At 70.2% G+C, this 56,569-nt stretch carries 52 protein-coding genes and 1 other RNA gene (1 of these 53 cut by a window edge); 18 read left to right on the forward strand and 35 right to left on the reverse strand.

Annotated elements, in window-relative coordinates; translation table 11 throughout:
* Window positions 1-336 precede the first annotated feature (336 nt).
* Window positions 337-1,680 (reverse strand): type I glutamate--ammonia ligase, encoded by a 1,344-nt coding sequence (gene glnA / locus ABZ863_RS28880; RefSeq protein ID WP_358541967.1) that lies wholly within the window; start codon window positions 1,678-1,680, stop codon window positions 337-339.
* A gap of 29 nt (window positions 1,681-1,709) precedes the next feature.
* On the reverse strand, window positions 1,710-3,068 hold the full coding sequence (locus tag ABZ863_RS28885) for an MFS transporter (protein WP_358541970.1): 1,359 nt from the start codon (window positions 3,066-3,068) through the stop codon (window positions 1,710-1,712).
* Here ABZ863_RS28885 and ABZ863_RS28890 point away from each other — a divergent pair.
* Both ABZ863_RS28890 and ABZ863_RS28895 read left to right on the forward strand, forming a co-directional pair.
* On the forward strand, window positions 3,067-4,056 hold the full coding sequence (locus ABZ863_RS28890) for a helix-turn-helix domain-containing protein (protein ID WP_358541972.1): 990 nt from the start codon (window positions 3,067-3,069) through the stop codon (window positions 4,054-4,056). The genes ABZ863_RS28885 and ABZ863_RS28890 overlap by 2 nt on opposite strands.
* Window positions 4,057-4,066: 10 nt before the next feature.
* The gene (locus ABZ863_RS28895) at window positions 4,067-4,771 is read left to right on the forward strand and encodes an LppX_LprAFG lipoprotein (RefSeq protein WP_358541974.1); all 705 of its coding nucleotides are present in this window, start codon (window positions 4,067-4,069) and stop codon (window positions 4,769-4,771) included.
* Here ABZ863_RS28895 and ABZ863_RS28900 read toward each other — a convergent pair.
* Entirely contained in the window at window positions 4,768-6,291 is a 1,524-nt protein-coding gene (locus tag ABZ863_RS28900; RefSeq protein WP_358542099.1) for an alpha/beta hydrolase, read from the reverse strand. The genes ABZ863_RS28895 and ABZ863_RS28900 overlap by 4 nt on opposite strands.
* 132 nt (window positions 6,292-6,423) lie before the next feature.
* On the opposite strand from ABZ863_RS28900, the gene secA2 reads away from it, so the two are divergent.
* The 3 genes from secA2 to ABZ863_RS28915 are packed head-to-tail and all read left to right on the forward strand — an operon-like array spanning window position 6,424 to window position 11,090.
* The gene (secA2, locus tag ABZ863_RS28905) at window positions 6,424-8,748 is read left to right on the forward strand and encodes an accessory Sec system translocase SecA2 (RefSeq protein WP_358541976.1); all 2,325 of its coding nucleotides are present in this window, start codon (window positions 6,424-6,426) and stop codon (window positions 8,746-8,748) included.
* A 20-nt stretch (window positions 8,749-8,768) separates the two neighbouring features.
* Window positions 8,769-10,499: an NAD+ synthase gene (locus tag ABZ863_RS28910; protein WP_358541978.1), complete on the forward strand. Its 1,731-nt coding sequence runs from the start codon at window positions 8,769-8,771 to the stop codon at window positions 10,497-10,499.
* A gap of 45 nt (window positions 10,500-10,544) precedes the next feature.
* Window positions 10,545-11,090, forward strand: a complete 546-nt coding sequence (locus tag ABZ863_RS28915; protein ID WP_358541981.1) for a methylated-DNA--[protein]-cysteine S-methyltransferase — start codon at window positions 10,545-10,547, stop codon at window positions 11,088-11,090.
* Here the strand turns inward: ABZ863_RS28915 and ABZ863_RS28920 are convergent.
* Both ABZ863_RS28920 and ABZ863_RS28925 read right to left on the reverse strand, forming a co-directional pair.
* Window positions 11,057-11,635 carry a DinB family protein gene (locus ABZ863_RS28920; RefSeq protein ID WP_358541983.1) on the reverse strand — a complete coding sequence of 193 codons (579 nt, stop codon included), beginning with the start codon at window positions 11,633-11,635 and terminating at the stop codon, window positions 11,057-11,059. The genes ABZ863_RS28915 and ABZ863_RS28920 overlap by 34 nt on opposite strands.
* 13 nt (window positions 11,636-11,648) lie before the next feature.
* The gene (locus ABZ863_RS28925) at window positions 11,649-12,341 is read right to left on the reverse strand and encodes a DUF998 domain-containing protein (RefSeq protein WP_358541985.1); all 693 of its coding nucleotides are present in this window, start codon (window positions 12,339-12,341) and stop codon (window positions 11,649-11,651) included.
* Window positions 12,342-12,518: 177 nt separating this feature from the next.
* On the opposite strand from ABZ863_RS28925, the gene panB reads away from it, so the two are divergent.
* The gene (gene panB / locus ABZ863_RS28930; protein ID WP_358541987.1) at window positions 12,519-13,394 is read left to right on the forward strand and encodes a 3-methyl-2-oxobutanoate hydroxymethyltransferase; all 876 of its coding nucleotides are present in this window, start codon (window positions 12,519-12,521) and stop codon (window positions 13,392-13,394) included.
* Between the two features lie 22 nt (window positions 13,395-13,416).
* The gene (gene pip, locus ABZ863_RS28935) at window positions 13,417-14,376 is read left to right on the forward strand and encodes a prolyl aminopeptidase (protein WP_358541989.1); all 960 of its coding nucleotides are present in this window, start codon (window positions 13,417-13,419) and stop codon (window positions 14,374-14,376) included.
* Here the strand turns inward: pip and ABZ863_RS28940 are convergent.
* Window positions 14,373-15,884: a PucR family transcriptional regulator gene (locus ABZ863_RS28940; protein WP_358541991.1), complete on the reverse strand. Its 1,512-nt coding sequence runs from the start codon at window positions 15,882-15,884 to the stop codon at window positions 14,373-14,375. The two genes, pip and ABZ863_RS28940, sit on opposite strands and share 4 nt — an antisense overlap.
* Before the next feature lie 9 nt (window positions 15,885-15,893).
* Here ABZ863_RS28940 and gabT point away from each other — a divergent pair, with 9 nt between their 5' ends.
* Window positions 15,894-17,228 (forward strand): 4-aminobutyrate--2-oxoglutarate transaminase, encoded by a 1,335-nt coding sequence (gene gabT, locus ABZ863_RS28945; RefSeq protein WP_358541993.1) that lies wholly within the window; start codon window positions 15,894-15,896, stop codon window positions 17,226-17,228.
* Window positions 17,225-18,652: an aldehyde dehydrogenase family protein gene (locus ABZ863_RS28950; protein WP_358541995.1), complete on the forward strand. Its 1,428-nt coding sequence runs from the start codon at window positions 17,225-17,227 to the stop codon at window positions 18,650-18,652. Before gabT ends, ABZ863_RS28950 begins: the two co-directional genes overlap by 4 nt.
* Here the strand turns inward: ABZ863_RS28950 and ABZ863_RS28955 are convergent.
* Window positions 18,624-19,406 carry a helical backbone metal receptor gene (locus ABZ863_RS28955; protein ID WP_358542101.1) on the reverse strand — a complete coding sequence of 261 codons (783 nt, stop codon included), beginning with the start codon at window positions 19,404-19,406 and terminating at the stop codon, window positions 18,624-18,626. The two genes, ABZ863_RS28950 and ABZ863_RS28955, sit on opposite strands and share 29 nt — an antisense overlap.
* A gap of 4 nt (window positions 19,407-19,410) precedes the next feature.
* Complete coding sequence (locus ABZ863_RS28960) at window positions 19,411-20,826, reverse strand: RNB domain-containing ribonuclease (RefSeq protein WP_358541997.1); 1,416 nt, start codon at window positions 20,824-20,826, stop codon at window positions 19,411-19,413.
* Window positions 20,827-20,938: 112 nt separating this feature from the next.
* Here ABZ863_RS28960 and ABZ863_RS28965 point away from each other — a divergent pair, with 112 nt between their 5' ends.
* Window positions 20,939-21,889 carry an AAA family ATPase gene (locus tag ABZ863_RS28965; RefSeq protein ID WP_358541999.1) on the forward strand — a complete coding sequence of 317 codons (951 nt, stop codon included), beginning with the start codon at window positions 20,939-20,941 and terminating at the stop codon, window positions 21,887-21,889.
* Window positions 21,890-22,121: 232 nt separating this feature from the next.
* Here the strand turns inward: ABZ863_RS28965 and ABZ863_RS28970 are convergent, their stop codons facing one another.
* The 9 genes from ABZ863_RS28970 to ABZ863_RS29010 form a co-directional block, all read right to left on the reverse strand.
* Window positions 22,122-22,331, reverse strand: a complete 210-nt coding sequence (locus ABZ863_RS28970; RefSeq protein WP_358542002.1) for a hypothetical protein — start codon at window positions 22,329-22,331, stop codon at window positions 22,122-22,124.
* Window positions 22,332-22,379: 48 nt separating this feature from the next.
* Window positions 22,380-23,378, reverse strand: coding sequence for a hypothetical protein (locus ABZ863_RS28975; RefSeq protein ID WP_358542005.1), 999 nt, complete (start codon window positions 23,376-23,378; stop codon window positions 22,380-22,382).
* Between the two features lie 22 nt (window positions 23,379-23,400).
* Window positions 23,401-24,393, reverse strand: coding sequence for a C40 family peptidase (locus tag ABZ863_RS28980; protein ID WP_358542008.1), 993 nt, complete (start codon window positions 24,391-24,393; stop codon window positions 23,401-23,403).
* A 2-nt stretch (window positions 24,394-24,395) separates the two neighbouring features.
* Complete coding sequence (locus ABZ863_RS28985) at window positions 24,396-25,001, reverse strand: hypothetical protein (RefSeq protein WP_358542010.1); 606 nt, start codon at window positions 24,999-25,001, stop codon at window positions 24,396-24,398.
* A 9-nt stretch (window positions 25,002-25,010) separates the two neighbouring features.
* A complete protein-coding gene (locus tag ABZ863_RS28990) occupies window positions 25,011-27,083 on the reverse strand; it encodes a magnesium transporter (protein WP_358542013.1) in 2,073 nt (690 codons plus the stop codon).
* Window positions 27,084-27,228: 145 nt separating this feature from the next.
* A complete protein-coding gene (locus ABZ863_RS28995) occupies window positions 27,229-30,099 on the reverse strand; it encodes an ATP-binding protein (RefSeq protein ID WP_358542016.1) in 2,871 nt (956 codons plus the stop codon).
* A gap of 3 nt (window positions 30,100-30,102) precedes the next feature.
* Window positions 30,103-30,591 (reverse strand): hypothetical protein, encoded by a 489-nt coding sequence (locus tag ABZ863_RS29000; protein ID WP_358542019.1) that lies wholly within the window; start codon window positions 30,589-30,591, stop codon window positions 30,103-30,105.
* 16 nt (window positions 30,592-30,607) lie between these two features.
* Window positions 30,608-30,871 (reverse strand): hypothetical protein, encoded by a 264-nt coding sequence (locus ABZ863_RS29005; protein WP_358542022.1) that lies wholly within the window; start codon window positions 30,869-30,871, stop codon window positions 30,608-30,610.
* 498 nt (window positions 30,872-31,369) lie between these two features.
* Entirely contained in the window at window positions 31,370-32,407 is a 1,038-nt protein-coding gene (locus ABZ863_RS29010) for a sigma-70 family RNA polymerase sigma factor (RefSeq protein ID WP_358542024.1), read from the reverse strand.
* A 65-nt stretch (window positions 32,408-32,472) separates the two neighbouring features.
* On the opposite strand from ABZ863_RS29010, the gene ABZ863_RS29015 reads away from it, so the two are divergent.
* Complete coding sequence (locus tag ABZ863_RS29015) at window positions 32,473-33,306, forward strand: alpha/beta hydrolase (protein WP_358542027.1); 834 nt, start codon at window positions 32,473-32,475, stop codon at window positions 33,304-33,306.
* 286 nt (window positions 33,307-33,592) lie between these two features.
* Here ABZ863_RS29015 and rnpB read toward each other — a convergent pair.
* From rnpB to ABZ863_RS29035, 4 genes are all read right to left on the reverse strand, one after another.
* Window positions 33,593-33,994: RNase P RNA component class A (rnpB, locus tag ABZ863_RS29020), an RNA gene on the reverse strand.
* A 19-nt stretch (window positions 33,995-34,013) separates the two neighbouring features.
* Window positions 34,014-35,123, reverse strand: a complete 1,110-nt coding sequence (locus ABZ863_RS29025) for a bifunctional RNase H/acid phosphatase (protein ID WP_358542030.1) — start codon at window positions 35,121-35,123, stop codon at window positions 34,014-34,016.
* Window positions 35,120-35,857 carry a C4-type zinc ribbon domain-containing protein gene (locus tag ABZ863_RS29030; protein ID WP_358542033.1) on the reverse strand — a complete coding sequence of 246 codons (738 nt, stop codon included), beginning with the start codon at window positions 35,855-35,857 and terminating at the stop codon, window positions 35,120-35,122. Before ABZ863_RS29030 ends, ABZ863_RS29025 begins: the two co-directional genes overlap by 4 nt.
* The gene (locus tag ABZ863_RS29035; protein WP_358542036.1) at window positions 35,854-36,672 is read right to left on the reverse strand and encodes a Nif3-like dinuclear metal center hexameric protein; all 819 of its coding nucleotides are present in this window, start codon (window positions 36,670-36,672) and stop codon (window positions 35,854-35,856) included. Before ABZ863_RS29035 ends, ABZ863_RS29030 begins: the two co-directional genes overlap by 4 nt.
* A gap of 126 nt (window positions 36,673-36,798) precedes the next feature.
* Here ABZ863_RS29035 and ABZ863_RS29040 point away from each other — a divergent pair, with 126 nt between their 5' ends.
* A complete protein-coding gene (locus ABZ863_RS29040) occupies window positions 36,799-38,034 on the forward strand; it encodes a cytochrome P450 (RefSeq protein ID WP_358542039.1) in 1,236 nt (411 codons plus the stop codon).
* Here ABZ863_RS29040 and ABZ863_RS29045 read toward each other — a convergent pair.
* Genes ABZ863_RS29045 through ABZ863_RS29065 form a run of 5 tightly spaced genes read right to left on the reverse strand, consistent with a single transcriptional unit; the run spans window position 38,000 to window position 41,975 of the window.
* On the reverse strand, window positions 38,000-39,232 hold the full coding sequence (locus ABZ863_RS29045; protein ID WP_358542041.1) for a cytochrome P450: 1,233 nt from the start codon (window positions 39,230-39,232) through the stop codon (window positions 38,000-38,002). The two genes, ABZ863_RS29040 and ABZ863_RS29045, sit on opposite strands and share 35 nt — an antisense overlap.
* Window positions 39,229-39,837 (reverse strand): ATP/GTP-binding protein, encoded by a 609-nt coding sequence (locus ABZ863_RS29050; RefSeq protein WP_358542044.1) that lies wholly within the window; start codon window positions 39,835-39,837, stop codon window positions 39,229-39,231. Before ABZ863_RS29050 ends, ABZ863_RS29045 begins: the two co-directional genes overlap by 4 nt.
* Window positions 39,818-40,177 (reverse strand): DUF742 domain-containing protein, encoded by a 360-nt coding sequence (locus ABZ863_RS29055; RefSeq protein ID WP_358542103.1) that lies wholly within the window; start codon window positions 40,175-40,177, stop codon window positions 39,818-39,820. Before ABZ863_RS29055 ends, ABZ863_RS29050 begins: the two co-directional genes overlap by 20 nt.
* Entirely contained in the window at window positions 40,177-40,593 is a 417-nt protein-coding gene (locus tag ABZ863_RS29060; RefSeq protein WP_358542047.1) for a roadblock/LC7 domain-containing protein, read from the reverse strand. The genes ABZ863_RS29055 and ABZ863_RS29060 overlap by 1 nt, the downstream gene beginning before the upstream one ends.
* A gap of 44 nt (window positions 40,594-40,637) precedes the next feature.
* Complete coding sequence (locus ABZ863_RS29065) at window positions 40,638-41,975, reverse strand: ATP-binding protein (protein WP_358542105.1); 1,338 nt, start codon at window positions 41,973-41,975, stop codon at window positions 40,638-40,640.
* 211 nt (window positions 41,976-42,186) lie between these two features.
* On the opposite strand from ABZ863_RS29065, the gene ABZ863_RS29070 reads away from it, so the two are divergent.
* From ABZ863_RS29070 to ABZ863_RS29080, 3 genes are read left to right on the forward strand one after another with little or no spacing between them, the layout of a single operon-like run.
* Window positions 42,187-42,645 carry a low molecular weight protein-tyrosine-phosphatase gene (locus ABZ863_RS29070; RefSeq protein ID WP_358542050.1) on the forward strand — a complete coding sequence of 153 codons (459 nt, stop codon included), beginning with the start codon at window positions 42,187-42,189 and terminating at the stop codon, window positions 42,643-42,645.
* A 53-nt stretch (window positions 42,646-42,698) separates the two neighbouring features.
* A complete protein-coding gene (locus ABZ863_RS29075; RefSeq protein ID WP_358542107.1) occupies window positions 42,699-43,514 on the forward strand; it encodes a fructosamine kinase family protein in 816 nt (271 codons plus the stop codon).
* A 56-nt stretch (window positions 43,515-43,570) separates the two neighbouring features.
* Window positions 43,571-44,398, forward strand: a complete 828-nt coding sequence (locus tag ABZ863_RS29080) for an SURF1 family cytochrome oxidase biogenesis protein (RefSeq protein ID WP_358542053.1) — start codon at window positions 43,571-43,573, stop codon at window positions 44,396-44,398.
* A gap of 3 nt (window positions 44,399-44,401) precedes the next feature.
* On the opposite strand, the gene ABZ863_RS29085 is transcribed toward ABZ863_RS29080, so the two are convergent.
* Complete coding sequence (locus tag ABZ863_RS29085) at window positions 44,402-44,989, reverse strand: TetR/AcrR family transcriptional regulator (RefSeq protein WP_358542056.1); 588 nt, start codon at window positions 44,987-44,989, stop codon at window positions 44,402-44,404.
* 76 nt (window positions 44,990-45,065) lie between these two features.
* Here ABZ863_RS29085 and ABZ863_RS29090 point away from each other — a divergent pair, with 76 nt between their 5' ends.
* Window positions 45,066-46,856 carry an ABC transporter ATP-binding protein gene (locus ABZ863_RS29090; protein WP_358542059.1) on the forward strand — a complete coding sequence of 597 codons (1,791 nt, stop codon included), beginning with the start codon at window positions 45,066-45,068 and terminating at the stop codon, window positions 46,854-46,856.
* On the opposite strand, the gene ABZ863_RS29095 is transcribed toward ABZ863_RS29090, so the two are convergent.
* From ABZ863_RS29095 to ABZ863_RS29110, 4 genes are read right to left on the reverse strand one after another with little or no spacing between them, the layout of a single operon-like run.
* Window positions 46,842-47,801, reverse strand: a complete 960-nt coding sequence (locus ABZ863_RS29095; protein WP_358542061.1) for a cobalamin biosynthesis protein — start codon at window positions 47,799-47,801, stop codon at window positions 46,842-46,844. The genes ABZ863_RS29090 and ABZ863_RS29095 overlap by 15 nt on opposite strands.
* Window positions 47,802-47,859: 58 nt before the next feature.
* Window positions 47,860-48,861: an NAD(+) diphosphatase gene (gene nudC, locus ABZ863_RS29100; protein WP_358542064.1), complete on the reverse strand. Its 1,002-nt coding sequence runs from the start codon at window positions 48,859-48,861 to the stop codon at window positions 47,860-47,862.
* Window positions 48,858-50,240, reverse strand: coding sequence for a pitrilysin family protein (locus tag ABZ863_RS29105; protein WP_358542067.1), 1,383 nt, complete (start codon window positions 50,238-50,240; stop codon window positions 48,858-48,860). The genes nudC and ABZ863_RS29105 overlap by 4 nt, the downstream gene beginning before the upstream one ends.
* On the reverse strand, window positions 50,237-51,523 hold the full coding sequence (locus ABZ863_RS29110; RefSeq protein WP_358542070.1) for a pitrilysin family protein: 1,287 nt from the start codon (window positions 51,521-51,523) through the stop codon (window positions 50,237-50,239). The genes ABZ863_RS29105 and ABZ863_RS29110 overlap by 4 nt, the downstream gene beginning before the upstream one ends.
* A gap of 239 nt (window positions 51,524-51,762) precedes the next feature.
* Between ABZ863_RS29110 and ABZ863_RS29115 the strand changes: the two genes are divergently transcribed.
* The gene (locus ABZ863_RS29115) at window positions 51,763-52,578 is read left to right on the forward strand and encodes an SDR family NAD(P)-dependent oxidoreductase (protein WP_358542073.1); all 816 of its coding nucleotides are present in this window, start codon (window positions 51,763-51,765) and stop codon (window positions 52,576-52,578) included.
* Here the strand turns inward: ABZ863_RS29115 and ABZ863_RS29120 are convergent.
* The gene (locus ABZ863_RS29120) at window positions 52,562-53,419 is read right to left on the reverse strand and encodes an RDD family protein (protein WP_358542076.1); all 858 of its coding nucleotides are present in this window, start codon (window positions 53,417-53,419) and stop codon (window positions 52,562-52,564) included. The genes ABZ863_RS29115 and ABZ863_RS29120 overlap by 17 nt on opposite strands.
* A gap of 52 nt (window positions 53,420-53,471) precedes the next feature.
* Between ABZ863_RS29120 and ABZ863_RS29125 the strand changes: the two genes are divergently transcribed.
* Complete coding sequence (locus ABZ863_RS29125) at window positions 53,472-54,479, forward strand: stage II sporulation protein M (protein WP_358542078.1); 1,008 nt, start codon at window positions 53,472-53,474, stop codon at window positions 54,477-54,479.
* Here the strand turns inward: ABZ863_RS29125 and ABZ863_RS29130 are convergent.
* The 3 genes in view from ABZ863_RS29130 to ABZ863_RS29140 are tightly spaced (at most 50 nt apart) and all read right to left on the reverse strand, a layout consistent with a single transcriptional unit that may run on beyond the window.
* Window positions 54,476-54,805 (reverse strand): metalloregulator ArsR/SmtB family transcription factor, encoded by a 330-nt coding sequence (locus tag ABZ863_RS29130; RefSeq protein ID WP_358542080.1) that lies wholly within the window; start codon window positions 54,803-54,805, stop codon window positions 54,476-54,478. The genes ABZ863_RS29125 and ABZ863_RS29130 overlap by 4 nt on opposite strands.
* Window positions 54,806-54,853: 48 nt before the next feature.
* Window positions 54,854-55,579, reverse strand: a complete 726-nt coding sequence (locus ABZ863_RS29135; RefSeq protein ID WP_358542083.1) for a flavodoxin family protein — start codon at window positions 55,577-55,579, stop codon at window positions 54,854-54,856.
* 50 nt (window positions 55,580-55,629) lie between these two features.
* Window positions 55,630-56,569: the 3' portion of a DUF58 domain-containing protein gene (locus ABZ863_RS29140; protein WP_358542085.1), read on the reverse strand. It continues 356 nt past the right edge of the window; 940 of the gene's 1,296 nt are visible here — the last part of the coding sequence; the start codon falls outside the window, past its right edge; its stop codon occupies window positions 55,630-55,632.

Raw genomic sequence — 56,569 nt, forward strand, 5'->3', positions numbered from 1 at the left:
AACAGTCAATCTCAAAGAAACCCACAAAGGGGCATAAAAACAAAGCTCTACTGGCTTAGTTCACTAGCACACTGTTGAGTTCTCAAACAACACGCTGAAATGTCTTTCCAGCCTGCTGACCCGAAGCGCTGGACAACCCCATTGCATTTGTCTCTCGGACTTGTGCTCGGAAGGTTGACCCGCTTCAGGGCCGACCAGCAACGTTACCCGGTTCGTTTCGCGGTGTCAACCCGCTCGTCCCGGCCGCTCCTGGCGACGAACAAAAGATTACACGTCTCCAACAGGGGTGAAACAGGGGGGTGCCTTAACCGCGAAACAGCAGGTCAGGACCCTCTTTCACAGCATCGGCAACAGCGTGCGCAGCTCGTAGGGGGTGACCTCGCTGCGATAGTTGTCCCACTCGACGCGCTTGTTCCGGAGGAAGAAGTCGTAGACGTGCTCGCCGAGTGCTTCCGGCAGCAGTTCGGACTGCTCCATCTCCATCAGCGCCTCGCCCAGGTTCTGCGGCAGCTCGGCGTACCCAGCGGCCTTGCGCTCCGAATCCGAGAGCGTCCAGATGTTGTCCTCGGCGGCCGGCGGCAGCTCGTAGCCCTTCTCGATGCCCTTCAGCCCCGCGGCCAGGATCACCGAGTACGCCAGGTACGGGTTGCACGCGGAGTCGAGCGTGCGGATCTCCACGCGGCGCGAGGACGCCTTGCCCGGCGAGTACATCGGCACCCTGACCAGCGCCGAGCGGTTGGCCCGGCCCCAGGACACGGTCGTCGGGGCCTCACCACCCCGGATCAGGCGCTTGTAGGAGTTCACCCACTGGTTCGTGACCGCCGAGATCTCCCGTGCGTGGTGCAGGAGCCCCGCGACGAACGCCTTGCCCGTCTCGGACAGCTCGTACGGGTCCTCGGGGCTGTAGAAGGCGTTGCGATCTCCCTCGAACAGCGACACATGCGTGTGCATGCCCGAACCCGGCTGGTTGCTGAACGGCTTCGGCATGAAGCTCGCCCGCACACCCTGGGTGAGCGCGACCTCCTTGACCACGTACCGGAAGGTCATCACGTTGTCGGCCATCGTCAGCGCGTCGGCGTAGCGGAGGTCGATCTCCTGCTGCCCTGGCGCGCCCTCGTGGTGGCTGAACTCCACCGAGATGCCCATCGCCTCGAGCGCCTCGATGGCGTGCCTGCGGAAATGGGTCGCGGTGGCGTGGCTCGCCTGGTCGAAGTAGCCGCCGTTGTCAGCGGGTTCCGGCGGGCGGCCGTCCTCGGGCAGGTTCGCGAGCAGGAAGAACTCGATCTCCGGATGCACGTAGCAGGTGAACCCGGCCTCTCCCGCCTTGGACAGCTGCCTGCGCAGCACATGCCGCGGGTCGGCCCACGACGGCGAACCGTCGGGCATCGCGATGTCGCAGAACATCCGCGCCGAGTAGTGCCCGCCTTCCGGCGTCTCCCACGGCAGCACCTGGAAGGTCGACGGATCGGGCTTGGCGACCATGTCCGACTCGTAGACCCGTGCGAACCCCTCGATGGCGGAACCGTCGAAGCCGATGCCCTCGTTGAAGGCCCCTTCGAGCTCCGCCGGAGCGACGGCCACCGACTTCAAGAAACCAAGCACGTCGGTGAACCACAGCCGCACGAAACGGATGTCGCGCTCTTCCAGCGTGCGCAGCACGAACTCCTGCTGGCGATCCATGCTCGCGACCCTATGCGCGCCGTGTTAACTCAATGTTTCGGGGTTCCTTGCTCGATCGGGCGAATCCTCATCGACATGAGTGCCGCGAGCGCACACAGGCCACCCGCGACGTACCAGGCGAGGTCGTAACTGCCGAGCTGGTCGCGAGTCAGCCCGGCTCCGAACGCGGCGATGGCAGCGCCCACCTGGTGCGATGCGAACACCCAGCCGAAGACGATCGGGCCTGAGAGACCGAATCGCTGCCGGCACAGCGCGACCGTCGGCGGAACCGTCGCCACCCAGTCCAGCCCGTAGAAGATGATGAAGGCCCACATCGGCGGCTCGGTCGTCGGTGCGAACAGGTGAGGCAGGATCAGCAGCGACGCACCGCGCAGCGTGTAGTACGCACCGAGTAGCCAGCGCGGGTCGACCCGGTCGGTGAGCCAGCCCGATGCGATGGTGCCTGCGATGTCGAAAAGGCCGACCAGCGCCAGCAGCCCCGCGGCCGTGGTGTGCGACATCCCGTGGTCGTGCGCGGCCGGCACGAAGTGGGTACCGATGAGGCCGTTGGTCGAGGCACCGCAGATGGCGAAACCGCCGGCGAGCAACCAGAACACCGGCGTCCTCGCGGCGTCCCGTAACACCGTCAACGCGCGGGCGGCAGTACCCGTCGCGGGCGCGGCGACCGTCTCCACCGGGGCACCGGGGTCCGCGCCGTAGGCCGTCGTGCCCACGTCCGACGGCCGATCGCGCACCAGGAGCAGCACGATCGGCACGACAACCAGCGCCGCACCCGCCACGGTCAGCGATGCGGGGCGCCAGCCGTAATCGGTGGCCAGCATGGCGATCAGCGGCAGGAAGATCAGCTGACCAGCCGCGCCCGCCGCGGTGAGGATCCCGCTGACCAGCCCACGGTGCCGGACGAACCACCGACTGGTGACCGTGGCGACGAAGGTCAGCGCCATGGCGCCGGTGCCGGTTCCGACGAGGACACCCCAGCACAGCAGAAGCTGCCAGCTCGCCGTCATGAACACGGTCAGCCCACTGCCGGCCGACACCAGAACGAGCGCTCCCGCGACAACGCGGCGCATGCCCAGCCGCTCCATCAGCGCGGCCGCGAACGGCGAGATGAAGCCGTACAGCAGGAGGTTGATCGAGACCGCGGCGGAGATGGTCCCGCGGGACCAGCCGAACTCCTCGTGAAGCGGATCGATGAGCACGCTCGGCGCCGACCGGAACCCGGCGGCACCGACCAGCGCGACGAACGCCGCGAACGCGACAGGCCAGGCCCAATGCAGCCGGCGAGAGCGACGCACGACGGTTCGAACTTCGGTCACCCGGACAGCTTGGTCAACACCGGCACCACACACGAGTGGCAAGAATGCCAATATGTGCCAGGATTTGGCCATGCACCGCGTTGTGGTTCTGGCCATCGAGGAAGTCGTCGGGTACGACCTGCACATTCCGCCGCTGATCTTCAGGTCGGCCGAGCGGGACGGTCAGCAGCTCTACGACGTCCGGATCTGTGGCGTCGACGACAGGCCGGTGCGGGTCAGCTCCGGCTACACCGCCGTGCTCGACCACGGCCCCGAGGCACTGGACGACGCGGATACGGTGATCATCCCGGGCACTCATGTCATCGGTCCGCGACAGAAGGGCACCTTGCCTGACGACATTGCGCGTGCGCTGGCCCGCATCCCGGACCACGCACGGATCATGTCGATCTGTACCGGCGCCTTCGTGCTCGGCGCCGCGGGACTGCTCGACGGCAGGCCGGCGACCACGCACTGGCGGAGGGCCGAGGAGTTCCGCGCGCTGTACCCGAAAGTCCGCCTGAACGAGAACGTGTTGTTCGTCGACGACGGTGACGTGCTGACCTCGGCCGGACTCGCCGCCGGGGTCGACCTGTGCCTGCACGTCATCCGCACCGACCACGGCAGCGAGGTCGCCAATGTCGCAGCGCGGTACTGCGTCGTACCGCCCTGGCGTGACGGCGGGCAGTCGCAGTACATCGACCGGCCGCTCGCCGAGCCGAGGGCCGGCAGCACCGCGCCGACTCGGGCATGGGCGCTCGAACGGCTCAGCGAGCGGCTCGACCTCGCCGTCCTCGCCCGGCACGCGCGGATGAGCGTGCGGACGTTCAGCCGGCGCTTCCGCGAGGAGACCGGCCTGCCACCGCACACCTGGCTCACCCGGCAACGGATCCTGCACGCGCGGCAGCTGCTGGAGACCACGGACCTGGCGGTGGACCAGGTTGCGGCAGCGGCAGGGCTGGGCAGCGCGGCGTCGCTGCGCCAGCACCTCAACGCGGCGATCGGGGTGTCGCCGCTCGCCTACCGGCGCACGTTCTCCCAGCGAGCAGGAGGCGTGCGGGAGACGACCGAAACGTCCCGCTAACGTAGCTGCCATGGTGTCCCGGCGGATCATGCTCGTCGTCGTACTCGTGTGGACCCTGCTGGCCGGGTGTACCTCGGCAGGGGGCGCCGGGGAGGAACTGCCCGACGGCACGTCGCTGGTCGAGGCATCGGCGGAGAGCCTGCGTGAGCTGAACACCGTGGCGTTCGACTTCCGGGTCAGCGGTGCGATCCCGGGCCTGACGCTACGGGCAGTCGATGGTGTCGCGATGCGCTCCGGTGGTGAGCACGGCTACGCCCGCGGTGACGCCGACGTGCAGCAGCTCACCGACAGGACGCTGTACCAGTTCGTGCTCTCCGGCGACCGCCTGCGGTTGACCGACCAGGACGGCGACCGCACCGAGCGGCCCGTGCCGGAACAGCTCAGCCCCGCCCGGCTGCTCAGCCCCGAGCACGGGCTCTACCAGCTGCTCAGCCACGCGACGAACCTGAAGACCGAGACCAAGGAGGACCTCGACGACCTCCCCACCTACCGGGTCACCGGCAAGCTGTCCCGCGAGGTCGTCTCCGCGTTCATTCCGGGCATCCAGGCCGACGTCGACGTGAAGTTCTGGGTCAGCGAGGCGGCCGACCGCAACCTCATGCGGGTCTGGGTCCAGGTGCCGCCGCGACAGGAGAGCGCGGGCTCGGTGATGCTCGAACTGGCCCTGTCCAAGCACAACGAGCCGGTGTCCACCGCCGCGAGCCCCACCAGCTAGCAGCGGGTGCCGTCGGCGGGGAGGGTGCCGTCGACCAGGTAGTCCGTGCCTGCGGTGTCCACACACTCGTTGCCCTGCAGGAACACGGTGTGCTGGGTCCCCTCGAACGTCAGCAGCCTGCCGTGCAGGGCCTTGGCGAGGTTCACCCCCGCCTGGTACGGGGTCGCCGGGTCGTTCGTCGTCGAGATCACCAGTGTCGGCGGCACGCCCTGGACGTCCGGCTGACCCGGTTCGGAGGTGTTCGGCACCGGCCAGAAGTTGCACGCATCGCGCGCCGAGGACGGCGGCGTTCCTGGGTCGAGGAACGGGGCGACCTGCGCATAGCGGCGCTGCGCCTCGATGATCTCGTTCCTGTCGGTCACCCTCGGATCGTCAACGCAGCGGACCGCGACAAACGCATCCTGCGTTGTCGCATACCGGCCGTCCGTGCCGCGCTCGTTGTACATGTCCGCCAGCGCCATCAACGCCGTGCCGCGCTGTTGCTTCAGCTCGTTCAGCCCCGAGTTCAGCTGTGACCACAGCTGCGAGGTGTAGAGGGCCTGGATCGTGCCGGTCGTGGCGTCCTGGTAGGAAAGCCTGCGCCCGTCGCCGACCTGGACGGGATCGTCGATCAGGGGCCGGGTGAGGTCCTGGTAGGCCCTGGTGGCATCGGCCGGGTTCGTACCGAGGGCACAGTCCTGCTGCTGCGCGCACCACGAGGCGAACTCACCGAACGCCTTACCGAAGCCCGCCCCCTGCGCCACGGTGGAGTCCACCAGGTCCTGCTCGGGGTCGAGGGCGCCGTCGAGCAGGAGCGCGCGGACGTTGCCGGGGAAGGTCTCGGCGTAGGTGTAGCCGATGCGCGTGCCGTAGGAGTAGCCGAGGTAGGTCAGCTTCTGGTCACCGAGCACCGAGCGCAGCACGTCGATGTCCTTCACGACGTCGCGGGTGCCGACATGGGCCAGCATGTTGTTGCCGTACTCGGTGCGCTGCGCGCACTTCTGCGCGAAGTCGCGCTGCTCCGCCTCCTGCGCCCGCACCCCGGACGGGGTGCCGTCGACCTCGATGTCCTCGGCGCGTTCCGTGTCGCGCTCAGGACCGGTCAGGCACTGCACGGTGGGTTCGCTCGCGCCGATCCCACGCGGATCGAACCCGACGAGATCGAAGCGCTCACCCAGTGGCCGGTTCGCCACGCCGGGCGCGAAGACGGCAGCCGCCTCCATGCCCGAAGCGCCGGGACCGCCCGGGTTGAGGACGAGGGAGCCGATCCGGTCGCCGGCATCGGTGGCCCGCTGGCGGAGAACGCCGATGGTGATCGTGGTGCCCTGTGGCTTGGTGTAGTCGAGCGGCACGGTCAGCCGAGCGCACTCCAGTCCCTCACCCTGAAACGTGGATCTGGCCCGCTCCGATTTCGCGTAGGGCTGGCACGGGCCCCAATCGAGCGACTGTCCGTAGTAGCGCTCGAGCCCGGCGGGGACTGGCCCGGCGGGGCCGGTCGGCTCGGAGGCGGGTTCGGAGGTGCAGGCGGCCAACCCCGTCACGAGAAGTAGACAGGCGGCCAGGGACAGGTAGCGTTCCAGTGCGGGCACAACGTCGATCGTGCCACCGGCACAGGAACTCCCAGGCACCAGCACTGCGTTGGGCGTCGCGGGGATGGAGATAGGAGATCACGGGTGGCGTTGATGAGCCGGGTGGGCAAGCGGCTGCGCAGGATCATCCAGCGCCCGGCCAGCGTGGAGCTGACGCGCTACGAAGCGCTGCTGCCCGCTGTCGAAGAGCGGGAGCCGGACTGCGAGAAGCTCAGCGACGCTGAGCTCACCGAAGCCGCGGCGGCGTTGCGGGAGGCGGACTCCTTCGGTGACACGCAGCTGGTCGAGCTGTGCGCGCTCGGCAGGGAGGCGGCGCGGCGCGGCCTCGGCGAGCGGGCGTTCGACGTGCAGCTGCTCGGCACCATGGGCCTGCTGACCGGCCACATCGTCCAGATGCAGACCGGTGAGGGCAAGACGCTCGCCGGTGCGCTCGCCGCGGCCGGGTACGCCCTGCAGGGCAAGCGGGTCCACGTCATCTCGGTGAACGACTACCTCGCCCGCCGCGACGCCGAATGGATGCGCCCGGTCTACGAGCTGCTGGGGGTGTCGGTCGGCTGGGTCGAGCCGTCGCTGAGCACCGAGGAACGCCGGAAGTCCTACGCCGCCGAGGTGTGTTACGGCGCGGTCAGTGAGATCGGCTTCGACGTCCTGCGGGACCGGCTGGTCACGGCGGAGGCCGAGCTCGTGCAGACGAAGCCGGAGGTGGCGGTCGTCGACGAGGCCGACTCCGTGCTGGTCGACGAGGCGCGGGTGCCGCTGGTGATGGCGGGCTCGGTGGACGCGGGCGTCGCGGACGAGGAGGTCGCCAACATCGTCCGGCGCCTACGGGCGGGACTGCACTACGAGACCGACCCGGACGGGCGCAACGTGTGGCTCACCTCGGCAGGCGCCTCGGTGGTGGAGAAGGCACTCGGCGGGGTGGACCTCTACGAGGAGGCCGGCTCGGACCGGCTCGCCGCGGTCAACGTCGCGCTGCATGCGCACGCCCTGCTGACCAGGGACGTCGACTACCTCGTGCGCGACGGGAAGGTGCAGCTCATCAACGCCTCGCGCGGCCGGGTCGCGCAACTTCAGCGCTGGCCTGACGGGTTGCAGGCCGCCGTCGAGGCGAAGGAGCAGGTGGCCCCGTCCGACCACGGCGAGATCCTCGACTCGATCACCGTGCAGGCGCTGATCGCCCGCTACCCGCAGGTCGCGGGGATGACCGGTACCGCGGTGGCGATCGCAGAGCAGCTGCGCGAGTTCTACCAGCTCGAGGTGGCGGTGATCCCGCCGAACACGCCGAACGTCCGCGAGGACGCGCCGGACCGCATCTTCGCCTCGCCGGGACACAAGCTGCGGGCCATCGTCGCGGAGATCCGCACCGTCCACGACACGGGGCGGCCGATCCTCGTCGGCACCCAGGACGTGGCCGAGTCGGAGGAGCTCGCGGAGAAGCTCGCCAAGGCCGGCCTGCCGTGCGTCGTGCTGAACGCGCGCAACGACGCCGAAGAGGCGGCGATCATCGCCGAGGCAGGCAAGTACGACACCATCACGGTGTCCACCCAAATGGCAGGCCGGGGCACCGACATCAGGCTCGGCGGCGCGGACGGTGCCGACCGGGAGCGGGTGGCCGAGCTGGGCGGCCTGCACGTGATCGGAACCGCGCGGTACCCGAGCAGCAGGCTCGACGATCAGCTGCGCGGACGCGCCGGGCGGCAGGGCGATCCTGGCAGCTCGGTGTTCTTCGCCAGCCTCAACGACGAGCTCGTCCTCGCCAACGCCCCGGACGTTCCGGACGGCATCGAAGCCGACGACGAGACCGGTGAGGTCACCGACCAGACGGCGCATCGCCAGATCAACCACGCGCAGCGCGTCGCCGAGGGCGTCGACCTGGAGATCCACCGCAACACCTGGCGCTACACCCGGCTCATCGAGCACCAGCGAGCCGAGCTGCTGACCTGGCGCGACGAGGTGCTGTGCACCGAGGCCGCGAGCGAGCTACTGGCCAAGGCCGAGCAGGACCGGCACGCGGAGCTGGCGGAGTCGCTGGACGAGGAAACCCAGGTGCGGGTGTGCCGGGAGATCCTGCTGTTCCACCTCGACCAGCTGTGGGCCGACCACCTGGCGTTCCTGACCGACGTGCGGGAGACCATTCACCTCCGGGCCATGGCGCGGGAGACGCCGCTGGACGAGTTCCACCGCGCAGCGATCCCGGAGTTCCACAAGATCCGCGCGGAGGCCGAGAAGCGCGCGGCGAAGGCGCTGGTGGAGGCCGAGATCGCCGAAGACGGTGTCGACCTGGCGAAGGCAGGCGTCCGCAGGCCGACGTCCACCTGGACCTACCTGGTGCAGGACAACCCCTTCGACTCCGACGCCGAGCAGGCGCTGAAGAAGGTACGTGGCCTGCTCCGCAAGAAGCGCAGCTGACAGTGCGCGAGAATGGCGTCATGCCGCAACTGCGCATCGCACTGGCCCAGGTCAACCCCACGGTCGGGGACCTGGCGAGCAACACTGACCTGATGCTCGACTGGGCACGTAAAGCCGCGGAGGCCGGTGCGCACGTCACGGTCTTCCCGGAGATGTCGCTCACCGGCTACCCGGTCGAGGACCTCGCGCTGCGCAAGGCGTTCGCGCAGGCGTCAAGGGCGCAGGTCGACACGCTCGCGGGGCTGCTGGCCGAGGCGGGCTGCGGCGACATGCTGACCTACGTCGGCTATCTCGACGCGGACGAGGTCGGCCCGCGCAACGCGGCCGCGGCACTGCACGGCGGCCAGGTCGTGGCCACGCAGTTCAAGCACCACCTGCCCAACTACGGGGTGTTCGACGAGCGGCGCAACTTCAAGCCGGGGAACACACTCGACGTCGTCCGGCTGCACGGTCTCGACATCGGCATGGTGATCTGCGAGGACCTGTGGCAGGACGGCGGCCCGGTCACCGCGCTCGGTGAGGCCGGCGTCGACCTGATCGTCTCGCCGAACGCCTCGCCCTACGAACGGTCCAAGGACGACGTCCGGCTGCCGTTGGTCGCGCGCCGCGCGAAGGAGGCCGGTGCGCCCATCGTCTACACCAACCTGGTGGGCGGCCAGGACGACCTCGTCTTCGACGGCGACTCGATCGTCGTCGGCGCGAACGGTGACCTGCTCGCCCGTGCCCCGCAGTTCGTCGAGCACCTGCTCGTGCTGGACCTCGACCTGCCTTCCGGCGGCCACTCGGCGGAAGGCGAGTTCGCGGACCTGCGGGTGACCCGCCGGGTTCTCGGCACGGAACCGCTGGCCGCCTACGAACCGCTGGCCGCGCCCACGATCAGCGAGCCGCTGTCCGATGAGGCCGAAGTGTGGTCGGCGCTGGTGCTCGGCCTGCGTGACTACGTGCGCAAGAACGGCTTCCACTCGGTGATCTTCGGCTTCTCGGGCGGGATCGACTCGGCGGTGACGGCCGCGCTCGCGGTGGACGCGCTCGGGCCTGACGCCGTGCACGGTGTCGCCATGCCGTCGGAGTACTCGTCGGAGCACTCGCGGTCGGACGCCGCGGAACTGGCCCGCAGGCTGGGCTGCCACTTCCGCGTGGAACCGGTCGCCGGCATGGTGCGGGTGTACGTCGACCAGCTGTCACTGGCCGGCACCGGCCTCGCCGAGGAGAACATCCAGGCCCGCGTGCGCGGCATGCTCCTCATGGCACTGTCCAACCTGGAGGGTCACCTCGTGCTGGCCACCGGGAACAAGACCGAGCTGGCAGTGGGCTACTCGACGATCTACGGCGACGCCGTCGGCGGTTTCGCGCCGATCAAGGACGTGTTCAAGACCCACGTCTGGGATCTCGCCCGCTGGCGCAACGCCGAGGCGGACAAGCGCGGTGAAACGCCGCCGATCCCGGAGAACTCGATCAGCAAGCCGCCGTCGGCGGAGCTGCGTCCAGGCCAGCTCGACACCGATTCGCTGCCGGACTACGCGCTGCTGGACGACATCCTCGACGACTACGTCGAGGGCGACCGCGGCTACGCCGACCTACTCGCCGCGGGCTTCGACGCCGAGGTGATCGACCGCGTCGTGCGCATGGTGGACAAGGCCGAGTACAAGCGCAGGCAGTACCCGCCGGGTACGAAGATCACCTTCAAGGCGTTCGGCAGGGACCGCAGGCTGCCGATCACCAACGCCTGGCGAGAGACCCACTCGCGATAGCGGGCCCGCCCCCAATGTCGTACCGCTGGCGTAGCGTCGGCATTCGTGGTGGGACTGGGTTTCGCGGTGTTCGAGACGGCGATCGGCCATTGCGGCATCGCCTGGGACGAGCACGCGGTCATCGGCAGCACACTGCCCGAGGGTGACGAGGAACGGACTCGCACGCGCCTGCGAACAGCGTTCCCGGACGCCGTCGAGCAGCCGCCGCCCGCGTTCGCCAGGCACGCGATCGATGGCGTCACCGCCCTGCTGCGCGGGGAAACGCCCGGCGGGCTCGCCGCGGTGCCGCTGGACCTGCGCAGGGTGCCGCCGTTCCACGCGCGGGTCTACGAGGTCGCCCGCGCCATCCCGCCCGGCTCGACCATGACCTACGGCGAGATCGCCGCCCAGCTCGGCGACCCCGGTTCGGCGCGCGCGGTGGGGCAGGCGCTCGGCAGCAACCCGTTCGCCCCGATCGTGCCGTGCCACCGGATCGTCGCTGCAGGCGGAAAGACCGGCGGGTTCTCTGCGCGCGGCGGCACGGCGACGAAGCTACGGATGCTCGCGATCGAGGGCGTTCAGCTGGAGGAGCCGACGCTGTTCGACCTGTAACTCCAGGGCGTCAGCCAGGGTGTCTGGGGCCATCCCTCCGCCGCCGCCATGAGCGGGAAGGCGGTCGCACCGTCGATGGACTCACGGATGATGTCGGCATGCCCGGCATGCCGGGCGGTCTCCTCGATCAGGTGCAGCAGGACCCAGCGCACCGACCAGGCCTCGACGTCGTCGGGAAACCACGGCACACCCTTCGGCACCGGCACCGCCCTGCCGAGATCGTCGATCCCGGCGATGATCTCCTCGGTTTCGGTGGCCACGATCTCGTACTCGCCGATCACGTCCGCGAGCGTCTCCCCCGGCGCGAGCCGGAGATCGCCCCCGTCCTCGGGCGGACGGCCCAGCACCGTACCCAGCCAGCCGCGCTCGGTGGCCGCGACGTGTTTGATCAGCCCGCCCAGGCAGAGCGCGCTGACCGTGGGCGTCGACCTCGCCTGCTCATCGGTGAGGCCGTAGGCGGCGAGGCAGAGGACGTAACGTTGCTGTGCGAGGTAGCCGAGCAGGGCCTCGCGCTCGTCGGCGACCGGACCGATCATCCCGGGCATGCCGGTACCTCCCTCATTCGCCGCGCTCCTTCCACCGCATCCGGACACTGCGCCCGGTGGTGAGCAGGTAGACCGCGCCCACGCCCAGCAGCACGGTCACACCCAGCAACTGCACCCGCCCGGCGAGGCCCACGAAGTGCCTCGGCCCCAGCGAGGTCAGGACGACGACCGCCAGCCACGCGAGTGTCTCCAGCACGACCACGGCGAGCGGGATGACGCGCCAGGGGCCTTCCCACCACAGCAGCAGGCTCAGCGGGCCGAGGACGTAGAGCAGGCTGAGCAGAACGGAGGCAGCGAAGTTGACGTGGTGCGCCTTGGAGACCCCGGTCCGCTGCCGGCAGATGTCGCTGACCGAGGCCGCACAGTCCAGCGTGAACACAGCACGGGCCAACAGCAGCACGCCGAACACGCACACGACGACCACGGTCGTCCGCGCCTTCCAGTGCACGGGCGCCAAGCGCAGCAGCGGCGGGCCTGCCAGTAGGAACGCGACTCCCGCGACGATCTCGAAGGTCCGGAACAGGTCACGATGGGGCTGCCCGCGGGCCGTGAGGTCGTTCGTGGCCGCGTGCAGTGGCGACAGCCCGGTGTCCACGAAGAACTCGAGCACCCAGCCGAGGTGCCCGGCGATGCCGACGGCCACCAACGCCACGCTCGCCACGTGGACACCCACCAGGGTGGGCTGGCGGTGGAGTACCGACGGCATGGCGATGTAAATATCACGCCGGCTCCCGCCCGGGAAGCCAAGAATTCGCTCGACTCCCGTGTGAAGCTGGTCCCAACGGTCTTGGGACTGGCCGTCCGGCGGTGTCACGCTCTAGCGGTAACGATCCACGACCCGGGGACCTCGTCGCAGGCCTCGAGGGAAGGACGGTCGACAACGATGTCCGTGCCCAGCAACAGGGCAGGCGAGGTAGCCGCCCCCTACGGTTCCGGCCCTTCGGCGCAGGCGGGTACGCCGCGCAAGAAGGTCCGCATCCATCACCTGCGTGAGCTGAAGGAGCGCGGCGAGCCGTGGCCCATGCTCACCGCGTACGACATGTACACCGCCGAACTCTTCGACGAGGCCGGGATTCCGGTGCTGCTCGTCGGGGACTCCGCGGCGAACAACGTGTTCGGCTATGACACCTCGCTGCCCGTGACGGTGGACGAGCTACTACCGCTGGTCAGGGCGGTGACCCGCTCGGCCAAGCGCGCGCTGGTCGTCGCCGACCTTCCGTTCGGCTCCTACCAGCTCTCGCCGGAGCAGGCATTGGAGACGGCCGTGCGGTTCATGAAGGAGGGCCGGGCCCACGCGGTGAAGCTCGAGGGCGGGCGGGCGTTCGCGCCGCACGTCAAGGCGCTCACCGCGGCCGGGGTGCCGGTGATGGGCCACATCGGTTTCACCCCGCAGAGCGAGCACAACCTCGGCGGGTACCGGGTGCAGGGCCGCGGCGCCGCCGCCGAGGACCTGGTCGCCGACGCTGTCGCACTGCAGGAAGCCGGAGCGTTCGCGGTCGTACTCGAGATGGTGCCCGCCGAAGCCGCCAAACGAGTGACGCATGAGTTGCACATCCCGACCGTCGGTATCGGCGCCGGACCGGACTGCGACGCACAGGTGCTCGTCTGGCAGGACATGGCGGGGCTGCGCCGGGCGAAGGCGCCGCGTTTCGTGAAGCGCTACGCCGATCTGGCCGGCGTGCTCACCGGGGCGGCGCAAGCGTTTGCCGACGAGGTGCGGCGCGGCGAGTTCCCCGCGCCGGAGCACACGTTCCACTGAGACTGCATGACACAGTGTCGGCATGGCTGAGGTCTACCCGGCGATCACGCCGTACGCACACGGAATGCTCGACGTCGGGGACGGCCAGGCCGTCTACTGGGAGGTCAGCGGCAACCCGGACGGCAAGCCCGCCGTGGTCATCCACGGCGGGCCCGGGAGCGGCAGCAACCCGCTGGGCCGCAGGCACTTCGATCCCGCTGCCTACCGGATCGTCCAGTTCGATCAGCGCGGCGCCGGCCGCAGCACGCCCCATGTCAGCGATCCGGCACACGACCTCGCCGCCAACACCACCTGGCACCTGGTGGCGGACCTGGAACGTCTGCGCGAGCACCTCGGGATCGATCGGTGGCTGCTGCTCGGTGGGTCCTGGGGCGCCACGCTCGCGTTGGCCTACGCCCAGACACACCCGCAGCGGGTGACGGAGATCGTGCTGCGTGGCGTTTTCACCGCCCGGCGCAGCGAACTCGACTGGCTCTACTGCGGTGGCGCGGCGAACCTCTTCCCCGCCGAGTGGGCCGACTACCTGGCGCCGGTACCCGAGCCGCGGCGGCACGACCTGCTCGCCGCGTACCGCGCACTGCTCGACGACCCCGACCCGGCGACCAGGCAGCGGGCGGCGGTCGCCTGGAGCGGCTGGGAGGGCGCGATCGTCTCGGTGCTGCCGCAACGGGGCTACCGAGCCAGCTACCAGGCTCCGGCGTTCGCGGTGCCGTTCGCGCGCATCGCGCTGCACTACTTCACACACGGCGCCTGGCTCGATGACGGCCAGCTCATCCGCGACGCCGCCAAGCTGGCCGGCATTCCGGGGATCATGGTGCAGGGCCGCTACGACGCCGTCTGCCCGCCGGTGACGGCCTACGAGCTGCAGCAGGCCTGGCCGGGTTCGCAGCTGGTGCTGCTGGACAGGGCAGGCCACGCCATCACCGACCCCGGCATACTGGCGAGCCTGCGGGCGGCCACCGACTCCTTCGCCGGGCTCTAGGTCAGGTCCGCCACCTGCAAGGCAAGCCACAGCTCGGCGCGCACACCCGGCGAGTCCAGGTCCCGGTCGAGCAGCTCGCTCACCTTGGCCATCCGGTTGCGCAGTGTGTGCCGATGCACGCCGAGCCGGGTCGCGGCACCGTCCCACTGTCCATTGTGGGCAAGCCAGCAGCGCAGGGACGTCTCCAGTTCGCCGCGCCCGCGCAGCGGGGCGAGGAGGTCGTCGGCGAAGGCACGTGCGGTCTGCGGGTCGAGCAGGCCGAGCAGGCCGCCCGCGGCGTGGTCGGCGAAGCGGACCAGCGGCACGCGGCGCGCGTGTGCGGCCTCGGCGGCCCGCAGGGCCTGGCGGTAACCGGAACCAGTGTCCACTGTGGGCGCTGAGATCCCGGCGTGCAGGCCCGGAATCCGGTTCGGCAGCTGCGTGACCGCGGGCGTCTCACCCAGCACGATGACGGCTCCGGCCAGCTCGGCGAAGAACACCGGCTCCCCCTCGGTCTCCAGCACATCGACCGCGGTGGCCCTCGCCTGCGCCGCACCGGTGAACACCACCACGGGCCACGGCGCGGCGGGGGCGGCACCGAAGACTCGCTCGATCGTGCCCAGTGCCAGTTCCGTGCGACCCGCGAGCAGGAGTTCCAGCAGCCCAGTACGCAGGCCACGCAGTGCCGCACCCTGCGTACGGTCCCGCTCCAGCGACAACGACAACAACGCCGCGGCGGTGGCCACAATGTGCTGGTCGGCCGCGTCCAGCCGGGAGGGCCTGCCCACCGCGAGGAAGCCACGTGCCCTGGTGCCGAGGGCCTGCAGCACGGCCTCGGCACCGTCGACGGTGACGACCCTGGCCCCGGACCGCACCCGGTCCAGTTCGGCCCGCACCTGCCCGCCCAGCGCGGTGGCCGCGGCAGGGGCGGCTTCGCGCACGGTGCCGACACCGTCGAGCAGCAGCACCCAGCCATCGATCAGCTGCGCCAGCTTGCGTACCAGCGCCCCCGGACCGCGGCGCCGCAGCGCTGTTCTCGTGAGCTCCTGCTGACCGCGTCCGGTACGGACCAGCGCGGCGTACCGATCGGCGGCCAGCGCCGAGGACACCGCCCTGGTGATCGCAATGAACGGCGTCGGAACGGCGACCTCCAGCAGCGGAAGCCCTGCGGCATCGGCCGCCGCCACCAGGCCTGCCGGCACCGTGTCGTGGCTCAGCCCGATGCCGAAGCCGACTCCGGCAACCCCTTTGCTGACCAGCCTGCCGACGTAGTCGACTGGCGGCTCCTCGTCGAGCGCGAGCCCCGTCGTCAGCAGCAGCTCACCCCCGTCGAGGAACGCGGTCGGATCGGCGAGCTCGGTCGGATGGACCCAGGAGATCTCCGTGTCCAGCGCGGTGTGCCCGGCCAGCACGCGCAGACCGAGCGAGCGCTGGGCCACGAGGCCGCGCAGGGTGAGTGCCACAATGTCGAATTGTATGCCCTGAAGTGGACAGTTCGGCAGGCTGACGTCGTACGGGCAGCGGCTCATGCTGAGGTCATGACCGCCACGACGACGAATCGACGGCTCCGGACGGAGATCCCCGGCCCCGCCTCGCGGGCCCTGCAGCAGCGCCGCGCGAGTGCTGTCGCGGCCGGGCTCAGCTCGGTGCTGCCCGTCTACATCACCTCGGCCAGCGGTGGGCTGCTCACCGACGCCGACGGCAACACCCTCATCGACCTCGGTTCCGGTATCGCGGTGACCAACGTGGGGCACTCGGTGCCTGCCGTCGTCGATCGGGTGCGCGAGCAGGCGGGCGCGTTCACGCACACGTGTTTCATGGTCACCCCCTACGCGGGCTACGTGGAGGTGTGCGAGGCGCTGGCTGAGCTGACTCCCGGCGATCACGAGAAGCGCTCCGCACTGTTCAACTCCGGCGCGGAGGCCGTGGAGAACGCCGTCAAGATCGCGCGGGTGGCCACCGGGCGGCAGGCGGTGGTCGTGTTCGACCACGCCTACCACGGGCGGACGAACCTCACGATGGCGCTCACCGCGAAGTCGGTGCCCTACAAGCACGGCTTCGGCCCGTTCGCACCCGAGGTCTACCGCGTGGCCGGGTCCTACCCGTTCCGCGACGTGCCGGGACTGACCGGCGAGCAGGCCGCGGCCGACGCGGTGGGGAAGATCGAGAAGCAGATCGGCGCCGACACGGTGGCCGCCGTGGTGATCGAGCCGATCCAGGGTGAGGGCGGGTTCATCGAGCCAGCGCCGGGCTTCCTGCCCGCCCTCGCGCGCTGGTGTGCCGACAACGGCGTCGTGTTCGTCGCCGATGAGGTCCAGACCGGGTTCTGCCGCACCGGCGACTGGTTCGCCAGTGACCACGAGGGCGTGGTCCCTGACCTCGTCGCCACGGCGAAGGGCATCGCGGCCGGGCTACCACTCGCCGCCGTCACCGGGCGGGCCGAGCTGCTCGACGCGGTGCCGACGGGCGGTCTCGGTGGGACCTACAGCGGTAACCCCATCGCGTGTGCCGCCGCACTCGGCGCCATCGAGACCATGCGGACCGAGAACCTCGCCGCGGCGGCGCGCCGGATCGGCGACACGGTGCTGCCGCGGCTGCGTGCGCTCGCCACGGAGACCGGGGTGATCGGCGACGTGCGGGGCCGCGGCGCGATGCTCGCCGCGGAGTTCGTCGAGCCGGGTACGACGAATCCGGATGCCGCGCTGGCGCAGCGTGTTGCCGCCGCCTGCCACGCCGCGGGTGTGATCGTGCTGACCTGCGGCACCTACGGCAACGTGGTGCGGCTGCTGCCGCCGTTGTCCCTGCCGGCCGAGTTGCTCGACGAAGGGCTGACGGTGCTGGCCGAGGCGATCCGGCAGGAGGCCACCCGATGAGCGTTCCCTTCTGGATCGCCGGTAAGCCGGTCAGTAGCGGTAGCACCGTCACCGTCCGGAGTTCCTACGACGGCAGTGTGGCCGGCACGCATGCCGTGCCGACCAGCGCGGACATCGAGGCCGCCGTGGCCGCCGCACACGAGGTGCGCGCCGAGGCCGCCGGCCTGCCCGCACACGTGCGCGCCGGAGCGCTCGACCACGTGTCGCGCAGGCTCTCCGAGCGGGCCGAGGAGCTCGCCGAGCTCATCACCGCCGAGTCCGGCAAGCCGATCAAGTGGGCGCGCGCCGAGGTCGGCAGGGCCTGCTCGACCTTCCGCTGGGCCGCGGAGGAGGCTCGGCGGTTCTCCGGTGAGCTGCAGCGGCTGGACACCGATCCCGGTTCGACGGGGCGGCTCGCGCTCATCCGGCGCGTCCCGCGTGGCCCGGTACTCGGCATCACCCCGTTCAACTTCCCGCTGAACCTCGTGGCACACAAGGTGGCGCCGGCGATCGCGGTCGGCGCGCCGATCGTGCTCAAGCCCGCACCGGCCACCCCGCTGACGGCGCTGGCGCTCGGCGAGGTGCTCGCCGAGACCGAGCTCCCGGCCGGTAGCTGGTCGGTCCTGCCGGTGGACAACGACCAGGCCGCGCTGCTGGTGTCCGATCCGCGGCTACCCGTGGTGTCCTTCACGGGCTCCGTGCCCGTGGGGTGGGGTATCCGGGACGCCGTGCCGCGCAAGCACGTCACGTTGGAGCTCGGCGGAAACGCCGCGGTCATCGTCTGTCCGGATTGGACGGATCTGGACCACGCGGCGGAGCGGATCGCCACGTTCGCGATGTACCAGGCCGGGCAGTCCTGCATCTCCGTACAGCGGGTGTACGCGCACGCCGCGGTCTACGACGAGCTCGCCGACCGGGTGGTCGAGAAGGTACGCGCGATGGGCACCGGCGACCCGTGTTCGCCGCATACCGACGTCGGCCCGCTGATCAACACGGCTGCGGCGCAGCGCGTCGAGTCGTGGGTGGCCGACGCCGTCGCCGCGGGCGCCCACCGCCACCTCGGTGGTGAGCGCGAGGGTGCGTCGGTGGCGCCCACTGTGCTGGCCCACGTGCCGGAGCACGTGTCGGTGCTGGCCGACGAGGTGTTCGGCCCGGTCGTCGCCGTCAACAGGGTGGAGTCGGTGGAGGAAGCGTTCCGGCTGGTCAACGCCTCACGCTTCGGCCTGCAGGCCGGCGTGTTCACCCGCGACCTGCCCACCGCGTTCGCGGCTTCGGCATCGCTGGACGTCGGCGGCGTGGTGGTCGGGGACGTGCCGAGCTTCCGCGCCGACCAGATGCCCTACGGCGGGGTGAAGGACTCCGGTGTCGGCCGCGAGGGGCCCGCCGCCGCGATGGCAGATCTCACCGAGGAACGGGTCACCGTGCTGACCGGCCTGCCGCTGTGAAGGCCTCCGCCAGCGTGCGGTGAGCGTCCACAAGCGACGGACCGTACCAGGTGAGGTACCGGCCGGAGACCAGCACGTAAGGCACGCTGGGAAAAGCCTCGGGGCCGTCACCCTCGGTGAACTCGTACGGCTCGTCCGGCAGCACCAGCAGGTCGGCCTCCCCGTCGGTGAACCGCGCCCGGAGCTCAGCCAGCTTCGGGCGCGGGTACCGATCGGTGTGTCCGGTGTAGACGTTCGCGATGCCGAGGCGGTGCAGCACGTCGCCGCCGAAGGTGTCGCGGCCCAGCACGACCCACGGCTTGCGCCACACCGGGACGACCGCCCGCGCGCGTTCCGGACGGGCGTCCTGCCACAGCCGTTCCGCTGTGGCGAGCCAGCCCGGGGCGGCCACACCGAACACGCCGGTGAACACCGCCCGCAGCGACGCCAGCGCCGCGGGAACGCTCGCCGGTGCCGCCATGACCCACACCGGCACTCCGGCCTCGCGCAGCCGCGCCACGTCCTCGGGCCGGTTCTCCTCGGAGTTGGCGAGCACCAGGTCCGGCTGCAGGTCCAGGACCGCGTCGACCTTCGGGTACTTGGACCCGCCGATCCTGGGCACGGCCAGCGCGGGCGGGTGGGTGCAGTAGTCGGTCGCCCCGGCGAGGACCCCCGGCACGGTCGCCTCGACGGCCTCGGTGAGCGACGGGACGAGCGACACCACCCGACTCGGGGCGCCTCGCAGTGGGACCTCGGCGCCGAGCTCGTCGGTCAGCGGGTCACGCCCGCTCAAAGGACACCTTCCGCCTGGCCGGGTCCACCGCGGTCAGCCGCACGGTGATCCGCCCGCTGTCGGGGAAGCCGGTGCCACTGCACTTGGTGAGCACAGGCGGGTTCTCGATGAAGATCTCCGCCCTGGTCTCCTCGGCGCGCAGCACGACGGCTTCGAAGGTCCGGCCGATGTGCTCGGCGAGGATCCACGCCTCCACCTGGTCGAGGCAAGCCCGTTCGACCCTGGCGGCGCGGGCGTCCGAGCTGTTCATCAGCTCCGGCAGCTCGGGCAGGGCCGAACGCACCCAGTGCGGCACCTGCCTGCCCTGCGTGACAGCCAGGCAGATCTCGGTCGCGAACCGGTCGACCAGACGCCGGATCGGAGCGGTCACGTGCGCGTACGGGCCGCCGATGCCGGCATGCGTGGCGAACTCGGGAAGCTGTCCGTCGAACGCCGTGTACCCGGCGCCGCGCAGTAGTCGCGTCGTCCCGGCATGCAGCGCCAGCGAAGACGGCGCCGTGGGGTCGAGCCCGGCCAGTAGCTCAGCCACGGTCGCCTGCGCCGGCCAGTCGATGCCGAGAGCGGCGGCGGAGCGGCGCAGCCAGCCGACGGTCTCGTCGTCGGGTTCGGGCAGCGTGCGGAGCACGCCGACGCCGGCTTCGAGCATGATCGCGGCCGCTGCCATGCCGGTGAGCAGGGAGATCTCGGCGTTCCATGCTTCGAGGTCGTTGCGTGGCCTGCGGGTGAGCAACCATTCGCCGTCCGGGCCCGCGTTGATCTCCTGCTCGGGCAGCTGGAGCTCGACGGCACCGCGACGAATGGCCAGCTCGCGGCGCAGCCTGCCGAGTTCGGGCAGCGCTTCGATCGACGGGTGCGCAGATCCGTCGGCGAGTGCAGTCGCCACGGAGTCGTAGTCGAAACGCTCGACGGAGCGGACGAACGCCCGGCGCACGTGCACCGAGGTCGGCTCTCCGCCGGAGTCGGTGTCGATGGTCCAGAGCACAGCCGGCCGGATCATGCCCGGCAGCAGGCTGGCGGCGCCCTCACTCAACCCGGGCGGATGCAGCGGCACGTTGCCGTCGGGCAGGTACAGCGTTTGACCGCGCCGCCTGGCCTCGCGGTCGATGCACCCGCCGGGTGGGACGAACGCGGCCAGATCCGCGATCGCATACCGCACGCGGAACCGCCCCGCACCACGCCGCTCGATCAGCAGCGCCTGGTCGAGGTCCTTGGCTCCGGGCGGGTCCACGGTCACCAGGGGAAGGTCGGTCGCGTCCTCGCGGCCGTCGCCGTCGTCGACAGGGTCACTCGCCACGGCCTCCGCCTCGGCGAGGACGTCAGCGGTAAACGATTCCGGCAGCTCGAACTCGGCGCGCAGCGAAGCGAAGTCGCTGGCGCCCGGCGTGTGGACCACCAGTGCCACATCGCCAACCCTAACGCGCCTGACGCGCCCGTATGACCTGATCGGGCGCGGGTCACTCGGGTGTACCTTGCCGAACGGTAATGAAAACCGATACCAGTTTCAGGAGCTACGTGTGAAGGTCGCCTTCGTGGGCAAGGGCGGCAGCGGTAAGACGACGCTGGCCTCGCTGTTCACCTGCCATCTCGCGGCGGAAGGGCACCCTGTGCTCGCCATCGACGCGGACATCAACCAGCACCTGGCGGTCGCTCTGGGCGCGAGCCAGGAGCAGGCCGCGGCCCTGCCGACGCTCGGCGACAACCTGCCGCTGATCAAGGACTACCTGCGCGGTGACAACCCGCGCATCGCCAGCGCCGAGGCCATGATCAAGACGACCCCGCCGGGGCGGGGCTCCCGGCTGATGACGCCGCGCGAGGAGAACCCGATCACGCAGGCCTGCTTCCGTGAGGTCAGCGGCGTCCGGCTGGCCGTCACTGGTCAGTTCGCCGAGGACGACCTGGGCGTTGCCTGCTACCACTCGAAGACCGGCGCGGCGGAGCTGCTGCTCAACCACCTCGTCGACGGTGCAGGCGAGTACGTTGTCGTCGACATGACGGCGGGCGCCGACGCCTTCGCCTCCGGCCTGTTCACCCGCTTCGACGTGACGTTCCTGGTGTGCGAGCCGACCGTGCGCAGCGTGGGCGTGTACCGGCAGTACACCGAGTACGCCAGGGACTTCGGCGTGGGGCTCGTGGTCGTCGGCAACAAGGTCACCGATGCCGACGACGTCGACTTCCTGCGCGAGCAGGTCGGCGCGGACCTACTCGGCTGGATCGGCACCTCGAAGCACGTCCGTGCCGCTGAGCGCGGCCATGCACGTCCGATTGGCGACCTGGAGCCGCACAACCTCGGCACCCTGCGCACCATGCTGTCCACAGTGGATGCCACGACGCGGGACTGGGTGCGGTACCAGGCCCAGGCCGTCGAGTTCCATCTCCGCAACGCCCGCGCCTGGGCGGGTACCGAACTGGCCGACCAGGTCGATCCGGATTTCGTGCCTGCCCCGCTGGCCGCGGTAGCCGACTAACCTGCCGAACGCGCGAGTCCCCCCGTCCGGAGCGCGAGTCCCCCGCTCCGGTCCGCGAGTCCCCCCGTCCGGTCCGCGAGTTCCCCGGTCCAGCGCGCGAGTTGCCCGGTGCGAGTGTGCGGGGGCGTGGGTCGCCGCTCGGCGGGCGCCGGAGCGGGCAACTCGCGAGCCTGAATGCAGAACTCGCGGTCCCCTGCGGGGGACTCGCGAGCCAGGACGGGGGACTCGCGGATCAGTCGTCCTCGCTCCAGTCGGCATCGGCCCGATCGGCGGCGCTGGTGCGCTCGCGGGCGATCTCGAGGGCACGGCGCGCGGTCGCCTCATCCGGGTACGGACCAAGGCGGTCGATCGAACGCGACAGCGCGCCGTGCTCCACCTCACCGGTCCGCGTGTTGTACCACCAGCCCGAGGGCGGATTCGGATCCTTGCTCGTTGGTGCCATGGTCCGAGCGTGGCACGGCAGAGCCCCCAAGGCCACCAGGGTTCGTGCTCAGGTCAGGCGGCGGAACTGGAACGGGATCTCGGTGGGCTCGTCGCCGGTCGGACCGAACCCGCCTGCCTGCTTCGGCTGCTGCTCCGTCTGCTTCTGCGGCTGCTCGGGTTGCTTCGGCTGCTGCCCGGCCTGGTCCGACATCTCGTCGAACCAGCCACGCGACGATATGGCGATACCGCGCGGCGGGGTGGCGGTGTCCGGCTCGGGCACAGGCAACGCGGACTCGGTCCGCTCAACCACATCCGGCACATCCGGCACAGGCTCCGACGCGCTCGTCTCCGGCGCAGGCGGAACCGGCTGCGCCGGCGCAGGCGCAGCCGGTGCCGATGCCGGCGTGGCTGGAACCGCCTGCTCCCCCTGGCGCGGCGACGACACCGATGATGCCGTCGGCGGGGGCGGCAACGGCGGCGCCGGTGCCGCGGACGCCGCGGGCGTCGCTCGCCACACCGGCTGCGGTCCGATGTTCATCGGTGCCGGCCTGCCCTGAGCCGGCGCGGGTGCCTGCCGCTCGGCTTGCCGCGCACCCCGCACGATCGGGTCCAGGCAGGACACCAGCACCGTCGTCTGTTCCGGATCTTCCACTCGGCGACCGCTGCGCTCGCGGTACACCATCTCGCCGTCGGCGTCGATCTCCACGAGGTAACCGGCTTCGGCGAGCTGCTCCTCATCGAGGTCGACCAGCCGCTCCGGCCGGGACGGCACCACCCGGTAAGCAGGCCAGTCGAGGCGCCCGTGCGTGTCATGGAACTGGGCGAGCATGTTGGTCAGCTGCTGCTGCCACGGCAACGGCATCGCCTCGGCGATCGCCCGCGGCAGGACCACGTAGTTCGCGTCAACCCCTGGCCAGCCGCGGCGGAGGTAGTCACCCAGCGGTGTGCTCGACGCGGGCGGCGCACTACGCGGTGCCTGTGGCAACCCGAACATCGTGCGCGGGTCGGCATTGGGCGCAGCACCCCCCTTGCCGGACTTCCCGCGCTTGCCCCACTTCTTCGCCACGACAACACACTCCAACCAGTTCTCACACGCCAGGCCGGACGGCCTGCGAAAGGAGCTCGGGCTCGCCCCACTCGACGTCCCTGGTGTGCACGGGCACACCATCCTGCTGGGCTTCCACCATCTTGCCGTCGCCCAGGTACATCGCAACGTGGTGAATGGTGCCTGCGTCGTCCGTGTCATAGGCCCAGAACAACAGGTCACCAGGCTGCGCATTCTCAACCGGCAACTTCGCGCCCGCATTGAACTGATCCCGCGACACACGCGGGAGAGTGATGCCAGCCGATTCGTACGCCCGCAACATCAGCCCCGAGCAGTCGTAGGAGTTCGGCCCGGTCGCTCCCCACACGTACGGCTTGCCCTGCTCCCCGAGCGCGAACTGGATCGCCCGCCCCGCCGCACTGTTCGACGGCAGCGCGGCGCCCATTCCGAACCCGCAACCTGATGCGTCCTCGATCTGGCCGAGGTTCTCCACCAGGTGCACCGCCATGGGCTCCCAGTTGTGGTAGCGATCGGGGAACGCGGACCGCTCGACTGCCTGCGCCGCGTCGCCGGGACGCATGGCCTCCCAGTCCGGGATGGCTTCCAGCACGTCGTAGAACTTGTTGACCTGGTACGGCGGGTTGGTGACCTGTGCGACCGTGCCCCAGCCCATCGAGGGCCGCATCTGGAAGATGCCGAGGGAGTCGCGGTCGCCGTAGTTGAGGTTGCGCAGCCGGGACTCCGTCATGCCGGCTTGGATGGCGACCTGCCATGCCCGTGGAGAGAGTTCACGCTCCCTACCGATCGAGATGATCAGCTGGACGATGCCGAGCTGTCCGTCGTCGAGCTCCGCCGCGTGTGCGGCACCCTGGTCGGCCTGTCCCGGCTGTGTCGGCCCGAGCGCCGCATTGCAGCTCAGCGGGACGACGCCCGCGGCCTGCCGCTGCTGACTGTCGAGAATGGTCACCATCCCGACGGCGAGCAGCACCAGTACAACGGCCGTGGTGACGCACCCGGCCAGTAACCCCGCCCGCACGGCTAACCCGCCTGGTCGTAGTCAGCGACGCGCCAGCCGGCGTTCGTGCTCACCACGGTGATGGTCAGCGTTGGCCCGTCCGTTGCCACCTGCACCTCGGCGGAACTGGTGTAGGAACTGACCGCGCGCGGATCGCCGGTCACCCTCGTCGCCGGGATGTTGGCCGGGTTCACGCTCCGCATCACCGGCAGGTACTCCTCCGTGGTGTAAGGACGCAGCCCCTCGAGCCACTGCTCGTTGGTGATGCCCTGTGGGTGGTTGACCCACGCCGCCGCCCAGTCACCGGCGACCCGCAGCGCGGCAGGATCGGGCGGTGCGCTGGTCGGCGTCCCCAGCGGCTCGGTCAGGCGGGTCGGCAACGCGCTGGCACTCGTGGCCGTACTGTCGCCGGTCGCCACGTTGCCCGGTGTGCTCGTACCCGGCTCGGTGGACTGAGTCGCGTTGGCGCTGCCCTGCTCACCCACCACCCTCGGCACCACGATCCCAGCCGCCACGATGATGGCGACCACCACGATCAGCGTCCCGATCAGGTGCGTCGGCGAGCGCAGCGGCCAGCCCCACAGGCGGCGGTACACCGCGGCGCGACCACGGTTCGTGCGAATCGGCATCGCGACCCCCTACCGGACCACGCGGTCGGTGTCGCGGACGTCGTCGCCCCGTACCTCCAACCCGCGGGACGGGCGGTAGACCACGAACACGGGCTTGCCTGCCACGAGCTCGGGCTCCACCCGGCGCGGCTGCTGGGTCGGGACGGCAGGTGGCGGCGGGGGGCTCGACGATCTGCCCCCGGCCTGTTCGAACAGTGGCTGCGCAGTCGCACCGCCCGTCAGCCGCGAAGGCACGACGACAGGATCCACGTCGTCAGCGCGGTCCCAACCACGGTCGGTAACCGGCGCGGTGTCCACCCGGCGGCTCGGCACCGAGATCGTCTGCTGTCGCATGTAGTCACCCGGCGAGCGACTCGGCTGGTAGCCGGCGAACGCACCGGCGGGCGCGCTGCCGCCTGCCGGCAGCGCTGGGCGATCCGTGAACCCGCCATCGAGTGGTGCGGACCAGTGCGCTGCCGGGTGCACGCCCGGCGGCGCGTCCAGCCGCTGGGCGCTGGCGAACACCGTGGCCTCGGGCCGGAACCGGGCGCCATTGGTCGCACCGGCGTGGCCACGGGTCTTGGCGCCGCCCTCCGCCTCATCGCTGTCGCGCACGCTCTGCCAGAACTCGTCCTGGGGACTGGGCTGGCCTGCGTTCTTGCGGAACCGCGAGAACAGGCCGCCACGTGGTGTCGGCACCGCGGAGCCGACCATGCTCACCGACATCTCGACCATCTGCCAGAGCCGGCGAGCCGGGCGGCCCACCAGGAACAGCAGGATCGTGACGAGGCCGGCCAGCACCATCTGCGTCAGCATCGACAGCGACGAGCCTGCGGCGAAGATGGCCTGCAGCAGCAGGGCGTGCACCCCGGCGAGCACCGACAACACGATGAGGTTGAACGCCACCGAGCCGACGACCTTGCCGACCCGGCGCAGAATGTCGTGGTGCAGGATCGCCACCAGGCCGATCAGCGGCGCGGTGAGGGTGAACAGGCGCACGAGGATCTGCGCGAGCAGCACCGCCGCCTTCGCGAAGAGCTGGAACAGGGCGTAGGCCAGGCTCTGCAACAGGGAGAGGAACCCGGCGCCCGTCCGGCTGCCGTCCTCACCGGTGAAGTAGCCGGTCGCGGGGCCGAGCTGGGTCGAGATGTTCTGGAACTCCTGCTTCTTCTGGTCGATCAGTGCCTGGTCGGCATCGTCGCCGTTACTGACCTGCAACACCGTGAACGCTTGGGCATCCAGCAAACGGCGACCGAACTCCTCGGCTTCTGGGGACTCCGGTGAGCCGAACATGCCACGTAGCCAGCCGTTGTAGACAACCTGGTTGTGCAGCTGGGTGGGCAGGATGTCGTCCACATTGCGACTTGCGGCGTCGTCGACGAACCCTGCCTGGATGTCAGTTGTTGTTTGCACAATGGCGCGGTCTATGTCGTCGTAGTACCGCAGCAGGGCCAGCGACGATGCTGCGAGCCACACTCCGGCCAACGCGAAAAGCGCGCGTTTGCTGACCGTTGCAAGGTCGCCACGCCAGATGTTGCGGAACAAGAGAATGGCGAGAAGCAGCGCGACAAGTCCGAAGAGCTGGGCATAGATATTGCTGTAGACCGCCTCGGCCCCGGAGGACACGGCGTTGTACACGGGACTCAGCAATCCGCCTTCGAGCACTGTGTAGTGCAGTGAGTTCGTGGCACCGACGATGTTCTTGCCAATGTTGAACAGCTGGTTGCCCGCCCACGTGTCGACCGTCGTGTTCGGATCGGTGATGCCGAGCGCGCCGCCGTCGCAGTCGTAGACGTTCCAGACCATGCCCGCGTAGCTGTAATCGCGGTACGGACTGTTCTCCTCACCACGGACATCCGGTGGGTCGATGGCGCCGACCATGCCGGAACCGGGCCGCTCCGGGTTGGGCGCCTCGCAACCGGCCGCGAAGGCCGGTGGCGCAGTGACAACGGCCTGCAGACCCAGGAGCGCGATCGCGGCTATCAGCGCGGACAAACGCTTGCGGCCGGGCGCCATGCGGTCATCGCGGCGCCGGTGCCGCAGGCGGTGCCATGCCCATGCACACAGGATCACGACCAGCAGGGTGAGCACGCTGTCGCTCATGCCGTTTCCTCCGCGACTGTGCGCGCGAACGCGATCGTGTCGACAGGGCGCTCCCACACATCGCCCCGCCGCCCCGATAGCGGGCCTGACGGCAAGGCGCGCGCCTGGTGGTCGCCTTGACGGCCGCGACTCGACCCAGACCTCCTCATGCCGCATCCCTGCCGGTGCCGCCCTTGCCCGCCCCGGCGTGCTGTTCCCGCCTGCCGTTCTGGTCCTGCTCGGCGGTCTCGTCGAGCACCTGTTCGTCGGTGAGGCCGACCTCCAGCTCGGCGGCGAGCTCGAGATCCTCCTCCAGCTCCTCGTCCGCAGGCGACGTGGGCACCGGCTCGTGCCGCTGCGGCACCGGCGGCGAACCCCCCTTCGCCGGAGCACGCTCCTGCACCGATCCCGGCGTGGTGTCGAGCGCGTTGCGCAGGTGCTCCAGGTGCGGCCCGGAGAAGTCCACCCGGATGCGCTCGACCCCGCCGGCGCCGTCGCCGAAGATGAACTGCCGCGGGTCGCGGTCGCGCTGAACCTCACGCTGCGACCCGGGCCGCCTGCCCAGCGCGGACACCACCTGCTCGTAGCCGACGCCCACCGGCACCTTGAGCAGCCGCAGCGCATCGGACTGGGTCTCGTCGTCGTCGAGCCTGCCGACGAAGACCGAGTCCAGCAGCGCGACGAAACCCTGAATGCGCAGGAAGTCCGCCGGGATCTGGGACGACAGCAGCACACGCACGTTCCACTTCCGCGAGTCACGCGCGAAGCGGTTCATCAACACCCGGCCGGTGGGCACCTCGGACAGGAAGAACGCCTCGTCGATCCAGACGCCCTTGCGGTAGGCCTTCGGCTTCTCGTACACCGAGCGCTGGGTGAGCCAGGCCGCGAGGTTGAGCATCTCCACGCCCAGCGCCTCGGCATCTGTCCAGTGCTCGCGCCCGACGGCTTCCTTCGGCAGCGTCAGCCCGGCCATGGTCAGCACCGTGAGCCGGTCGTCGCGCGTGTCCGAATAGGGGTCCGCATCCGCCTCGGGAATCAGCAGCGACATGCGCTCGCGCAGCTCGTCGAGGAAGTCCGCGACGACGACGGCATGGTCGTGGTGTTCGCTGGAGTCGCGCCGCAAGGCGTCGATCACCTGACCGGGATCGGCGTCGTAACGGCCGCCGACCGTGCGCACCGCACGCAGCAGCACGATGCGGGTCTGCGGCATCCTGGCCACGTCGTAGGGCAGCACACCGGTCAGCACGTCGAGCACGAGCCTGCGGCGCGTGGCGCCCGCGAGGGCCCGCTCGCGCCGCCACGCGCGCTCGGGATCCTCCTCGTCCATGAAGTGCTCGATCATCGGCTCGGCGACCACGCGGTACGGGTTGAGGATGCCGGGCTGTGCGTTGAGCAGGTTGATGGGCCGCGCATAGGGGCGCAGCTCGGGCAGATCGCACAGCCGCGAGAGCGGACCGGACGGGTCGAGGATCGTCCAGTGTGCACCGGCCCGGAGTGTCTTGTAGACGATGCCGCCACCGAGGAACGACTTGCCACCGCCGAGACCGGCGACCATCGCGGTGAGGCCGGACCCGTCGCGGATCTCCTGCGCCATCCACGGGTCCCAGGCCACGGGCCGCCGGGTGGCCGTGCACGTCTCGCCGAGCAGGATGCCGCGCCGGTCACCGACCTCGGCCGTCGCGGTCGGCACCGCCGAGCCGGCCCAGACCACCGAACCACGCCGCATGTACGCGCCGGACGACAGCGGTTCGCCCGGGATGAACTCCCTGGCCAGCGCGTACTGCGCCTCGGGATGCTCGATCGCGACCTTCGGCTTGTACAGGTCCAGCAGCTGCTGGGCCAGCCGCAGCGCCTCCCGCTCGTTCGCCCCGGACACGGCGAGCCGCCACCACGACCGCACCCGCGTGGCCAGTGCGGTGAAGCCCGAGGTCATCTCGTCGTCGATCTCCAGCACGCGTGAGGCCTGCCTGGCCAGCGACTGCGGCGGCTCCAGCTCGTGCTCGTCAGTGTAGTGCTTGACCTGCGAGCGCACCTTGTTCATCTGGCGCTGCAGCTCGCCCGCGACCTCTTCCGGCCTGCGGACGTAGATCCGCGCTGACCACTCGACCGCGGCGGGGAGCCGGTCGGCGTGCTGCACCCACGGGTCGTCGACCTCGGGGATCTGCAGGCCGTGCATCTGCCCGACGGTCAGGACGGTGACGTGCCGCCGCACGCCGGCGTTCGAGCCGGTACGCCCGCGCACGGTCACGGTCGGTGCGTAGGGCTCGGCGTGGAAGTCGGCGGCATCGGTGAAGCTGGCCAGATCCTCGGGCTCCCAGACCGCACCCGGCACGGCAGGCATGTTGCGCGGGGCGGGCAGGCCGAGCGAGCACGAGCGGTGCATCAGCCAGGACATCTCCTCGGCGTGCACCGGCCTGCCTTCCAGCCCGGACGCGCCGATGACCTGGTCGAGGTGCTCGACCTCGGAGTCGAGCGCGGCCAGCTCGGCGTCGACCGCCTCCGGCAGGATCTTGCGCAGCAGCGGTGCCGCCCGCTCGACGGCGCGGTCCACGACCCGGCGGGTCTGGACCTGGACACCGAGGTAGACCTCCTTCTCGGCCATCGAGCGGCCCATCAACTGCTGCTGCTCACCGATCAGGTAGTCGTCAAAGGACAGCGCCCCTGCGACATCCGTTGGCCGGTCGTGCGCGTTGTGCACATGCGCCTCGGCCCACATGCGGATCGGGTACGGCCGGGTGGTCACGCGTAGGTGCAACCAGCGGCCGCCCAACTCGGCGTACTGGCCGGCGATCGCGGCGATCAGCTCACGGCGCTGCGAGTCGGACCGGAACGACCAGCGCTGCGGCGCGAGCCGGTACCAGGCGTAGACCTCATGGCCGGTACGCAGCAGGTGCCCGTCGATGGAACGCGCGGCGATCGAGGGGGTGTAGGTGGGTATCGCCTGCTCACCAGGCAGCCGCCGACCCCGGCGGCCACCCTCGGCCTGCTTCGACTGTGCCGGCTGCCGTGCTTTCCGGCTGCGGTCGCGACCGAACAAGGACTACCTCCCGACCGGCGCCGGAGTCCGGCGGCGGCGCGCTCGTGCTGTGCTCTCTCGTGACGGATGGCTGGGTTGCTCGTAATGGTTGTACGTGATCGGTCGCGTTGGACGCCGCTTGTGTTTCGGTCGTGGCCGCTCGGCGCGGACCCTGATCTTGCTCGCGCTCGCCGCACCGCCGGTGCCGCCGGCCTTCTCCCGCGGTGTCTGCAGTTCCCGCGCCCACATGGCCAGTACCGCGCCGAGTGGCCGCTCATGACTGATCTTGGACGTGATCAACCGGGTGAGGGCGATCGTGATGACGAAGGCCCATGCCGTCGTGAAGAACCCGAAGCCGAAGCCCAGCTGGCGTTCGATGCCGAGCACGACCAGGAACAGCGGAATCCCGACACCCCACGCCACGTAGCGCGCGCGCCAGGGGAATGTGGCCTTCGGCGGGCCGAGCCATACCGCGTCGACCCGGTAGACCTCGTCATCGGTTCGAATACGCACCGCGGCGTACCCCGCGTCAACCGGTGAACAGGCCGGCGATCCATTCGCCGACGTCCACACCGAGTCCGCTCACCGCCAGGCCGATGATCGCGAGTGCGATCACCACACCCGCCAGCCTTCGCATCACGCCGGCGTTGTCGCCCTTGCCGCCGCCAAGCCAGAGCAGCAGCAGCGCGACGGCGAGCAGTACCAGCGGGACAATATTGTCGAGGAGCCAGTTCCGTACGTTGCCGGTGCCGAGCTCACCTTGCGCCAGTGCCGCAAGCGTCATCGTGGTCATCGCCTACTCCCGAGTGCCCGGAGTGTGGTGCGCAGCACACTGGTGTGTACCGCACAGTGTTTCCAGCACTTGCCGTGTTCGAACAACATCATGGCGTCACGACATGGAGGGGGTCAAAGGGCATCCCGGGCGAGACTGCTCAGTCCGCCTGCACACATCGCTATCGCATTCACCGAAACTCATCCGCCCTCCATCATCGCCGCATCGGCGTCCAGGATTAACCCCGTACACCCGGATTTCCTAGTGTGCGCATGGACTCACTCACATGCGTAGATCCTTCTTACTCCGAGTGCGAAGTTCCCCCGGCCGTGGATGGCGACACCAGTGAACCATGCCCCGATCGGCCGTATCACCGGGCTCCGCTCAGTTACCGCTGCGCCAAGGAAGTCTCGTGCCGAGATTCGCTCGAACGAGCGATTGAGATTACGCACCGCATAAATCGGACCCCCACTTTGGACACTCTGTGTGATCTTTCGCCCGTTGTGGGGGTTTTGCGGATCAAGGTAGCGAAGCGGGCAGGCCGAAACTCTCGAAGTGGTCGGGACCGATGAACGACGTGACCTCGGCGATCAGCTCACCGCGCAGCGTCAGCACGTTGATCGACCAGGCGAAATGGTCTGGGGCGCCGTCGCGCCGGAGGTAGCTGGCGACGGCGGGCTGGCCGTTGGCACTCACGTCCAGGTGCCGCCAGCTTCCGCACGTGGTCAACGGCAGCCGCGCGGCGAAGTCGGTGACGGCCAGCAGGCCGCGGTACCAGTGGGGCAGCGGTGGCATGGACCAGGTGACGTCTTCGGTGAGCAGCGCGACCAGTGCGCCGACGTCGCCCCGTTCCAGCGCGGTGGAGTATCCGGCGACGATCCGCTGCAACCGGGTGTCGCCGAGTCGGCGCAGCGTCTCCTGCTGGGTCGGTGACGGAACCTTCTCGGCGACAACCCTGCGGGCCCGCGCCAGCGCCGAGTTCACCGATGTGGTCGAGGTGTCCATCATGCCGGCGATCTCGGCGGCCGAGAAACCGAGCACCTCGAACATCAGCAGGGCCGCGCGCTGGTTGCCGGGCAGGTGCTGCAGTGCCGCGACGAAGGCGAGCTCGACGGCTTCCCGTTGCTCGTAGCGGGCGTCCGGGTCGGCAGGACCTCCGGTGAGGTCCGCGTCGGGATAGGGGCCGAGCCAGGCGACGTCGGTGACCGGCATGTCGCCTACGGCGGCACGCTCACTGGCCGGACCGAGGTCGACGGGCAGGGCACGCTTGCCGCGGATGACGATGAGGTCCAGGCAGGTCCGGGTGGCGACGGTGTAGAGCCAGGAACGCAACGAGCTGCGGCCCTCGAAGCGCGTGAGCCCCCGCCACGCCCGTAACAGCGCGTCCTGCAGTGCGTCGTCCGCGTCGTGGATGGAGCCGAGCATGCGGTAGCAATGCGCGTGAAGTTCTCCGCGCAGCGGCTCGACGAGCCGGCTGAACGCGGCATCGTTCCCTTCGCGGGCCAGTGCCAGATCGGCGCTCTCGGCGCCGGCCGGCTCGGACGAAGAGTGGCGCATGCCGACGATTCTGCACCGCGGTCGCAGTCCTTACCTCCGACGCACAACGATTGCAGGAGGATTCCATGAGCCAGACGTCGACCGCACCCGTCACCACGGGGACCCTCGGGGTGCCCGACGCGCGGTTGTACTACGAGGTGCGTGGGACGGGCCCGCTGGTGCTGCTCGTCGGCGCGCCCATGGACGCCCAGGCGTTCGAGCCGTTGGCCACGCTGCTCGCGGCCGACCACACCGTGCTCACCACGGACCCACGGGGCATCAACCGCAGCCAGGTCGACGACCCCGACCGGGACTCGACCCCGGAGATGCGTGCCGACGACCTCGCGCGACTGCTGACCCACGTGGACGCCGGACCGGCCACGGTGCTCGGCTCCAGCGGTGGCGCCGTCAGCGTGCTGGCGCTGGCGCAGGCCCGGCCGGAGCTTGTACACACCGTCATCGCCCACGAGCCACCGCTGTCCGAACTGCTCGACGACCGCGCGGAGCTGCGCGCGAAGACCGAGGACATCATCGCGGCCCATCTGGCCGGCGACGTGCTGGGCGCCGCGCGAAAGTTCCTGGAGGTGGCGAACATCGTCCTGCCTGACGAGGTGATCGAGCAGATGTTCGGCGGCGAGCGGACGCCTCAGCAGATCGCCGACGACCACTTCCAGTACGCCCACATGCTGCGGCCGACGACCCGGTGGGCGCCCGACATCGCCGCTCTGCGTTCCGCGCCGGCACGGATCGTGGTGGGCATCGGGGAGCAGTCGGGTGGCCAGCTCTGCGAACGCACCTCGATCGCGCTGGCCACGGCGCTCGGCATCGAGCCAACGCTGTTCCCCGGCGACCACATCGGCTTCGCCGAGGTACCCGACAGGTTCGCCCAGCGCCTCCGTGCCGCCGTGCTCGTGAGGTGACCGAACCCGCTACCGGCGCGGCGATGGCGCCGGTAGCGGCAGCGGATACTTGACACGTGGCGCACGAGCTCGAGGCAGTCATCGGCGCGGCCGACCTGCTCTCCACGACCTTCCGCGGATTCCAGGCAGCAATGCCTGTTCCGCTCGAGCAGCGGCTCGGGCCCTCGCATATCTCGGTGCCATCAAAGGCGGCAACTGCGACGAGTTCGCCGCCATCGGGCTGAACAGGCACCGACAAACCAGCGACTGGTTACCGTAACCAACCGAGAGGCCGGAAAGGGGTAAGTGGACGAGTTGGCATGTAAGCCGGATTCTGTCCCCACCACGCACGTGGCGCCGTGGGAGGCGACCATCCATCTCGGCCTGCCGTCGCCAGCAGGCTCCAGCGGCCTACCCGCAGGCATCGGACGGGTCGCCCTCGAACGCCTGCGCAGGAGCCGCGGCTCCCTCTTGGCCTTGCTCCGGGTGGGGTTTACCCAGCCGTCCCGGTCACCCGGGACGCTGGTGGTCTCTTACACCACCGTTTCACCCTTACCCCGCGTTGCCGCGGGGCGGTCTGTTTTCTGTGGCACTGTCCCGCGGGTCACCCCGGGTTGCCGTTAGCAACCACCCTGCCCTGCGGAGTCCGGACTTTCCTCGAACCCGGCCCCCTCACGGGCACCGAGGTCGCGGTCGCCCTGCCAACTCGTCCATCCCGAAGGATACCCTCAGCGCAGGTGCGAGATGTCGTTGACGAGCCGTACCGACGCGTTGCCGTCGGGGTAGAAGTCCGCGATCGACAGCGATGCCGGGTCCAGGTGCAGGCGGAACAGCAACGACGGGCCCGCGTCGAGCGCGACGCGGAGCAACGTCTTGATCGGCGTGACGTGGCTGACCACGACCACGGTCCGCCCGCTGTACTCCGCGAACAGCTCGTCGAGCGCGGCCCGCACCCGCCGGTGCACCTGGTCGAAACTCTCGCCACCGGGCGCCGACACCGCGGTGTCGGTCATCCACCGGCGATGGGTTTCCGGGTCCCGCGTCGCCGCCTCCGCGAAGGTCAGACCCTCCCACTCGCCGAAGTCGGTCTCCACCAACCCTGGCAGCGTGCTGACCCGCCCGCCGAGGGCGTCCGCAACGGCCTGCGCGGTCTGCATCGTCCTGGTCAGCGGCGAGGCGACGACCGGGAGCGGCTCGTCGCCGATGCCCTCCATCCCGGCCAGCCGCTTGGCCAGCGCCTGCGCCTGCCACCGGCCGTACTCGGTCAGCCCAACGTCACCGCGCCCGGAGTACCGGCGCTCGACCGACATCTCCGTCTGCCCGTGCCGCAGCAGCAGCAACCGGGTGGGGGTGCCGGTCGCGCCGGTCCAGCCGGTCGGCGACACGCGGTCCAGAGCCCGCGCCCGCGCGGGCTCCTCGGGTTCCTTGCCGGCCTGGGCGTCCATCGCCTCGTTGGCGAGCCGGTCGGCTTGCGTGTTGCGGGCACGCGGTATCCACTCGTAGCGGACGCGGTCGAAACCGGCCGCCAGCTCACCGGCCCTGGCCGCCAGCGGCTGCAAGGCCGCGTTCTTGATCTTCCATCGGCCGGACATCTGTTCGACCACGAGCTTGGAGTCCATCCGGACGTCCACAGTGGACGCTCCGACCTCAGCCGCGGCCTCGAGACCGGCGATCAGGCCCTGGTACTCCGCCACGTTGTTCGTCGTGACGCCGAGGCCTTCGCGACGCTCGGCCAGCACCCGTCCCGTCTCGGCGTCCTTCACCACAGCGCCGTAGCCGGCGGGCCCGGGGTTGCCGCGCGACCCACCGTCCGCCTCGACGACGACGTGAGCGGTCACAGGCCGGACTCCAGGGTTCGCACGAGGATCGCGCCGCAGTTCTCGCACATGACGACCTCATCCTCGGGTGCGGCCTTGATCTCGGAGATCTGGCTGCGGTCGAGTTCGAGCTGACAGGCACCACACCGGCGCGCCCTCAGTAACGCCGCCCCGATGCCGCGGTGCTCACGCACCCGCTCGTAGACCATCAGCAGCGGCTCCGGGAACCGCGGCAGCAGGCCCTCGCGGTCGGCCTCCCGGCGGGCCTGCGTGGTGTCGAGGTCCGCGAGCGCCTCATCGCGCCGCTTGGCGGCGTCGGCCAGCCGCTGCTCGGCCTGGTCCACCTCGGCCGCGGTGCGCTGCGTGTCGAGCCCGATGGCCTCGCGCCGCTCCATGAGCTCCAGCTCGTCGTCCTCCAGCACGGACTGGCGCCTGGCCAGCGACTCGAGCTCGTGCTCGAGATCGGTGAGCTGCTTGGCCGACACCGAGCCGGACTCCATGAGCTTGCGGTCCCGATCGGCGCGTGCCCGCACCGACTCCACCTCGCGCTCCTGCCGGGCGAGCTCGCGATCGAGATCCGAGGCGGACGTCTGCGCGGCGACCAGCGCGTCACGGTGCGCTCGCAGCTGCTGCTCCGCCTCGGCGATCTCGGTCAGCTCCGGCAGCGTCCGGCGGCGGTGCGCCACCCGGGAGAGCTCGGCGTCGGCCTTGGCGAGTTCCAGCAACTGCCGTTGCACGGCGGGCTCTGCCTTCACTTCGTACTCCCGTTCGCTCGGACGTTCCACGGGTCGGTACACCGCGTGGAGACGTGAATATCGACGGTACCCGCACCCCGGACGACCTCAGCGGCTTGGCGGCACCACGGCCATTCGCTCGCCCAGTGGGTCACGCCGACGAGCGCGGGCACCGGCCCGTGCTGGTCGAGATGCTCACCGGCCGGGTGGTGCCGTAGGTCGGCCGTGACGTAGGCGTCGACGCCTGCCGACGTCGCCGCGGCGAGGTAGCTGTCGCCGGCCCCGCCCGACACCGCGACTGTCCTGATCGGACGGTCCGGGTCCCCTGCTCCGTACACGCCCGGCTCGGTCGCAGGCAGCGCGGCGCCGACACGCTGGACGAACGCCGAGAACGGCTCGGGTTCGGCGAGCTCGCCGATTCGCCCGATGCCGGTGTCCCCATCCGCGTGTGGCGCGAGCGGGCGCAGCACGCGCAGCCCGATGGCCTCGGCGAGCGCGTCGGAGACCCCAGGGGTGGCGGAGTCGGCGTTGGTGTGGGCACAGAACAGCGCGATCCCTGACCGGATCATCCGGTGGACGAGCGAGCCCTTGGTGGTGTCGGCGGCGACGCCGTGCACCCCACGCAGCAACAGCGGGTGGTGCGTGACGATCAGCTGGGCGCCGCGTTCGATCGCCTCGTCCACGGTCGCGCGCACCGGGTCGACGCACACCAGCACCCGCTCGGCGGGCTCGGCGGGATCGCCGCAGACCAGCCCCACGGCGTCCCAGGACTCGGCCAGCTCGGGGGGATAGGCCGCGTCGAGCGCGGCAATGACATCAGAGACTGTCGCTGGCATGACCACGATCCTCGCATGTGTTGGATCGGCCTTACGCCAACCGTCTGAACTTGATCACGAAGCCCCGACAGCACCGGCGAAGATCGCTAGCCTGCTACGGTCGTCCGTCGCTGACCGAGGAGCGCAATGACCGCGGCTCGCGAAATCCCTGACATCCTCTCCGCCGAATTCGCGGAGAACCCCTACCCCGCCTACCGGCTCATGCTCGCGGACTCGCCACTGATCTGGCACGAGCCCATGCAGAGCTACATCGTCTCGCGCTACGACGACGTGGCGCGGGCCTTCAAGGAGCCCGTCTTCACGACCGACAACTACAGCTGGCAGCTCGAACCGGTCCACGGCAAGACGATCCTGCAGCTGAGCGGCCGGGAGCACGCGGTGCGCCGGGCGCTGGTGGCGCCGGCGTTCCGCGGCCACGAGCTGCAGCAGAAGTTCCAGCCTGTCATCGAGCGCAATGCCGCCGAGCTGATCGACGGCTTCCGCGAGCGGGGCACCGCCGACCTGGTCGGGGACTTCGCCCGGCACTTCCCCATCAACGTCATCGTCGACATGCTTGGGCTCGACCGTACCGACCAGGCGCGATTCCAACGCTGGTACACCGCGATCATCGCGTTCCTCGGCAACCTGAACCAGGACCCGCAGGTGACGGAGGAGGGGCTGCGCACCCGCGCCGAGCTCGCCGATTACATGTTGCCGATCATCCGCGAGCGCCGCGGCAACCTGGGCGACGACCTGCTGTCCACGTTGTGCGCCGCAGAGGTCGACGGCATGCAGATGAGCGATGAGGACATCAAGGCATTCGTCAGCCTGCTGCTGGCGGCCGGCGGCGAGACCACCGACAAGGCCATCGCGAGCATCTTCAAGAACCTGCTGGAGCATCCGGAGCAGCTGCGGGCGGTGCGGGAGGACCGCGGCCTCATCCCGCGGGCCTTCGCCGAGACGCTGCGCTACTCACCGCCGGTGCACATGATCATGCGCCAGCCCGCCGAGGACGTCGAGCTCGCCGGCGGCACCATCCCGGCTGGCAGCACGGTCACCTGCCTGATCGGCGCCGCGAACCGGGACCCCAGCCGCTTCGCCGACCCCGACACCTTCGACATCTTCCGCGAGGACCTGCCCACCGATACGGCGTTCTCGGCGGCGGCCCAGCACGTGTCGTTCGCACTGGGCCGGCACTTCTGCGTGGGAGCGCTGCTCGCCAAGACCGAGGTCGAGGTCGGCGTCAACCAGTTGCTGGACGCGATGCCGGACCTCGAGTTCGCGGACGGCCCCGCCCCGGTCGAGCAGGGCGTGTTCACGCGCGGGCCCGCGGCGCTGCGGGTGCGTTTCAGCCCAGCCCCGGCTGCGCGAACGTCGGCGTGAACGTCACAGGCAGGCTCGCCAGACCGCGCATCCACACCGAGGGCCGCCACCGCAACGCCGCGGCCGGTACCGCCAGTGCCAGATCGGGCAGGCGGTCCAGTAGCACCTCGACGGTGGTCCTGGCCATGACCTCGGCGACCTCGGGAGCCGGATAGGGGCAGCCGTGTTCGCCGTGCCCGAAGGACATGTGCGCACGGTTCCCCGCGGCGTCGGGCGATTCCGTGCGCACCTTCGGGTCGGCGTTCGCGGCGGCGAGACCCAGCACGAGCATGTCGCCTGCCCTGATCCGCATGCCGCCGAGCTGGGTGTCGCGCGTGGCGAAGCGGCCGATGAAGTTCTGCGTGGGCGTGTCGTGCCAGAGCACCTCGTTGAGTGCCTGGCCGACGCTCGCCCGCCCACCCGCCAACGTCACGGCGAACCGCTCGTCGGTCAGCATCAGGCGGATGGTGTTGCCGATCCAGTTCGCCGTCGGCTGCTGGGCGGCGGCCGTCACCACCAGCAGGTCCAGCACGATCTCGTCATCGGTGAGGTTCGCGGGATGCTGCAGCAGATGAGAGGGCACGTCGGAACCCGGCCGGAGGCGTTTCGTGCCGAGCAGCCGCGCCATGGCCTTCTGCACGCGCAGGTACGCGTCGGCGGCACCGGGCCCGACATCCAGTGACATGCTGATGTCCCGTACGAGTTCCGGTGTCTCGGACTCGGGCATGCCGAACATCTTCGCGATGACGTTGAGCGGGATCTGCAGCGCGTAGTCCGCCATGAGATCCGCCTCGCCACGGCCGGCGAAGGCATCGATCAGGTCGTCGGCGACCCTTTCGGAGTGCTCGGCCAGCTCGAACTGGTCGAACGCGGCGAGCGCATCGCCGATGGCCCCCGCCCGGCGCCGGTGTTCGGCGCCCTCGGTGAACATCACCGAGGCGTTGTGCACGACATAGGGCAGCAGCGGCCAGTCACCGGGCACCTGCTCCCAGCGGTTCCAGCGCCGCGTGTCGCGGGCGAACAGCTGCGAATCGCTGGTCATCTGGTGCATCTCGCGGTAACCGCACACGAACCAGGCAGGGATGTCGCCGTCGAGCAGTACCGGCGCGACAGGCCCGTACTGGCGCCGGATCTCGGCGTACAGCGCCGCTGGGTTCTGCTCGAAACGCGGGCCGTACAGGCGAACGGGAGCGAGCGGAGTGGACTGGGGGTCGGTCATGAAACGGTCTCCCGGGCCGAGGACAGGGCATAGAGGTGGTTGACGAGAGTGATCAGCACGTGTTTGGCCGAGTCACGGTCGCGGGCATCGCAGTCGATCAGCGGCACGTCCGGGGAGAGCGTGAGCGCCTCGCGAACGTCCTCGAGCCCGTGCAGCGGACCGGGAAAGTTGTTGCGTGCCACGATGAACGGCGTGCCGTGATGTTCGAGCCGGTCGATGGCGTACCAGGAGTCCTCGATGCGGCGGGTGTCGACCAGCACGACCGCCCCGAGGGTGCCGGCGAAGAGCCGCTCCCACAGGAACCAGAACCGCTCCTGGCCCGGTGCGCCGAACAGGTACAGCACCATCTGTTCGTTCAGGGTGATCCGGCCGAAGTCGAACGCGACCGTGGTGGTCGTCTTGTCGGCGACGCCGTGGGTGTGGTCGATGCCGAGGCCGGCCTGGGTCATCGTCTCCTCGGTGTTCAGCGGACGGATCTCGCTGACCGAGCGGACCAGCGTGGTCTTGCCCACCCCGAAGCCGCCGACCACCACGATCTTCAGGCCTTCGATGGCGGTACTGCGCAGCGGCGTGCGGGACCGCTGCTCAGAGATTGTGGAGTCCAACAAGCACCTTCTTGAGGAATGCGGCGTCGGGCAGTTCCGTGCTGGCGCGCGGGGCGGAGGGATGCCGAGCCGAGACCTGCCCTTCGACGAGCAGGTCGGAGACGAGGATCTTCACCACGCTCACCGGCAGGTCGAGCTCGGCGGCGAGCTCGACCACCGCGGTCGGGTACCGGCAGATCCGCAGGATCTTGACGTGTTCGGACTGCATGCCCGGCAGCGGATCGGCGCCGCTCACGATCAGGGTGACCAGGTCGAGATCGGGTTCCTCGGCACGGCTGCGCCCACCGGTGAGGGTGTAGAGCCGGTCCGGTTCCTCGCTGTCGACTGCGCCGCGGACCATCATGCGGGCTGGCTGTGCTGTGGCCTGCGAGGTGGTGCGGTGAGGAACGCACCGATCTGCTCGACCAGCTCGTCCATCTTGTGTCCGACGAGACCCACATCGGCCTCCTCGGCGGCGAGTACGGCCAGGTGTGCGCCTTCCCCTGCCTCGACGATGAACAGCAGGCCGCCGTGGAACTCCGTCATGGACTGGCGGACCCCGCCCGTGCCGTCGCCGAACTCCACGGACGCGCTCTGTGCCAGCGCCTGCACACCCGCCGCGATCGCGGCCAGCTGGTCGGCCCTGTCCACCCCGAGCGCGCGGGTATGGCACAGCTTGAGCCCGTCCCGGGACAGCACCAGCGCATGCGTGGCCCCGGGCGTGGACTCGACCAGGCTCTCCAGCAACCATTCGAGGTTCGGGTTCGTCGTGCTCATCACCGATGCGAGACGGCGCTGACCGTCCCTCACTCCAATCTCTGCTAGCTGTCCGGGTTGGCGGCGGGGCCGTCTGGCTTGTTCGAGCGCAGGCTCTGCCGGAAGGCGCCGAAGCGGGCACCTGCGTCCGTGCGGGGTCGCGGTGGCTGCGGGCGCGGCGTCGGCTGCGGCGTGTTCGCCAGCGTCTGACCGCGACGCCGCTTCGGCAGGCTGCGCTCCGGTTGCTGGGCCTGCTGGCCGTCGAGCACCGCCGTGACGGCGGAGCTGGACACCGACGCGGTTCCGCCGGCACGGGTGGCGGCTGGCACCGCGAGCACGGGCTGCGGTGCGGTGGCGGGGAACTCCTCGCGCGGCTGGGTGACGAGCCGGCTGGGGATGCGGATCACCACGCCGGTACCGCCACGCGACGAGGGCCGGAAGAACACCTCCAGCGTGTGCTTGCGGGCGAGGGAGCCGACGACCGCCAGCCCGAGCCGGGTTCCCGACAGCCTGGCCAGATCCAGCGGCTCGCTCGCCGACACGGCCTTCTTCGCACGTTCCAGCGCCTGCGGCTTCATGCCGAGCCCACCGTCCTCAATGGTCACCACGATGCCGGTGTGCAGTTCCTCGACATAAACGTGGACTTCCTCGGATGGCGCGGAGAACTTGGTGGCGTTGTCCATCAGCTCGGCGAGTGCGTGCATGACGTCCTCGGCGGCGTAGCCGACGATGGCGGCGCCGCTGGCCGAGTGCAGCCGCACCCGTTGGTAGGCCCGGATGCGGCCCATCGCGCCGCGCAGGATGCTCTCCATCACGATGGGTTTGGTCCACCGCCGTCCTGACCGAGCACCGGTGAGAACGGCAATGCTGTCGGCGAGGCGGCCCGCCTGTGCCGTGCTGTGGTCCAGTTTCAGCAGATCGCCGAGTACCTCTTCGGAATGCCGGTTCTCCATCTCCCGCAGATCGGCGAGCATGCTCGTCGCCAGCGCCTGCATCCGGCTCGCGGCGCTCGCGCACGCGGCCATCGCGGCGGAGCGCTGCCGCTGGCCGAAGCTGATCTCCTTGGTCACAGTGTGCAGGATGCGCTGGTGAGTTTGGTTGGCGGGCAAGGGAATCTCGGTGAACACGGTGTCGGCGGAGGCACCCTCCCGCATCCGCTTCGCCGCGGTGGGCAGTGTGTCGTCGGCAAGCCTGCCGAGTTCAGCGCGCAGCGCGGCGGCCTCGGCGCGGGCAGCCCGCGCCTGCCTGCCATGCCGCAGTGCCAGCGCGACGGCAGCGCACAGCAGCGCCCCGGTCAGCCCGCCGGCAACGGCCACCAGCAGGCGTCCGGTCGAGGGAGTGGCCAGCGTGACCCACACCCAGCCACCGGCGGCGAGAAGCACCGTCACGAGGAGAACGGGCAGGGTCTGGTCGAGCAGTGAGCGGCCGGCAGCGCGGTCGGCGTTGGACAGGGAAATGGGAACCCCCAATGACCTGTGGTGTCAGCAGTTGTCAGCCCGATGCCGGGCCCGTTGACGAGATCGGGAGCTTAGTACGACTGCGTAGCCGCGGGCTAGGCCCCCGTCCTCGGATCCCGGGAATGGTCTGGTCCGGCACCTGGCGCAGACTAGGGCCATGCACGTGTGTTTCGTGTGTTCCGGGAACATCTGCCGCTCGCCCATGGCCGCGATCGTCTTCCGCGAGCACTTACGCCGGGCCGGGCTGGCCGATGAGGTGCGGGTGACCAGCGCGGGAACCGGTCCCTGGCACGTCGGTGACGCGGCCGACCCGCGAGCGAGCGCGACGCTGGCCGCGGGCGGCTACGACGTCGAGCACGTGGCGGCGCAGCTCGGCGAGCCGCACCTGGACGCCGACCTCTTCGTCGCCGCCGACAAGGGCCACCTGCGCAGCCTGCACCGTGTGGTCGGCGATCCGGACAGGGTGGTGCTGCTGCGCGGTTTCGACCCCACCGCACCGCCCGGCGCGGAGGTGCCCGATCCGTACTACGGCGACGGTGACGGTTTCACCGAGGTGCTCGGCATGATCGAACGCGCGATGCCGGGCCTGCTGGACTGGGTGCGCCGGCAACGGTGACCGATGAGAAGCGTGCGCTGGCGGCGGTGCGACAGCACGCCGGCGCCACGCCACTGGGCACGCAGTCACGCGGTGGCGTGTTCGTGGTGGCGCTCGCCGATGGCGGCCGGCTGGTGGCTAAGCACTGCGCCGGTGCGAACGCCGCGAGTGCCGAGGCGGCGGGACTGCGCTGGCTCGCGGAATCCGGCGACGTGCCGGTGCCCGCGGTACACGGCTACGACGACGGGTGGCTGGTACTGGACTACGTGCCGGCCGGCACGCCGGAAACCGGTGCCGCGCAGGCCTTCGGCCGCGCGCTGGCGGCGCTGCACCTGCGCGGCGCACGCGCGTTCGGTGCACCGCCACCAGGCGGCCCCGCCGACGCGTGGATCGGGTTGGCCCCGATGCGCAACGAGCCCTCTGCGGAGTGGGCCGGCTGGTACGCGCGGCACCGCGTGGAACCGTATCTCCGCTCGGCCGTCGACCAGGGGCTGTTCACCGCCGGGCAGGCGAGTGTGTTCGATGCGGTGTGCACGCGGCTGCCGGAGCTCGCCGGGCCACCCGAGCCCGCCGCCCGGCTGCACGGCGACGCATGGAGCGGCAACGTGCACTGGGCCGCCGACGGACGGGTGTGGCTGCTGGACCCGGCCGCCCACGGCGGGCACCGGGAGACCGATCTGGCCATGTTGCGCCTGTTCGGCGTCCCGCTGCTGGACCACATCCTCGGCGGCTACGCCGAAGCCGCCGAGGATGCGCGCGCCCCGCTGGCCGACGGCTGGCGCGACCGGGTCGGGCTGCATCAGCTGTTCCCCCTGCTGGTGCACACCGTGCTGTTCGGCGGCGGCTACGCGCAGCAGGCGCTGTCCGCCGCACGCGCGGCACTGCGCTGAGGCGGCACTTCTCCCCCGCGCTGTCAGCCGCGACGGGCACCGCATACCGTGGAGGGGTGCGGTGGAAGCTCCTGTTCAGGCCCAGTTGGCTGGCGTTGACCCTCGTGGTGTTCGTCTTCGCCATCGCCTGCTACACCCTGCTGGCGCCGTGGCAGTTCAACCGCAACGACGAGCGCGCGAACCAGAACGCCGCGCTCACCGCGTCGTTCAGTGCGAACCCCAAGCCGCTGGACCAGGTGGGAGCCGCCGACAGCGAGTGGGAGCGGGTGCTGATCCGCGGCACGTATCTGACCGATGCCGAGGTCATCGCCCGGCTGAGGACAGTGCAGGGCGAGCCGGCGTTCGAGGTGCTCACGCCGTTGCGCACGACCAGCGGCCAGGTGGTGCTGATCGACCGCGGCTACGTGCGGCCGGACAGCCGGACGCAGGTGCCCCCGTATGCCGCACCGCCGTCCGGCGTGGTGCAGATCGAGGCGCGGATGCGTAATGACGAGCCCAACGCGCAGGGCCGGGAAGCCTTCGCCGATGCCTCCACCGGCGGCAGGCTGCACGCCTACTCGGTGAACTCGCAGGTCGTCGGCAATGCCACCGGCCTCGACATCCGGCCGGGGTACTTCCAACTGGAGGACAGTCAGCCGGGCGTACTGGCCCCGCTGCCACTGCCACAGCTGCAGGCGGGCCCGTTCTTCTCCTACGCGCTGCAGTGGATCGCCTTCGGCACGATGGCACTCCTCGGCTGGCTGTACTTCACAATCCGTGAGCTGAAGCCGGGTGGCGCCCTCGCCGAGAAGAGTGACGAGCAGCCTCCCGCCAGGGAACGCCGCAAGTCCGTGGCACAGATCCTCGCCGAAGACGAAGAACGCGAGCGAGCACACACCCGATAGCGATCACGCCGCCTTCCCGGCGGCGAGCGCTTTCCGCAGGCTACGCAGGCACAGGTTCAGCGAGTCGTACTTCCCGACGCATTCGGCCTTGCCATGCATCCAGGCCGCGTACAGCAGTGCCCACAGCAGGTGCTGCACCCAGTCAGGATCCATCGCCGCGTCGATCTCGCCGCCCTCCCGGCCGCGCTCGATCAGCCGCGTCAGGGCCCGGTCGGCGTCGCTGGTGACCTCCCATTCCTCCCCCGTCATCAACTGCGGATCGCTGAAGATCAGCATCAGCAGGTCGCCGAGTTCGAACAGCTCCTGGCACAACCGTTGCAGCGCTTGCAGGGCCGGTCCTTCATCGAGGCGCGCCCGCACCGTGGCGGCCCCGATCTTCTCCAGCGCCTCGTGTCCGAGCGCGCGGACCAGGTCCGAACGTTCCGGGAAGTAGCGGTGCACGGTGGTCCTGCCGACACCGGCAGCCGCCGCGATGTCGTGCAACGACGCCGCGGCGTCGTTGGAGAGCACGGTGACCGCGGCATCGAGGATCGCCCGCCGCGTCCTGGCACGGGTCGTGCTCCCGCCCAGCGCCTTACCTGCGTCAACCACAAGCGAACCCTAGTCCAGCAAGTTCCATTATGGAATTCAGTTGCCGCTTTTGGAACGAATGTGTTCCACTTGAGTCGTGAACAGTGCATTGGGGGACAACACGGACTCAACGGGCCGGCTGCGGATGCTGTGGGAGTTCACCCGGCCACACCGGGCCGCGCTGGCCACCGGACTGGTACTCGCCCTGGCGGGGTCCGCGATGGGGCTGGCGACGCCGATGGTCACGAAATGGGTGCTCGACACGCTGTCCACATCGGGATCGCTGGCAGCCCCGGTGGCCACGCTCGGCGTCCTGCTGGTGGTCGGCGCACTGGTGGGCTGGTGGCAGTGGACCATCCTGGGTTCGGTGGGCGAACGGGTGGTGCTCGACGTCCGGCAGTCGATGGTGCGCCGCCTGCTCAGGGCGACCGTGCCGGCGCTGGGCCGCCGCCCGTCCGGTGAGTTCGTCACCAGGGTCACCTCCGACACCCTGCTGCTGCGCGAGGCGGCCTCCTCCAGCGTTGTCGGCCTTGTCAACGGCGCGGTCATGCTGCTGGGCAGCCTCGTGCTCATGGGTGTGCTGGATCTCGTCCTGCTCGGCACCACGGTGGCGTCAGTCGCGGTGGTCGCGGTGATTTTCGCGGTGCTCATGCCGGCCATCGCCAAGGCGCATGAGCAGTCGCAGGACCACCTCGGACGCCTCGGCGGCACGCTGGAAGGCGCGCTGAAAGCCATCCGGACGATCAAGGCCAGCCGCGCCGAGGACTGGCAGGCCGAGCGCGTCCTCGCCGATGCGGGGGCCGCGGCGAACCACAGCATCCGTGCACTGCGGCGGGAGGCAACGGGCTGGACCGTCGCCTGGTCCGGCATCCAGCTCGCGATCATCCTGATCCTCGCCATCGGGGCATGGCGGGTGAATGCGGGCACGCTGGAGGTCTCGAGCCTGATCGCGTTCCTGTTGTACGCGTTCGGCTTGCTGGGGCCGATCACCGAGCTCAGCCAGAACACGACCGCATTGCAGTCCGGGATCGCCGCGGCCGGCCGTATCCGCCAGGTCGACGTACTCGACGTCGAGCCGAGCGCCACGCCGGGAGCCGACCTGCCCCGGCCGAACGGCCAGGACACCGAAGCAGTACTCGAGGTACGTGATGTGGTCGCGGCATACGGCCCGGACGCCGAACCGGCCGTGCACGGCGTGAGCCTGGCGATCCCACGTCGTGGCCACACCGCGATCGTCGGCCCATCGGGGGCAGGGAAGACGACGCTGTTCTCGCTCATCCTGCGCTTCCTGGAACCACGCGCGGGCAGTCTGCTGCTCGACGGGCGGCCCTACCGCGACTACAGCCACGCGCAGCTGCGGAGCCGACTGGCCTATGTGGAGCAGGAGACACCGATCGTGCCGGGCACCATCCGGGACAACCTTCTCCTCAGCGACCCGGGCGCCACCGACGCCGAGCTTCGCGAGGCACTGCGCGAGGTCCGGCTACTGGACAAGGTCGATTCGCTGGAGCAGGGACTGGACACGCCGCTTGCGTCGACAGCGGTGTCCGGTGGGGAACGGCAGCGTCTTGCGCTTGCCAGAGCGATCCTGCGAACACCGGAAGTTCTGTTGCTCGATGAGGCGACCGCACAGGTCGACGCGATCACCGAAGCCGCAATTCACGACTGCATTCGCACACGGGCACGTGCGGGGGCCGTGGTCACCATCGCGCACCGACTGTCGACCGTCCTCGACGCCGACTCGATCATCGTGCTGGAAGGCGGCCGGGTGCGTGCGACCGGCGACCACCACCAGCTGCTGGCCACCGACGACCTGTACCGGCAACTGGTGAAGGCGCTACGGATCAGCGATGTGGCACAACCGCACGAGCCCTCACTGCCGGCGTGAGCGCCTGCGCCTGCGGAGACCGAGCAGCACAGCGAGCGTGGCCGACGAGGCGCCGGCCAGCCAGCCGATCACGCGGGACAGCTCCACGGCCCTCGTGACGTGACCGGCGTCGGGATTGCGGCCGTCGCCGAGCACCGGCAGCTCCTCGACCCCGTGCGGGTACACCGTCCGGCCGCCGAGCCGGACCTCCAGCGCACCCGCGAAGGCCGCCTCGACCCGGCCCGCGTTCGGGCTCGGGTGCACCACGGTGTCGCGGCGCCAGGCCTGCCATGCGCGGCCGGCCGAACCGCCCACCACGGGCGCGCCGGTGACCGTGAGCGCCGCCGCGGCGCGGGTCGGGAGCAGGTTGACCAGGTCTGCAACGCGTGCGGTGACCCAGCCGAACGACTGGTATCGCGGGATGCGCGGGGCCACGATCCCGGACAGCACCGTCACCGCGCGCGCGCCGAACAGCCCCGGTACGCCCCCCGCCGCACCCCACAGCAGGGGCGTGACGACGGCGTTCGCGGTGTTCCCGGCGACCGTCTCCACGGCGGCGCGGGACAGCTCGTTGACATCGAGCCCGTCGGTGCACCGGTCGTCGAGCGTGGCGAGCCTGCGCCGTGCGGCATCGAGCTCACCGCTTTCCAGTTCCCTGGCGAGTTCGGTGCCCTCGGTGGCGAGCCGTGCTCCACCGAGCACCGCCCACGTCGCGACCGCTGTGCCGGCTACCTGCGCCAGCGGATGCCTGCGGCCCGCGCGTTCGGCGAGCACACCCAGCAGGACGGCACCGCCCGCGAGGCCAGCGGTGTAACCGGCGCCCGGCAGTGGATGGTCGGCGTACAGCCTGCGTTCCACTGCCCGCGCGGCCCGGGTGAAGCCGGTGACCGGCCGTCCACGCGGGTCACCGATCGCGCCGTCGGCGATCACGCCCAAGACCAGTCCGATCGCCCGCGCCGCGCTCACCCAGCACTCCCCCGCATCTATCGCCCAAATGCGGCGACGAGACTACTGGACCCGCTCACTACGGCTGCGCGTGCGCCCATGCCTTGACCATCACGTACGCAATGGACGAGGTGCCGGGCAGCAGCAGGTCGTCGTTCTCGCCCGCGAAGGCAGCGCGCACGTCAGCCCGCGCAACCCATTGGGCGTCCTCGATCTCACCGTCCGCCGGGCGTAGTGGCGCGCCGGCGTCCGCACGCGCCGTGAAGCCGAGCATGATCGACCGCGGGAAGGGCCAGGGCTGGCTGCCGAGGTAACGCACGTCGCGGACCTCGACGCCGACCTCCTCCCGGATCTCCCGCTCGACACAGCTTTCGAGCGACTCCCCGGCCTCGACGAACCCGGCGAGCACCGAGTACCGCTTCGGCGGCCAGACCGGCTGCCGGGCCAGCAGCACGTGCTCGCCGTTGACGCCGACCTCGTCGTGGACGAGGCAGATCACCGCGGGATCGGTACGCGGGTACTCCTCCCGGCCGCAACTCTCGCATTGCGTGGCCCAGCCGAACTGGCGCCGCTGCGTCACGCCACCACAGCGTGCGCAGAACCGCCCCCGCCAGTGCCAGTTGCGCAACGCCTCCGCCGTGGTGAGCAGGCCCGCGGAGGTATCGTCGAGCAACGAGCCGTGGCCGCGCAGCTCGACCCACACCTCCCCGTCGGCGGCAGGCGCATCCTGCCGAACACCCCAGCCGCCCTCGACGGTGATCGTGCCGGCGTCGTCGGGCGGGGCCCCTGGCAGGAGCCAGTAGTCGATGTCCTGCCACTGCCCCAGGAACGACGCCTCCGCTGGAGGGTCGTCGCCGAAGTCCAGCGCCTTGCGCGCGGCCAGCGGGATGCCCGCGGCGGGCACCTCGCGAGCGGCTTCCACCGGCACGGGCGCTCGCCCGTGCCGGTCGACCACCAGCACCCGTGCACTCGGCCAGCGCGCGAGCAGCCGTTCCGGATCGTTCCGCAACATCTCCTGACGGTCCACAGTAGACCGAGACAGTGCGGGAAGCGCACCCAGTTGGAAGGGCGCACTCGTCATGACGCCGGCTTCTCCACGGTGACCCCGCCCAGTGCCGACAGCTGCGGCGCGAGAATGTCCGCATCTCCCACGACCACACCGCTGAACCGGCTCGGCGCGAAGAAGTCCAGCGCCGCCTGCGCGACCTCATCGGTGGTCACGCTCGCCACCCGCTGTGGGTGCGCAGCCAGCCACTCGACACCGAGACCGACGACGGCGAGCCCGACGAGCTGGCTCGCCAGCCCGCTCTGCGATGACGAGCCGATCAGCAGCGAGCCGATCGCGTACTGCCGCACCGACTCGACATCGGCATCGGTCGGCGGCACCAGGCCCAGCCTGCCCAGCTCGTAGCGGGTCTCCAGCAGCGCGGCGGCGGTCACCTCGTTCGCGGTGTCGGCCTCGACCTGCACGGTCGCCTTGCTGTCGGTGAACTCGAAACCGGAGTGGGCACTGTAGGTGTAGCCCTTGTCCTCACGGATGTTCTCCACCAGCCGCGAGGAGAAGTACCCGCCGAAGGCCAGGTTCGCCAGCTGCAGTGCCGGGTAGCGCGGGTCGGTACGCGACAGCGCCTGCGCGGAGAGCCGGATCTGCGACTGCACCGCACCCGCCCTCGGCACCAGCAGGATGTCGCCACCGGAGAGGTCCGGCAGTGTCGGCAGCGATTCGGCAGCCTGCTCGGACTGCCAGCCGCCCAGCGCGATGCCGATATCGCCCACGACGGCGTCCGGGTCGATGTCACCGACGACGACGAGCACCGAACCGCGCGGCAACACCGCCCTGGCGTGCAGGGCCCGCACGGCTTCCGGAGTCACCGCGGCGACGTCGTCCGGCTCGGGCACCTCGCGGGTGTAAGGGTGGTCGCCGTAGCGGTGCCGTTGCAGCGCCTCGCGGGCGATCACGCGCGGCTGGGTACGAGCGACCGCGAGCCGCTCGACGATGCGGGCGCTCTCCCTGCTCACCTCGTTGTCCACATAGGACGCTTCGGTGAGCACGTCGGCCAGCACGTCGAGCAGTGTGGGCAGACCGTTCGCCAGCGAGCTGGCCGAGATCGAGAGGTGCTCGGGGTCGACCCCCGTGCCGAGGTCGCCACCGATGAGCGCGAGCTCGGTGTCGATGGCGATCCGGTCGCGGCGCCGGGTGCCGGTCGCGATGGTCTCGGCGAGCACCTCGGCCGTCGCCGCATGCCTCGGGTCCTCACCGGCGAACGGGATCGCGAGCCGCAGCTCCACCGTCGGCACGTTCGCCTTGCGGACGGCCAGCACGCGCAGCCCGTTGCCGAGCACCGTGTCGGCATGCGCCAGTTCGCCTGCGGCGCGCTGCTCGCCAAGCGACGGCAGCTCGCGGGGACCGAGCGCCGTGCGGCCGATCGCCTCCGCGCTGCGGTGGGTCCCTGACGTCACTGCTGACCTCCCTGCTGGGGTTGTACCAAGAGAACGGCCCTGCTGTCGGGTCGCAGGCCCTTCGCGGCCTCGGCGACCTGCTCGGCCTGTACGGCAGCGATCCGGTCGGCGACGTCGTAGGCCAGCGCCGGGTCACCGTAGAGCAGCTCGAACGCGCCGAGCGCGAGTGTGCGCGCGACGAGCCGGTCGTGTTCCGAATGCATGTTGGCGCTCCACCGCGCGGTGACCTTGGCCAGCTCCTGCGCACCGGGTGGCGTGCTCGCGAGCGCGTCCAGCTCCTCGTCGAGCGCGCCGAGGACGCGATCGGGGCTGACGTCGGGCGCGTGGATCGCCGTGATCGAGAACGTGTCCGGGTCGCGGGCTTCGAAGGGACCGAACAGACCCGCGCCCGCGTTGATGTCGGTGACCAACGGTTCCCTGTGCACCAGTCGCTGCTGCAGCCGAGAGCCGTCACCATCGGTCAGCACACCCGCGAGCACCAGGTGTGCCAGGTAGCCGTCGAGCTCGTTGATCGGATCGGGCATCCGGTAACCGACGGCGAGCGCGGGCAGCGGCGCGTGCGGGTCGAGGTGGGTGTCGCGCAGCTCGGAACTCGGGCGCGGCTCCGCGAAGGACGGGCGCTGCGGCTTCGGCCTGGCAGGCACGTCGCCGAAGTGCTTCTCGATCAGTTCGCGGGCACGCTCGACCTCGAAGTCACCAGCCACCGTCAGCACCGCGTTGGCAGGCGCGTAGTAGGTGTCGAAGAAGGCCGCGCAGTCGTCGAGGGACGCCTGCTCGAGGTCTGTGAAGTCGCCGTAACCGTTGTGCGCGTTGGGGAACGTGGAGTAGAGCACCGGAGGCAGGAGGATCCACGGGAACCCGCCGTAGGGCCGGTTCAGCACGTTGAGCCGGATCTCTTCCTTGACCACGTCGATCTGGTTGGCCAGGTTCTCGTGCGTCAGCTTCGGCGCGCGCATCCGGTCGGCCTCGAGGAACAGCGCGCGCTCGAGCGCAGCGGACGGCAGCACCTCGAAGTAGTCGGTGTAGTCCGGATGCGTGGAGCCGTTGAACGTTCCCCCGCTGCCCTGGATGTGCCGGAAATGGGCGAGCTTCTCCAGACTCTCGCTGCCCTGGAACATCAGGTGCTCGAAGAGGTGTGCGAACCCCGTCCGGCCCTCCGGCTCGGATCGAAAGCCCACGTCGTAGTGCACGCTGACGCCGACAACCGGTGCGGTTCGATCGGGCGCGAGCACGACCCGCAGGCCGTTGTCGAGGGTGAGTCTGTGTAGCTCGGGTACGGCCATGCCCACACCCTACGGGAGCTGGGGCATCGGTGGCCGGTAACAGCGCGAACGGGTCGTTCGCGAGGAGAGTAACCGTCCCCCAAGGCCACCTTGGTCGCGTTGATGAAACACCGCGACGCGGAGCGTCTCCGTTTGGGTGGCGGTGGGAGACGGGTGGGCGCAACCAAGGTGGCCTTGGGGGCTGCTTCTCACAGCGTTGTCGGCTTCAGGTCGCTAGTGTCGGCAGTGGCGGTGTTCAGATGAGACCACTCAGCGACCAGACCATCCTCCTCACGGGCGCTACCGACGGCCTCGGCCGTTACCTCGCAACGGAACTGGCCGAGCGCGGTGCCCGGGTGATCGCGCATGGGCGTGACCCGGACAAGCTCCGGCAGCTGCGGGCGGAGATCGGCACCGAGACGGCGAGGGCCGACCTCGCGGAGCTGCGCCAGGTCGAGCGGCTCGCCGAGGAGATCGCCCAGCGCTACGACCGGCTCGACGTGGTGGTGAACAACGCCGGCATCGGCACCGGCGCGGATTCGGCCCTGCGCGAGGAGAGCGCCGACGGCATCGAGCTGCGCTTCGCCGTCAACTACCTCGCCGGCTACCACCTCACGCGCAAGCTGCTGCCGCTGTTCAGCGCACCGGCCCGGATCGTCAACGTCTCGTCAGCGGGCCAGCAGGCCATCGACTTCACCGACCCGCTGCTCCGCCACGGCTACAGCGGCGGGCGCGCCTACCGGCAGAGCAAGCTCGCGCAGATCATGTTCACGATCGACCTCGCCGACGAGCTGCGCGGCGCAGGCGTCACCGTGAACGCACTACATCCGGCCACCTACATGGACACCACGATGGTCCGGCAGACCGGCACCACACCGGTGAGCAGCGTGGCCGAGGGCGGCGCGGCGACCCTGCGGCTGGTCACCGCTGAAGAGCTCGACGGTGTCAGCGGGCACTACTTCCACGGTGTGCGCCCAGCCGAACCGCACCGGCAGGCCGACGACCCGGTCGCCAGGCAACGCCTGCGCGAACTCAGCGACGAGCTGATCGCCACCGCACTCAGCGAGGCGGTGTGAACGGCGGCGGGTCGGCGGGCTCGGCAGTAGGCACCGAAGGGAGTGCGGGCGGAGCGGCTCCCGGTACTGGCAGCGCAGGGGGCACCGGGCGGACGCGGGCGTAGTCCCGCGCCTGGCGCTCGGCGAGCACAGCGGTGAGGTAGGCCCACGACGGCGTGTGGGGCGGCGCGGGCGCCCCGATCCGCTGGGCGATCTCGGCGGCCAGCTGGTGGCCCAGGCGTTCCCGCGACACCGGGTCCAGTTCCTCGTACCGGCCGAGGAACTGGCGGGCCGACAGCGCGAGTGTGTCCGGCAGGTTGGACAGGTCGAGCTGCGCCGCCCACGATGCGAGCACGGGAGGCATCGACAGTGTGGGCGTGTAGGTCTCGGGTGCCCTGTCCCTGACCACCACGGTGCCGGCGAGGTAGTCGCCGACCCGCTTGCCTTTCGCCGAGCTCAGCGAGGTCAGGAACCCGATGACGCCCCACAGCCCGAACGGTCCGAAGTCGACAAAGGCACCGGCGAGCGCGCGGACCAGTGCCTGCCGCATGCGGATGGGCCCGCCGTCTTCGCGCACGGCACGCAGGCCGCACGCGGCCTTACCGAGTGTGCGGCCGCGGGTGAGCGTTTCGCAGATCGCCGGGTAACCGATGAGTGTGAGGAGCTGGACGACCGTGATGATCGTGATGACGAGCGCCGCGTCGTCCGGTATCCCGGTGACCGCGAAGGCGATGCCCACCAGCAGCAGGGATGCGACCTGCACGAGAATGTCGATCCCGTAGGCGATCGCCCGGCTGGCCGAGCGCGCCAGCTGGAGCTCGAGCACGACGGCATCGCCGGTGACGAGGTCGGGTTCCTGCATTCGCCCAGTATCGTTGGCCCGCAGTGGCCAACCCGACGGCAGGGGTAAACGCGTGGATCTGGATGTGTTCGTCGCCGCGCACAATGCCGAATGGCAACGGCTGGCCGAGCTCGTCCGGCGCGGCGGGCAGTTGCGGGGCGCCGAGGCCGACGAGCTCGTGCGGCTCTACCAGCGCGCGGCCACCCACCTGTCGATCGTGCGCTCCACCGCCCCCGATCCCGCGTTGCTGGCACGGCTGTCCTCGCTGGTGGCCCGTGCCCGCGCGGCCGTCACCGGCTCGCACAACCCGGCCTGGCGGGAGGTCGGGCTGTTCTTCGCGCGGCGCTTCCCTGCCGCCGTGTACCGCAACTGGCCGTGGTGGGTCTCGACCTCAGCCGTGTGCATGGTGGTGACGGGTGTGATCGCGGCCTGGGTCGCGGGCAGCGAACGGGTACAAGCGACCATCGCCGCCCCCGAGGAGATCCGCGCAATGACCCGGCAGGGCGGCGGCTACGAGAGCTACTACTCCAGCGGGCCGGCGAGCTCGTTCGCCGCGCAGGTGTGGACGAACAACGCCCAAGTCGCCGCAACCTGCCTGCTCCTCGGTGTGCTGCTGGGCATTCCGGTCGTGCTCATCCTGTGGTTGAACGTGCTCAACGTCGGCATCGGCATCGGGCTGATGACGGCGGCGGGGCGCGGTGAGTTCTTCCTCGGCCTGCTCGCGCCACACGGGCTGCTGGAGCTGACGGCCGTGTTCGTGGCCGCGGGTGCCGGGCTGCGGCTGGGCTGGACGGTGATCGACCCGGGCGGGCGACCGCGCTCGGTGGCACTGGCGGAGGCGGGCCGTGCGGTGGCCGGGATCGCGCTGGGCCTGGTCTGCGTGCTGCTCGTCTCCGGCGTCATCGAGGCGTTCGTGACACCGTCAGGGTTGCCGACGTGGGCGAGGGTGGGGATCGGTGCGCTCGCACTGGCCGCGTTCCTCGTTTACGTCTTCGTGTTCGGCAGGCGCGCCGCCAAGGCGGGCGAGACCGGCGACGTGGACGCCCAGTACGCCGGCGACACCCTCCCCGCAGCCGGTTAGGTACGGCGCTCGCGCTTGCCCCGGGCGAGCTCTGTCGCCAGCGCGTCCAGGTGCTGGCTCCAGAACCGGCGAAAGCGTTCGAGCCACTGGTCTATTTCCCGCAGCGGCGCGGAGTCCACGGCGTACAGGCGGCGGGTGCCCTCGGCCCTGACCGTGGCGAACCCGCTTTCCCTGAGCACGCGCAGGTGCTGCGACACCCCTGGCTGGGAGATGCCGAACTCTGCCTGGATGACGGTGGCGATCGCACCGGAGGACTGCTCGCCGTCGGCGAGCAGTTCCAGGATCCGGCGCCGGACCGGGTCTCCGAGAACGTCGAACGCGTGCACGGGCCTCATCGTTGCAGCTACAACTTATATAAATCAAGGGTAAAGAACTTAACGGTGCTCGGGGTTCTCGAAGTCGAAGCGGCAACCGGCGTCCCACTCACTGCGCTGGTTGCCGTGAGCCGGGATCCCGCCCGCGTCCTTCAGCATCCTGGCCAGGTGCAGCAGGTTCCACGTCAGGAAGGTCAGGTTGCGGTTGGTGAAGTCGTTCTGCGGACCACCTGATCCAGGATCCAGATAGGACGGTCCGGGCCCGGCCTCGCCGACCCACCCGGCGTCGGCTTGCGGCGGGATCGTGTACCCGAGATGTTGCAGGCTGTACAGGACGTTCATGGCGCAGTGCTTGACACCGTCCTCATTACCGGTGATCAGGCAGCCGGCGACGCGGCCGTAGTAGGCGTACTGGCCCGCCTCGTTGAGCAGGTGTGAACAGCCGTAGAGCCGCTCGATGACCTGCTTGGTGATCGAACTGTTGTCGCCGAGCCAGATCGGGCCCGCCAGCACGAGGATGTCGGCGGCCAGCACCTGCTGGTAGATCGCGGGCCATTCGTCGGTGGCCCAGCCGTGCATCGTCATGTCCGGCCACACACCAGTGGCGATGTCGTGATCGATTGCGCGCAGGACGCCGACCTCGACCCCCTGCGTCCGCATGATCCGCACGCTCGCGTCGACAAGCCCCTGCGTGTTGCTGGGTTGCGGTGAGCGTTTGAGCGTGCAGTTGATGAACAGCGCTCGCAAGTCGTCGTAACGGGCAGCGCTGTGGTTGGCGGTGGTCATGTCCACTACCTCCTCGGACGGCAATGTGTCCAGTGCCGCGCCGCCCGGCGCTACAGGGATCCCGCCGCCTTCATGGCCAGGTACCGGTCGGCGAGTGCCGGCGGTAGCTCGTCGGGCTCCGCATCCACCACCTCGGCGCCGTGCCTGCCGAGCAACGCCGTCGCGTGCCGCCGTTCGGCGAGGGTGCGCTCGGCCGCCGCGGCACCATAGACAGCATCGGCGTCACCCCGGCCGCGCGCCAACCTGCCGACGGCGGGGTCGGCGACCGCGGCCACCAGCAGCCGGTGGCGTGTGGTCAGCGAGGGCAGCACCGGCAACAAGCCCTCCTCGAGCGGCGCCGGATCGAGCCCCGTCAGCAGCACCACGAGCGATCGGCGCCGCGTGCGGCGCAGCACCTCGCCCACCAGCCCGCGCGCGTCCAGCTCGACCAGTTCCGGCTCCAGCGGCGCCATGGCGGCCACCAGTGACGGCAGCAGCTCGGCCCCCGAGGAGGCGGGCACGTTCGCCCGCACGCGCCGGTCGTAGGCGATCAGTTCGACTCGGTCACCCGCCCGCGAGGCCAGCGCTGCCAGTAGCAATGCCGCGTCCATCGCCGCATCGAGCCTGGTGCCGTCGCCGATCCGGCCTGCCGCGGTGCGCCCCGTGTCGAGGACGAGCACGACGTGGCGGTCGCGTTCGGGCCGCCACGTGCGCACCATGACCTCCGTCGCGCGCGCCGTCGCACGCCAGTCGATCGAGCGGACATCGTCGCCGAGCACGTACTCACGCAGGGAGTCGAACTCCGTGCCCTGCCCGCGAACGTGCGCGGCACTGCGACCGTCCAGCTCCCGTAGCCGGGCGAGCCGGCTCGGCAGGTGCCGCCTGCTGTGGAACGGCGGCAGTGCCCGCACCGCCCACGGCACCGCATGCGAACCCTGCCGCGCCGCCAGCCCCAGCGGACCCACCGCACGCACGGTCACCTGGTGCGCCCTGCGGTCACCACGACGCGTC

The organism is Saccharomonospora sp. NPDC046836 (assembly GCF_040645195.1).
Lineage (GTDB): Bacteria > Actinomycetota > Actinomycetes > Mycobacteriales > Pseudonocardiaceae > Prauserella_A.

Bases quoted from the DNA above. Each gene is read 5' to 3' on its own strand.
- ABZ863_RS28950 (WP_358541995.1), top strand. From the start codon at position 17,225: ATGAGCGTTCCCTTCTGGATCGCCGGTAAGCCGGTCAGTAGCGGTAGC.
- ABZ863_RS29035 (WP_358542036.1), bottom strand. From the start codon at position 36,672: ATGCCAGCGACAGTCTCTGATGTCATTGCCGCGCTCGACGCGGCCTAT.
- ABZ863_RS29060 (WP_358542047.1), bottom strand. From the start codon at position 40,593: ATGAGCACGACGAACCCGAACCTCGAATGGTTGCTGGAGAGCCTGGTC.
- nudC (WP_358542064.1), bottom strand. From the start codon at position 48,861: ATGACGAGTGCGCCCTTCCAACTGGGTGCGCTTCCCGCACTGTCTCGG.
- ABZ863_RS28920 (WP_358541983.1), bottom strand. From the start codon at position 11,635: ATGCCCGGGATGATCGGTCCGGTCGCCGACGAGCGCGAGGCCCTGCTC.
- ABZ863_RS29045 (WP_358542041.1), bottom strand. From the start codon at position 39,232: ATGACCGACCCCCAGTCCACTCCGCTCGCTCCCGTTCGCCTGTACGGC.
- ABZ863_RS28940 (WP_358541991.1), bottom strand. From the start codon at position 15,884: ATGAGCCGCTGCCCGTACGACGTCAGCCTGCCGAACTGTCCACTTCAG.
- ABZ863_RS29135 (WP_358542083.1), bottom strand. From the start codon at position 55,579: ATGACCACCGCCAACCACAGCGCTGCCCGTTACGACGACTTGCGAGCG.
- gabT (WP_358541993.1), top strand. From the start codon at position 15,894: ATGACCGCCACGACGACGAATCGACGGCTCCGGACGGAGATCCCCGGC.
- ABZ863_RS28910 (WP_358541978.1), top strand. From the start codon at position 8,769: ATGCCGCAACTGCGCATCGCACTGGCCCAGGTCAACCCCACGGTCGGG.
- ABZ863_RS29005 (WP_358542022.1), bottom strand. From the start codon at position 30,871: ATGACCACGATGACGCTTGCGGCACTGGCGCAAGGTGAGCTCGGCACC.
- ABZ863_RS29070 (WP_358542050.1), top strand. From the start codon at position 42,187: ATGCACGTGTGTTTCGTGTGTTCCGGGAACATCTGCCGCTCGCCCATG.
- ABZ863_RS28925 (WP_358541985.1), bottom strand. From the start codon at position 12,341: ATGCCGTCGGTACTCCACCGCCAGCCCACCCTGGTGGGTGTCCACGTG.
- ABZ863_RS29010 (WP_358542024.1), bottom strand. From the start codon at position 32,407: ATGCGCCACTCTTCGTCCGAGCCGGCCGGCGCCGAGAGCGCCGATCTG.
- ABZ863_RS29055 (WP_358542103.1), bottom strand. From the start codon at position 40,177: ATGGTCCGCGGCGCAGTCGACAGCGAGGAACCGGACCGGCTCTACACC.
- ABZ863_RS28990 (WP_358542013.1), bottom strand. From the start codon at position 27,083: ATGAGCGACAGCGTGCTCACCCTGCTGGTCGTGATCCTGTGTGCATGG.
- pip (WP_358541989.1), top strand. From the start codon at position 13,417: ATGGCTGAGGTCTACCCGGCGATCACGCCGTACGCACACGGAATGCTC.
- ABZ863_RS29110 (WP_358542070.1), bottom strand. From the start codon at position 51,523: ATGGCCGTACCCGAGCTACACAGACTCACCCTCGACAACGGCCTGCGG.
- ABZ863_RS28895 (WP_358541974.1), top strand. From the start codon at position 4,067: ATGGTGTCCCGGCGGATCATGCTCGTCGTCGTACTCGTGTGGACCCTG.
- ABZ863_RS29115 (WP_358542073.1), top strand. From the start codon at position 51,763: ATGAGACCACTCAGCGACCAGACCATCCTCCTCACGGGCGCTACCGAC.
- panB (WP_358541987.1), top strand. From the start codon at position 12,519: ATGTCCGTGCCCAGCAACAGGGCAGGCGAGGTAGCCGCCCCCTACGGT.
- ABZ863_RS29120 (WP_358542076.1), bottom strand. From the start codon at position 53,419: ATGCAGGAACCCGACCTCGTCACCGGCGATGCCGTCGTGCTCGAGCTC.
- ABZ863_RS28890 (WP_358541972.1), top strand. From the start codon at position 3,067: ATGCACCGCGTTGTGGTTCTGGCCATCGAGGAAGTCGTCGGGTACGAC.
- ABZ863_RS28970 (WP_358542002.1), bottom strand. From the start codon at position 22,331: ATGGCACCAACGAGCAAGGATCCGAATCCGCCCTCGGGCTGGTGGTAC.
- ABZ863_RS29015 (WP_358542027.1), top strand. From the start codon at position 32,473: ATGAGCCAGACGTCGACCGCACCCGTCACCACGGGGACCCTCGGGGTG.
- glnA (WP_358541967.1), bottom strand. From the start codon at position 1,680: ATGGATCGCCAGCAGGAGTTCGTGCTGCGCACGCTGGAAGAGCGCGAC.
- ABZ863_RS28985 (WP_358542010.1), bottom strand. From the start codon at position 25,001: ATGCCGATTCGCACGAACCGTGGTCGCGCCGCGGTGTACCGCCGCCTG.
- ABZ863_RS28885 (WP_358541970.1), bottom strand. From the start codon at position 3,068: ATGGCCAAATCCTGGCACATATTGGCATTCTTGCCACTCGTGTGTGGT.
- ABZ863_RS29040 (WP_358542039.1), top strand. From the start codon at position 36,799: ATGACCGCGGCTCGCGAAATCCCTGACATCCTCTCCGCCGAATTCGCG.